This is a genomic window from Thalassotalea sp. ND16A, assembly GCF_000764205.1.
In the GTDB taxonomy this organism is placed as follows: domain Bacteria; phylum Pseudomonadota; class Gammaproteobacteria; order Enterobacterales; family Alteromonadaceae; genus Thalassotalea_A.
Window position 1 is genome coordinate 1 of record NZ_JQDZ01000034.1, and the last position, 57,671, is coordinate 57,671.

Genomic DNA, 57,671 nt, shown 5'->3' on the forward strand with positions numbered 1-57,671 from the left:
TTCTTGGGTAAAAAAGTTTGAAAATGGTCGCATAGTGTTTGAAGTTTGGTTATTTCTGTTTTGTGGTGAAATTAATTTAACCAGATTTCAAACACTTACTCAAATATTTGTGGGGATACTTCAGGTTTTAACCTCGCAGGCTACCTACCTGATAGGTATGCCTATTTGTCCAATCTTTATCGCTTTCATTGCTGCTACGAGAGTATCCAAGTCCTGCTAATAAAGTCTAAAAAGCTATTAATTATATGAGGTTATTTAAAGTTATAGGATGAAATCGCACTTTCGTGATGATAAATGTTATAACTTAGATAATGAAAAAACATCGAGCAATGACAGCTAACAACGCCGTTGTTTTGCGCTTTGACTAACTTAGTTATTATTGTCTTTAGCACACTCTAAAGTGTCGATGTTGAAGTTAGAGTTTTTAAGCGATTTCTTTACTGGTAGCAAATGAACAACCATCTTGTCGAAGGTTTTTGAAAGCTGGTTTGTATTTCAAAACTCTTTGTATTAACATGTGCTCTTTATCGATGGCACCAGGTTTTTCAACCGATAACAATTGTCTTGACAGTGTTATTCATCATAGATACATTAACTCAAACGTTTGAGATGGGGCTGCCTCTAACTGTAACTGGCAGGGGAGCCATTACCAATTATACAAGGTTATTTAATGTTATAAGGTGATGGCGCATTTTGCTGACTGTTAATGTTACAAAATTAAATAATTATAAAGCTAATGGATTAATATAAAACAGATGACAGCGTTGTCATTGTGTGTTTATATATGTTCACATACTGTTGCTTTGAGTACTCTCTAATGATGCAGATGATAAAGAGATAGGCACCGGCAGAGGCCGGGAATCAGTAAACAGTAATACCAAATACTTAACGAATAATAATCACTAAACCATAACAATAATAAGAAACACTAAACTTCAACTAAACTATAACTTAAATCATAACTGTTAAATGATACTAGGCACACAGATGAACGAACTACAAAAATTTTATCCGGTAACAGAGAAAGCTAAGGCGCATAGCCACTTAGATAAACCCCAATACCAAGCTCTTTATCAGCAATCTATTGAAAATCCAGATCAATTCTGGGGCGAACAAGCGAACGAATTTATCGATTGGTATAAACCGTTTGATAACGTCAGCAAAGTTGATTTCGCTAACGCCGATATCGAATGGTTTCAAGGTGGACAACTCAATGTGAGTTACAACTGTATCGATCGTCACCTGGCTACGCGCGGTGAACAAACGGCAATTATTTTTGAAGGTGACGAGGTCACTGATGATAAGCACATCACTTACAATGAATTGCACCAGCAAGTGTGTAAATTTGCCAATGTGTTAAAAGCTCGTGGTGTCAAAAAAGGTGATCGGGTATGTATCTACATGCCGATGATCCCTGAAGTCGGATACGCCATGCTTGCCTGTGCTCGTATTGGCGCAGTGCACTCTGTGGTCTTCGGTGGTTTTTCATCGGAATCAATTAAGGCTCGTGTGCAAGCAGCCGATTGCCAAGTAGTGATCACCGCCGATCAAGGGGTTCGCGGTGGTAAAATTATCCCGTTAAAAGCGAACGTCGATAGTGCGGTTGCAGACTGTCCAAATGTTAACTCTGTCATTGTGGTACAACGAACCGGTGCCGACGTGCCATGGAATGAAGACATTGATGTTAACTATGAGCAGGCAATGAGTGATGCTTCGAGTGTTTGTGAACCAGAAGTGATGGATGCGGAAGACCCATTATTTATTTTATATACCTCTGGCTCTACCGGGGCACCAAAGGGCGTTTTGCATACTTGTGGTGGTTATATCCTGTATGCGGCAATGACTCACAAGTACGTTTTTGATTATCAAGATGGTGACATTTATTGGTGTACAGCCGATGCTGGTTGGATCACCGGTCACAGTTATATTTTTTATGGCCCATTAGCAAATGGCGCAACGACCTTGATGTTTGAAGGCTTACCTACTTACCCATCTGCGAGTCGTTGCTGGCAGGTGATTGAGAAACACAAGGTTAACGTATTCTATACGGCGCCTACCGCGATCAGAGCGTTAATGGCGAAAGGTGATGAATTTGTTGAAGGCTCAGATTTATCGTCACTGCGGTTATTAGGCAGTGTTGGCGAGCCAATTAACCCGGAAGCCTGGCATTGGTATTATGAAATTGTCGGTAACAGCAATTGTCCAATCGTTGATACCTGGTGGCAAACTGAAACTGGCGGTATCCTAATTACTTCATTACCAGGCTCTGCCGGGATGAAACCTGGAGCTGCCGGCTTACCATTTTTTGGCGTACAACCGGTGGTCATTAATAAAGATGGCGAAGAGCTTGAAGGCGAAGCTCGGGGAGCGCTAGTGATGAAGGGCAGTTGGCCTGGTCAAATGCGCACCATTTATGGCGATCATCAACGTTTCCACCAAACCTATTTTAGCCAATACTCAGGTTATTATTTTACCGGTGACGGGGTACAACGTGATGCCGATGGTTACTATTGGATACTTGGCAGAATAGATGACGTGCTCAATGTTTCTGGCCATCGCTTAGGTACGGCGGAAATTGAAAGCTCCTTGGTGCTGCATCCGAAAGTATCAGAAGCGGCAGTGGTGGGTTACCCACACGACATAAAAGGCCAGGGCGTTTATGCCTTTGTCACCTTAATGCACGATGAAATCGAAAGTGAAGAGTTGATCACCGAGTTGAAAGCACTAGTGGCCAAAGAATTAGGCAGCTTTTCAAAACCGGATCTTATTCAGTACGCTCCAGGCTTGCCAAAAACTCGTTCCGGTAAAATTATGCGCCGCATTTTGCGTAAAATTGCTGAAAACGAATTATCCAGTTTAGGAGATACCTCAACGCTAGCAGATCCTAGTGTGGTTGAAGATCTGATCGAAAACCGGTTAACGCACGACTAATAGCTATCAGCTATTCAAAGAAAGGGACATTTTGTCCCTTTCTTATATCTAATAGCAAAAAATTACAGCTTGTTATTAAATAGTGCTTGCCAGGTGAAACGAAAAACTGATACAACTAATCATCAGCTCGAAAAGAGCGGCGAATTTTGGCCAGAATCGATAAACCATTGTCTGGCAGATTAAATAAAAAGACAGATATGCAAAACCAAAAACTAAACTTCCGATATTATCGCTTTTCCTATCTTTATTACTAAGCCTTGCTTGGTAACTCCTGCTATATCTAATTTATTTTAACAATTTAAACACCAATTTTAATTAACAACAAAACTTTTTATCGGAAAAAAACTATGCAAACTAGCAAACTTAACGACGTTCATGTTAACTCGGAAGAAGTACTTATTACGCCTAATCAACTGAAGGCGAAGTTACCGTTAACCACTTCTGGCCGTGAATTTATCCTCGACTCAAGAGAAGTCATTTCCAATATTATCCATAAAAAAGATCCACGTCTGTTGGTGATTTCTGGCCCGTGTTCGGTGCACGATGTTGAAGCGGCAAAAGAATATGGTCGTAAACTAAAGGCCTTGCATGACGAGTACCAGGATACGTTATACATAGTGATGCGCGTATATTTTGAAAAACCGCGTACTACCGTCGGCTGGAAAGGCCTGATCAATGACCCACATATGGACGGCAGTTTTGACGTCACCTCAGGGCTAGAGACTGCCCGCGAATTATTGATTTACCTAACGGAATTAGGCTTACCTTTGGCAACCGAGGCGCTCGATCCAATTTCACCACAGTATTTAGCCGAGCTGTTTAGCTGGTCGGCCATTGGCGCGAGAACCACAGAGTCACAAACTCATCGAGAGATGGCCAGTGGTTTATCTATGCCTATCGGCTTTAAAAACGGCACTAACGGTTCCTTAGGTGTGGCGATTAATGCGATGGAATCGGCGGCATCGCCACATAGATTCATGGGCATAAATAAAGAAGGTCAGGTTGCGCTGCTTACCACTTCTGGCAATAGCGACGGTCATGTGATTTTACGAGGTGGCCAACAACCTAACTATGATTCAGTCAATGTCGCCATTTGTGAGCAAAGCCTTAAGGATGCTAATTTAGAGCAAGCGCTAGTGATTGATTGTTCGCATGCCAATTCAAGCAAAGATCATAATCGTCAGCCATTGGTTGCTGAAAATGTGGTTAATCAAATTTGTGAAGGAAATAAATCAATCATCGGCTTAATGCTGGAAAGTCATTTGAATGCCGGCAACCAAAGTTCTAACTTGCCGAAAAGTGAATTGGCTTATGGCGTGTCGGTAACCGATGCGTGTATTGACTGGCAAGCCACTGAAATCTTGTTAGCGCAAACCAACGAGAAACTTGCCAATGTGCTGCCTAAGCGTATTGACTAAGCATTTTCAAAACCGATTAAAATAAATAAACAAATTTGATAATCACTTATGACCACCTTTGAACATAACTTGCAGCAATGCCGAGATGAGATAGATCAAATAGATCAACAGCTTGTCGAGCTCTTAAGCAAACGCCGAGAGGTGACTGCGCGAGTCGGAGAGTTGAAAAGCCAGGTTGGCATGCCAATTTTTGCACCGCAAAGAGAGCAGCAATTATTGGCAAAACTGCGCAAGCAAGCACTATCAAAACAAGTTTCGCCGCAGCTGGTTGAAGACATCTTTCGCCGCATTATGCGCGACTCCTATTCTTCTCAAGACGAGCAAGGTTACCAATGTATCAAGCCCGATGCCGGAAAAGTTGTGGTCATTGGGGGTAACGGCCAACTAGGGCAAGTGTTTGTCGATTTATTTAGCCGAACGGGTTATGACGTTGCCATTATAGAAAAAGATGACTGGCAGCAGGCGGAGCAAACTTTTGCGCACGCAGGCTTGGTGATTGTTGCGGTGCCGATTAATCTCACCGAGTTAGTGATTGGCAAACTAGCAACTTTGCCCGATGATTGTATTTTAGCGGATATTACCAGTATTAAAGACAAACCATTGACTGCCATGTTGGCTGTGCATAAGGGACCCGTTGTTGGCTTACATCCGATGTTTGGCCCAGATGTTACTGGCTTTATCAAGCAAACCATTATCGTTTGCCATGGCAGAGAACAACAACAATACCAGTGGTTGCTCGAGCAATTTGCCGTATGGGGTGCGTTAAACTACACCGTAAGCGCGAAAGAACATGATGATGCCATGGCAATGGTGCAAGTGATGCGTCATTTCTCGACGGTAAGTTATGGCTATCATTTAATGCAGGAAAATGTTGAACTTGAACAGCTGCTGGCGATGAGTTCGCCGATTTACCGGTTAGAGTTGGCTATGGTAGGACGTTTGTTTGCCCAAGATCCCAACTTGTATACCGAGATCATTTTTTCAAACCCGGATAATGTGGTAATGATGAAGCGCTTTGCTAATCGCTTCCTCGAGTTATTAACTTCCGTAGAAAAGGGTGATAAGCTTGATTTTATTGACAAGTTTACTCAAGTTGCCAACTGGTTTGGTGATGATGCGCAAAATTTCTTGTTAGAATCAACTTCACTTTTGGATAAAGCCCGTGAACACAAATAATGCTGATATCAACATCAGCCTGTTAAAGCATGATCAAAAAAATATTCTGTTATTGGCCGCTACGCTTTTGCTTGGACTCGCCATCTTACTGACGATAAAACCGGTAAGCGCCAGCGGCGATGTGCACTTAGGCTTAATCAGTAAAAGCCAGCTGCTTGATAATCATGAAGATTTTGCCGAAAACTATAGTGGTTATCAAACTTCTGATGAAGAATTGGCCGCGGTTGCGGCGCTGCCGGATGATTTAATAATCAAAGTGTTTTTTGGTACCTGGTGCCATGACAGTGAGCGGGAAGTACCACGTTTGTTGCAAAGCTTTAAAAAATCCCCAGTAAGTATTGAGCTTTATGCGCTTGATACCAATAAATCTGATCCTGACGGTTTAGCAACAGCCAATAATATTAAATATACACCAACCATTATTGTCTATCAGCATGACCAAGAAGTTACGCGGATCATAGAACGACCGGAAAACTCCCTGAGTGAGGATATCCTCAGCGCCTGGTTGCAAAATAAACAATAAGAGTTCAGGTTAAATAACCTGAACCCGAGGATAAACAGGAGTTAGTGTAGAGCTTGCAGCGTTGCTAATACTTCCAGTCTTAATGCCTTAATTGATTGGGTAATGGCATCATTTTCACTTTGTTGCTCATCCATTAATTGCCAGCTTTTAGCCCAAACCTGTTTTAATTGTGCGGCATTTTGCTGCACTTGTGGCGATACGGTTTGTGCTAAATCTTGCACATATAACACATAACTCCAGCCCTTGATCGGGTCACCTTTATCTTTATCTTCGTTATAAAAAGCGTGATCCACCAAGAGTTGCAACTCGGCCAGCGACATTAAAATTTGAAACGATGAGGTGCGTACATTGCGATTGTATTCGGTTTGCTCATTACGCCAGGTATTATAGGCCAATGAACTTATCGCAATGAAAATACTGACAATCGCAATAAGATTATTTTGCAATTGCTGTTTTAGGCTACGCTTTAAACCTGAGTTTTTCATGCTATTTCGTTTTCAATTTTTCAAGAAATGCTTCTTTCTTTTCATCGAGCTTGTCATTGAACTGCTGTTTTAGCGCCTTTTTATATTGCTTCTTCGCCGCTTTTGCAATGGCTTTGAATACATTGGTTGATACTACCCCGGCCAGTTCGCTCACCGCTACTCCCTGTTCTCCGCCAATGGCGCCTAGTTCAACTTCCGGGATTTCAATATCGTAAATTTTGCCATTCACTTTGCTTAAATCTAACGTTAACGCGACGCCAGCAAGGGTTAATTTCTCAATGGCAATGCGAGTCTCTGGGATATCACTGCTTTTCTTTTGCGGTTCAGGTTTGGTTTGCTCAGCATCACCAGATCCGGTCGAAGTATTACGTTTAATGGCGTTTAATAAATACTCAACATTGGTTTTGCCATTTTGGTCGAATTCAACAAACGCCTGCGGTTTATTTAAGGTAATCGACTCAATAACCAGTGGTGACTGACCAAATGACGAAATATCAAGGTCTAATGAAACTTCCCCTAAATAAAAGGCTTTAGGCTGGCCGAACTGACTTGGGTTTGAAAAACTAACGCCATAAATTCCGCCAAAGCCTTCGCTTAATTGCAAATCTACGCTGTCTACTGTCACGGGTTCCCCCAGTACTTGTGAACCGTGAGTTTCTATTTGTGAACGGATAAAACCATTCAAGTCAGCTGAGGCTAAAAACCATAACATGGCGCCAAAAAACAGCAATAAGCCAGCAGCAACAATAGCGAGTTTGTTCATTGAGATTCCTAAATATTTTGATAAGTTGGTTAAAAGCTAAAATGGCTATAACATTATTATAGCTGAGCTAAGTTTTTATTTAACTTATAAAAAATGTAATTCGGCGTATAATTATCGTTTCAAAAAGTTATTTACGCTATATTTGCGCAAAATTTTATCGGATATTTTTTATCATGGAAAACTCAACTTCATCACGATTACCATTATTTGCACTGGCACTGATGTTGATAGCCTTACTTGTCTATTTGAATTGGCCAGCACCACAAGAGAATGCACAACAATTTTCTCGTGTGGTGTCGGTAAAAACAGCGACCTTAACCATGGCGGAGTTCAGTGATGAATTTGAAGCGCTTGGCACGGCAAAAGCGAATGAAGAAGTTATCATTACCGCACAATATTCAGACATTATCGAATCGATTCATTTTGATGACGGCGACACGGTGAAAAAAGGCGATATTCTGGTTGAGTTGGCAAAGGCGGAAGAGCTGGCTAAGGTAAAAGAATATCAAGCTAACCTTGATGAATCGACTGCACAGCTAGATCGTTTTAAAGAACTATTGAAAAAAAATGTTGGCTCTATTGCCCAGCGTGATGAACAACGCGCGAAAGTGGAAGCGATAAGAGCGCAGTTAATAAGTGCCAAAGCCGTTTTAGCCAACTTAACCATAAGAGCACCTTTTGATGGTCAATTAGGCTTTCGCCAAGTGAGTGTTGGTGCCTTAATTGAAAATGCTGATGTGATCACCTCTTTAGACGATGTACAAACCATTAAAGTCGACTTTGCCATTCCTGAACGTTTTTTTACCACGGTTAATGTTGGCCAGTTAATCGCGGCTACCAACGTTGCTTATCCAGGGGTAAAGTTTAACGGCAAAGTCACAGGTATCGCTTCCCGTGTAGACACTATTACCCGCACCATTCAAATAAGAGCCGAAATACCAAACCTTAGCGCTAAACTGCGTCCGGGGATGTTAATGAGTATCATAGTGGAACGTAATGTTGAACAAATACTGTTATTACCCGAAGGTGGGGTGATCCCTTTTGAAGACCGACATTTTGTCTTTGTGGTTGAAGGCGATACGGCTAAACGGGTCAATGTGATTGTTGGCAGACGAAAGCCAGGCATAGTTGAAATCTCTTCTGGTATCGCTGAGGGGACTCAGGTGGTGGTCGAAGGAGCGTTAAAACTTAGAGATGGCGCCAAAGTTAAGGTTAGCAATGGTACGGCGAATGGTACTGATAGCGGTATGGAAATTAAATAATGATTTTATCTGACTTATCGGTTAAACGCCCGGTATTTGCCACGGTTCTTAATTTATTAATCATCACTTTTGGTATCGTCGCTTTTTTGCTGTTGCCATTGCGTGAATACCCGGATACCGACAAACCGGTTGTCACAGTTTCCACCAAATACTCGGGGGCATCAGCCGCCATCGTTGAAACTAAAATTACGCAAATTCTGGAAGATAAAATCAGTGGCATTGCCGGCGTTAAAAACATCAATTCGACCTCACGAGATGGTCGCTCCAGTATTCAGATAGAGTTTGAAAACGATAGAGAAATTGATGATGCGGCCAATGACGTTCGTGATAAAATTTCCTCATCATTAAGGCGCTTACCTGAGCAAGCCGATCCCCCTGAGGTACAAAAAGCCAGTGATGATGGCGACGTTATTGCGTGGTTTACGCTAACCAGCGATGTGTTTAACACGCTTGAGTTAACCGATTATGCAAACCGCTATATTGTTGATCGTTTTGCCGTGGTCAATGGTGTCGCTGAAATTAGGGTTGGCGGTGGTCGCACGTATGCGATGAAAATTACCCTCAACCGGCAAGCGATGGCCGCTCGTGGTATTACCGTTAATGATATAGAAGATACCTTAAAAGCAGAAAACGTTGAACTGCCCGCTGGCGATATCAAATCAGTGGATCGGGTATTTAATGTCAGAGTAGCACGCAGTTATAAAACCGATGTCGATTTCGCCAACATGGTGATAACCCGTGGCGAAAATAACACCCTGGTCCGTCTAGGCGATATTGCGGAGGTTAAAATTGCCTCTGAAGATGTCGAAACCATGTTCAAAGGCAATGGCCGTAATATGGTGGGTTTGGGCATCATCAAACAATCTACGGCCAACACCATTGATGTGGTAGAGGCGGCACGAGCCGAACTGGAAGAAGTTAAACTAAATCTTCCGGCGGGGACCACGATCACGCCGAGTTACGATTCATCCATTTTTATCAAAGAATCGATCAGCGAAGTCTATAACACCCTGGGCATCGCCATGTTGATGGTGGTTTTGGTTATCTTTGTCTTTTTAGGGAATATTCGGGCAACGTTGATCCCGGCAGTTACCGTACCAGTAGCCCTTATTGGTTCTATGATAGCGCTCAGTGCCTTGGGCTTTTCGATAAACCTGTTAACCTTGCTGGCGCTGGTGTTGGCCATTGGTCTGGTGGTCGATGATTCGATTGTGGTACTAGAGAATATTTATCGCCGTATTGAAAATGGTGAAAAACCCCTCATGGCCGCTTACCATGGTGGTCGAGAAGTGGCATTTGCGGTGGTTGCTACCACCATGGTGCTGGTTGCCGTGTTTGTGCCATTAATTTTCTTAGCTGGTGATATCGGCCGTTTGTTTACCGAATTTGCCTTAGCAATCGCTGCCGCGGTTATTTTCTCCAGTGTTACGGCACTGTCATTAACACCGATGATGTGTTCAAAACTGTTGAAGCACCGTCAGCGCAGCTCCTCTTTTGGCCAATTGCTTGATAAAGGTTTTGCTAAGCTGGAAGCATCCTATGCTAACTCGTTGCGTTCGGTGATCAAACAACCGTGGATGATAGTGCTGGTGATGCTACTTGCATTTGCCAGCCTTTGGACAATTTTTGATAAACTGCCGAGTGAGTATGCGCCAAAAGAAGATAGAGGTGGTGCATTTTTAATTATGAGTGGTGCTGAAGGCGCAAGCTATGCAAATAACAGTGCCAACATGAAAAAAATCGAAGAGAAACTATTACGCCATTATCACCAAGGTACGCTACAGCGGGTGATCGTACGTGTGCCGGGGTTTGGTGGTACTGGTGGCATTGCTATTATTGGCTTACCCAGTTGGCATCAACGGGAAATTTCCACATTCGATTTTATTAATGACTTTAACCGTGAGTTGGCCTCTATTACCGATGTTCGTGCATTTGCGATGATGCGCGGCGGCATTGGTGGCAGAAGGGGCGGTGGTCGTCCTATCGGTTTTGTGTTGCAGGGTAACAGTTACGAAGAGTTAGCGCGCTGGCGGGATATTATTTTGACTCGGGCGCAAGAGAATCCCAACATCATTTCTCTTGAAACTGATTACAAAGAAACGTCACCACAATTTTTAATCAATATCGACAGAGCTCGTGCCGCTGACTTAGGTGTATCGGTAGGGGATATTGGCACCACATTAGAAACCATGTTAGGCAAACGCCGAGTGACCACCTATGTGGAACGTGGCGAAGAGTATGATGTGATTTTAGAAGGTGATGAAAACGAATATCGCAGCCCAAGCAGTATCGATAACATCTACGTGCGCTCAAAAGCTACCGATCAGTTAGTCGCGATGTCTAATTTAATCAGCCTTGAAGAAGGGGCTCGTGCCAAAGAGTTACGTCGTTATAACCGGTTAAAAAGTATCACCATCAGCGGTAACGTCGCCGACGGTTATACTCTTGGTGAAGCGTTGGATTATTTAAACGAAATTGTAAAGCAGGAATTACCGGTGGAGGCCGCTGTCGATTACTCGGGCCAATCACAAAAATTAAAAGAAGGCGCTAGTTCGATGTTGATGATCTTTGGTCTGGCATTATTGATCACCTACTTGGTCTTAGCGGCACAATTTGAAAGCTTTATCCATCCGTTTGTGATCATGTTAACCGTACCGTTGGCTTTGGTTGGCGCCTTGGCCGGGTTATACGCAATGGGCATGAGTTTGAATATTTACAGCCAAATAGGCATAGTGATGCTGATTGGCCTGGCGGCGAAAAATGGTATTTTAATCGTCGAGTTTGCCAACCAGTTGCGCGATGCCGGCGAAGAGTTTACCGATGCCATTATTAAAGGTTCGCAACAACGATTACGGCCAATTGTGATGACCTCGTTTACTACCGTAATGAGCTCAATACCGCTAGTGATTGCGGTTGGCCCAGGGGCAGAAAGCCGCATGGTATTAGGGGTAGTTATTTTTGCTGGTGTATCGTTAGCAACAATGTTTACCTTATTTATCGTGCCGGGTGCCTATTACTGGCTTTGCCGAAATACTAAATCACCAGAATACATAGCCAGACAAATAGAACAAAACAGCTAACTTAAATCGCAAAGCAAAGCGGTAAACATACGAGTAGTTCTGAGCGAGTTATTCGTATGAAGCAGGCACCTGACCTGAACTAACTAAGTATGGTTTAATTCAGGACTAAATGATTATAATGAGCGATATAGAGTCATTCACAACGTTCACTTTTTCGCATAACTGACACTCAAATTTTGTTCAATTACAATGTCATCAACAAATCTGGCAAAGCTTATTTGAAATATTCTTTTTTATCTTGGTAGGCTTTTCTAAAATATTCCACCAGTAACTTAAGCTTTTTATCAGGTTGGCGTGTTTTTGGGTACACCGCATAAATACCTAAGTCTTTTGCAGTTTTTCCGGTTAAAATTGATACCAGTCTGCCAGCAACTAAATCTTCATGAACCAATGCCTTGGGTAAATAGGCAATACCAAAGTGAGATAATGCAGCTTGGCTAAGTGAATTTAGGTTATTCGAGCGAAAGCGTCCTTTGAGCTGTACAAAGTACTCTTTGCCATCCTCTTTAAAGCTCCATTGTTCAGAGCCTGCACCTTCATATTTATAGATTAAACAACTATGCTCGCTTAATTCTTGAGGTATTTTGGGTGTACCATTATTTTTTAAATATTCAGGGCTTGCACATACCACCCAATCAGAATCGATTAAACGTTGTGCCACTAATGTAGAGTCTTCTAAGTGTGCGGTTCGAATGGCAAGATCATAACCTTGTTCAATAATATTAACTAAACGGTTATTTACAGTCAGTTCAACATTGACGTTTGGATAATCGTGACAAAACTGAGCTAATGCCTCACTTAATACTAGCCGAGCAGACACCACCGGCATTGTTAATTTTATCGTGCCTCGAACATCTTTGCTGTAGCCAGTTATAGCATCTTCGGCTTCTTGAACAGCAAGTTTAGCCAACCGGGCCTTACCATAAAAAGTCTTTCCTGCGTCGGTTAAACTTAGCTTGCGCGTTGTTCGATAAAGCAGCTGCGTATTCAATTCACGTTCTAACCGCGCAATTCTTTTACTGACAACAGAGTTAGTTAAATTTAGTTGTTCTGCAACTTTGCTAAATGTTCCTGCCTCAACAACCATAACGAATAAAATCAAATCATCTGCTTTTGCTACCATCATTTCACCTATTTGATTATGTCATAAAAGGAAAAAAACAATATCATTAATGCCAATATATTAATAGTGTAAATAGATGTAAATTAAATGTAACGATTATATGTGCATTGCTATAAGCCATAGTTCGTATGGGGACAGATACAAATATATTAAAACAAAATTGGAGGTAAATATGAATGAGTGGACTTACGGACTTTTGGCACTTTTGCCAATCGCTATATCAGCAATATTGCTAATTGGTCTTCAGTGGCCGGCCAAACGAGCAATGCCAGTAACACTTATTGTGACAGTGATATTAGCATTGTTTGTATGGGATATGTCAGCAACAAGGGTTTCAGCTTCAGTTATTCAGGGGTTGATGGTTACTGTGTCGGTGCTTTGGATAATCTTTGGGGCAATATTCTTATTAAATACATTAAAACAAACTGGCGCTATTCAAGTGATCAGAAAAGGCTTTACTCAGGTATCTCCTGACCGTCGTATTCAAGCTATTATTGTTGCTTGGTGCTTTGGTACTTTTATCGAAGGTGCCTCTGGTTTTGGTACGCCTGCCGCTATTGCAGCCCCTTTACTTGTTGCTGTTGGCTTTCCTGCACTGGCCGCTGTCGTAATAGGTATGATGATCCAAAGTACGCCTGTATCATTTGGCGCTATTGGAACCCCTATCGTTATTGGTGTTACTAATGGCTTAGACACCAGCACTATTGGTGCCCAACTTGTAGATAAAGGCAGTAGCTGGGAAGCATTTTTACAATTGATCACCAATGAAGTTGCTATTACTCACGCCATTGTTGGTACCTTAATGCCATTACTTATGGCGGTGATGTTAACAAGATTTTTTGGTAAAAATAAACGTTGGAGAGAAGGGTTAGAGATCTTACCTTTTGCTCTGTTTGCAGGTCTGGCGTTCACTGTGCCATATGCATTAACGGGTATGTTTCTAGGCCCAGAATTCCCATCTTTATTAGGCGGCCTTATTAGCATGGTGATCGTAGTATCTGCCGCTAAAAAAGGATTGTTTATGCCAAAAACACCATGGGAATTTGCCGATAAAGCCACATGGCCGAAAACCTGGCTTGGTACTTTAGTTATCAATAAAGATCAAGACACCGCACCAAGTAAGCATATTTCAGCTTTATCTGCATGGATGCCTTATGTATTAGTGTCGGTGTTGTTGGTTTGCTCACGCGTGTTTGCTGAATTTAAGTCTATATTGGTCGATTTTGGTGTTTCATGGTCAAGTATTTTGGGCGAGTCAGGTATTAGCGCAGGAATAAGTCCGCTCTACCTACCTGGAGGATTACTGGTCATTGCTGCTATCTTCGCTGCCTTTTTGCATTGCCGAGGAGCGGGTAGTATAAAAGCGCTAGGCGCAGCTAGCAAAGCTTCATTTAGAACCGTGATTGGCGCTGGTTTTGTTTTAATGTTTACCATACCTATGGTAAGAATTTTCATCAACTCAGGTGTTAACTTATCAGATATTCCTAGCATGCCGATGGCTGGTGCTGATTTATTTGCCAGTACTTTTGGTGCTGCTTTTCCACTGATTAGTCCTTTAATTGGTGCGTTAGGTGCTTTTATTGCCGGTTCTAATACCGTATCAAATATGATGTTTAGTCAATTTCAATTTGAAGCCGCGAATACATTGCAAATTTCCACGGCGATGATGGTATCTACTCAAGCGGTTGGCGCTGCGGCCGGGAACATGATCGCCATTCATAATGTTGTTGCCGCTTCAGCTACGGTTGGCTTGTTAGGGCAAGAAGGCGCGATATTACGCAAAACTATGATCCCGACGGCTTATTACCTACTAGCAGCAGGCATTATCGCCATGGTTGCAGTATACGGATTGAATATCACAGACCCGCTTTTAGGCTACTGAGTAAACCATAGCTTGGTAAAAATATAGGTTATATTATGGCTGTAAACGAACATTTTCTAACAGACGTACGAGCAATACTGTCAAAGGAACAAATCATTGACGATATCACTCGACGACGTGCATTTGGCACAGACGCTAGTTTTTATCAATTAGTGCCACAACTGGTACTGCAGATAGCCAATGAGCAACAAATGCAGCAAGTCATTGAATCGGCTAATCAACATCTTGTTGCCGTTACCTTTAGAGCGGCAGGAACCAGTTTGTCTGGTCAGGCAATTACTGATTCGGTGTTGCTTATGTTAACTAATGACTGGACCGATTATCAAATAAGCCAAGATGGTCAGTTGATTCGTTTACAACCCGGTATCATTGGCGCAGATGCCAATAGACATTTGCACCCCTTTGAACGTAAATTAGGTCCTGATCCCGCCTCAATAAATACCTGTAAAATAGGTGGTATAGCTGCCAACAATGCTTCAGGTATGTGCTGTGGGGTCAGTAAAAACAGTTATTTTAGTCTTGCCGATATGACGTTAATACTGGCTGACGGTACATTAGTAAATAGCGCTGACACTGACAGCTTAGCGGCTTTTAAACTAAGCCATAAATCGATGCTTAATGAGCTCGGCTCGTTAGCACAACAGGTTAAAGAAAATACTACCTTAAAGGCACTCATAGAACACAAATATCGCCTAAAAAACACCACAGGTTATGCCATTAATGCCTTGGTGGATTATCATGATCCTGTCGATATTTTATTACATTTGATGATTGGCTCAGAAGGAACTTTAGGTTTTATTGCTGATATTACCTATAAAACCGTGCCCGATCATCAACACAAAGCCAGTGGTTTGTTTTCATTTGTAAGTGCTAAACAAGCCTGTTTAGCAGTGACCGCTCTTAGCTTATGTCCAGTTGACGCTGTCGAGTTAATGGACCAACGGGCTTTAAACTCGGTTAAAGGTAAAGATGGCTTACCTGAAAGGTTTTGTGATCAACCAGATGATACTACGGCATTATTGATAGAAACCCGAGGGCAGACGGCAGAAGAATTACAACAACACATAGCAAAAATCGAACAAGTTATCGCATCTTTTGCGCCGATCGAAGCAATTGATTTCACCACCGATGAACGAATATCAACGCAGTTATGGGCGATTCGCAAAGCGACTTTTCCGGCAGTAGGTGCCTTACGAGAAACCGGCACTACAGTTATCATCGAAGATGTTTCGTTCCCTATTGATAAACTTGCCGCTGGTATTGTGCGCTTGCATGAGCTATTCGATCACTTTGGTTATCAAGAAGCCATAATATTTGGCCATGCATTAGCCGGAAATTTACATTTTGTTTTTACACAATCGTTTGAAAGCCCTGAAGAAATTCAGCGCTACGATAACTTTATGCATAAAGTGGCTAACTTGGTCGCGGTAGAATTTGGTGGCTCCCTTAAAGCTGAACATGGCACTGGCCGTAATATGGCACCCTTTGTAGAATTAGAATGGGGGCAAGCGGCATACGAAGTGATGCATAGCATTAAACAGATAGTAGATCCGCAGGGCATTTTAAACCCAGGAGTCATTCTAAATAACGACCCAAATGCTCACATTAAAAACCTGAAACTGATGCCAAAAGCCGATCCTATAGTCGATAAATGTATCGAATGTGGTTTTTGTGAACCGGTCTGTCCATCTAAAGAATTCAGCTTAACGCCAAGGCAGCGCATTGCCATATGGCGCAGAATACAGCAACTTAACCATCAACAGACTATGAGTAAGGCAGAGCTGGCTGAGCACAAGGAATTGCAAAAGAGTTATCAACATTTAGGTATCGATAGCTGCGCGGCTACGGGGTTGTGTGCAGAGCGCTGCCCGGTAGGTATTAACACTGGCGATTTAATAAGAAAACTTAGAGGACAAAAGCTCGGAAAAGTTGGCCATATTATTGCCAAATGGTCTGCGGATCATTTCTCAGGAGTAAGTAAAGGAGCGGCAATAGCATTTACTTTAAATGGTAAAATAACAAAACTTTTGGGTAATAATACCGTTGATCACATTGGCGCGGCTGCGTACCGTTTTAGTGGCAAGGCGTTACCGTTATGGCATTCAAAATGGCCAGCAAAAGCACATGTTCTTACATCGTCAACTGATGAAAAAAATAGTACTGTACAGATAGAAAGCAATACCACACCTAAAGTAATATTTTTTGCCAGTTGCGCCAGCCGCACAATGGGGCCAAGTGTTAGTAATAAAGATAATCGTAGCTTAACGCAAGTTGCACATTCAGTTTTTACTAAGGCTGGTTATCAAGTTATAACGCCAAGTAAATCAGCTGATTTATGTTGTGGTATGCCCTTTCATAGTAAAGGCGCAGCAGATATTGCTAACAGCAAAGGCCAGCAATTACTTGCACAATTATCATCATTAAGTAACAACGGGGAAATACCGATTGTTTTCGATACTAGTCCCTGTAATTTACGGGTAAAAGAAATAGGCACCGAGTTACCCATTTTTGAGCTAACCGAATTTTGCGCTAAATTTTTACTTAATAAACTCAATATTAAGCCCAAGCAAGCCCCCGTTGCCTTGCATATTACTTGTAGTAGCCAAAAAGCAGGAATAGCAGACACCTTAAGGGATATTGCCAACGCTTGTGCTAAAGAGGTTATTGAGCCTGCTGATATTACATGCTGTGGCTATGCCGGCGACAAGGGCATGTTTATGCCAGAGCTGAACAAAAGCGCACTGGCCCCGTTAGCAAAACAAGTCGCCGGATGCGAGCAAGGCTATAGTAACAGTAGAACCTGCGAAATTGGCCTGTCGAAAAACAGTGACGTAGATTATCAGTCGCTTATTTATTTGTTGGATGAAGTGAGTGAGTCGGTTTTAAAGCTATAAAAATCAATTTCCTTATATAAAAACGCGAATAATTACATTCTATTGATGTGTATTTAAGTGCTCAATATTTTATTTATTGTGTTGAGCGCTACCTGCACTTTTCTTGCCTTTGACATCTAAACACTCCTATTTCAATAACACGAAAGTCTATCGATTCTACTCTACTCTTGTCTAAAACTACAGGCCTACTACTTTAACGACCAGTTTATTTACCCATCGTCCGCACAACCGCCCTTTACATACGATCTAATCAAATAACACCCGATAATCTTTAGCAAAACAATGAATATAGGGGGGAATTTTTCTAATTTTTTATTGTGACGATTTTGGAAGAAGTGTTACCCATTATATCGATTTATCTTATCAATAATTCCCTCTACATTAACTAACAAGGTAAATGTTTTGTTAACTAGTAGGGGGAAAGATGAATCATAAAAATTATAAAATATCGGTAATAGCATTAGTACTGGCCGCGAGCTTTAATGCCCATGCAGATATCGAGTTAGTATCGAGTGTGGTAAACGAAAAAGAAGTTAAAGTATCTATTGGTGGGTATGCAAAAGTTGATGTTCGCCATGTTGATGGCGACATAGCCTATCAAGATTACTGGGTAGCTAATTTTCCATCTGGAAAGGCAGTAGAAACCTCTCATACAGGCTTTAATGTTAAAGAGTCACGCCTTAACTTTAAAATGTCGCATGGTGATGTATCTGCCTTTGTAGAGTTTGATATGTATGGCGGTGACGGTAATGAAGTGGTAAGCAACTCTTCAAATCCAAGATTACGTCATTATACTATTACCTATAAAGATTGGTTGGTTGGCCAAACGTGGACAACATTTATGCCGCTTCATGCACTACCTGAAGCGCTAGATTTTGGTGGCCCACATGTCGGTGAAGTATTCATTAGACAAACACAAGTTCGATATACCAAAGGCGCATGGCAATTTTCGATTGAAAATCCAGAGACAAACGGCGATGGTGACATTGGCTCTCCTGCAAGCGCAGTAGGCTTAACCGGTGATGAAGCAGATAAAGACGAATCGGTGCCAGATTTTGTTGTTAGGTACAACCACAATACTGACTGGGGTACGTTATCAATAGGTACTTTATTTAGACAAGTTGACCAAGGTGGTATCGATGAATTTGCAGTTGCTGCCAATATTGCCGGTAAAATCAAAACGTTCGGCAAAGATGATTTGCGTTTTCAAGTAACTTTTGGCGAGCCTGGACGATACGCTGCTGCAGGTTTAACACCTGATATTGTTACGAGTAGTAAAACAGATAAAACTGTGGTTGAGTCAACGATCGCTTATACCCTTGCTTATCGTCACTTTTGGAATGAATCATTAAGAAGTACAGTTTTCTATGGTGCCGCTGAAACTGATGAGTTAGCTAGGAAACGTGCACATTGGGGAGTTAATTTATTAACAAATATCACCTCAGAACTTACCGCCGGTGTTGAATTTGGTAACTATTCCATCAGTGATAATGGCATGGAAGAGATTGACTCTAATTATTTGCAAATATCTGCTACTTATAAATTCTAGCAACTTAATTTCCTATAAGGTGTAAACCAAAGGGTATGTTTAATTCAGCTTAAGCATACTCTTAATTTAATTACATTTTTTCCCAATACAAACCGTTAAATACTGCATATTTTAATATGTTTGTTGAATTAGAAGTCAACAAATTGAAACGTTTAGGAAAATTTAAATGGTTTTTGAGTAAGTATAACGAGCCAATTAAGACTGGTAATAACCGTTGGCTGACTTCAGCTTTGCTCCACGTTTGGGCGTTACGACTGTCTGTTGTTGGTTGTGAGTTCAACTGGTGAATGCAACGCTATCCTTATAGTCGCTTAAGGAACGTTGACATGAAACAGAGAAAGCGCATCTACTACAATGCAGAACAAAGAGCACTAATATGGGATCGGTATCAAAGTGGAGACACCGCGCATGATATAGCAAGGCTATTTGACCGATACCATTCTTCTATATTAGGTATTATTCATAAAACTGGTGGCTTTAGACCACCTGGTTTGGGTTGATGCAAATACTCTTAAGTGTTTGAAAATAAAAACTGATCCTACATTAATTATAACATTCACACTTTACAAAGTTGTTATAAAACGATGGTTTACTATTACAGAAAAAAAGGGATCTAAAATAGATCCCAAATTTGTTATCAGCCCAATCAAAAGGTTGGCTCTTTTTACTTCATGGCAAACCACCAAGGGCGGTGTTAGGTTAGTAGCATGGAAGTGCTCATGTCCTACCGACAGGGCGCCTTTAAAGGCTATACCCAATTACTGATGTTGCGCCGGCACCTTGGTCGGTTTTATCTGTTCACTGGCGTAACAACCTAACACTTTGATAAAACGGGTTAACTGGGTTAACTCGGTTAAACAATCCTGCATTTTTGCCGACTTTAAATTGGCTTCCAGATCAATATAAAACATCTCTTCCCAAGGGCGGCCCTGAATTGGTCGAGATTCCAGTTTGGTCATATTAATGCCGTGTTGTTTTAATACCAGCAAACAATCCACCAACTCACCAGGATTTTGACCGGTAGCTAGAATTAATGTGGTTTTTGCCGGAATTTGTTCGGCCACGTCAACCGGTTTACGGGCGACTAAAATAAAGCGGGTGTGATTTTCCTGCTGGTTGGCTATCGATTTTGTTAATGACAATAACTCGTACAACTTACCGCCTTCTTCAGAGCCCATTACGGCAATGTTCGCTTGTTTTAGCTCTGCGGCTTTTTGCATTGCCTGCGCACTTGAGTCGCAATACTCAATGCGTATACCTTCTTGTTTAGCCAAAAAGTTGCTGCATTGCTGTACCGGTTGGGCATGAGCATAAATGGTATCGATTTTATCGAGAGAACTGTTCACTGCAGTTAATAAACAATGATCTATCGGTTGTGATAATTCACCCACAATTGACAGGTTGGTGTGTTGCAATAGATCGTACACTTCGTTGATACTGCCCGAGCTGGTATTCTCAATTGGCAGCATACCGTAGTCTACGGTACCAGATTCAACCTGATGCAAAATGCCACTAAAGCTGTCACAACCAAATTCGATGATTTCTTCAGCACGTCGAGAAAAATAGCGATAACTGGCCAAATAGCTGTACGAACCTTTGTCACCTAAAAACGCCACACTCACCGTTGGTGTTTTAATGTTCGGGTTTTTCAATTGCTGCAAATACGCTTGTTGATTCAGCACCGAGTCTTCAATGATGGTTTGAAAAATATTGGTCACGTAATGCGCGTCTAAACCTTCTTTTTTACCCTGTTGGATAAGCCTTACCAATAACTCTTGTTCGCGTTGCTGATCACGCACCGGACGAACTTGATGAGCTTTACTCTTTGCCACATTTAAAGTCAGTGATCGGCGTTTCGCAAACAAGCTCAGTAAATCCTGATCTAAATTGGTTATTTGTTCACGGATTACATTTAAATCTAAACTGTCTTTCACCTTTTACTCCAAACTTATTGGTTGTACAAATAATAAAGCCTCCATCAGGAGGCTTTTTCGACGTTTTTAAGTTAGCAACGAAAAATCCCTCCAGTGTTAACTGGTAAAGAATCGAAACTTAAAAACTAATAATTCAATATTCATGCCTTAACTTTATTAAGCAGGCGAAAAACTGTCAACTGATTATTCGTTTTCTGTTAAAATAATCGCCATTAAATTTTTATATCTAAGACTTTGTAGGAATATTGATGTCTTCATTACAAGATCAGTTACTAAAAGCCGGGTTAACTACCAAGCAAAAAGCCAAGCAGGCGAATAGTGACAAGCGCAAAAAAAACAAACAAAAACGTAGTGGTGTTACAGTTGAGGCATCGTTGCAAGAACAGGTAAAACAAGACTTAGCCAAAACTCAGGCTAAGAAAGCGGCGACTGACAAAGCGCTTAATGAGCAAAAGCAGCAGCAATTAGCCGAAAAAGAATTACAACAACGCATTTTACAAATACTGCAACATCACAGTATTAAAAATATTAATGGCGATGTTGAATATAACTACACCGATAACAGCAAAATTAAAAAATTGTTTGTTGACGGTGTAACTCAAAAGGCACTAGTCAATGGCCGATTAGCCATTTGTGCCTTAGCCGACACGACCTATCTGGTGACCAGTGAAACTGCCGAGAAAATAGCCACCTTAGATGCCAGTGTTATTTTGGTGAGTAATGAAAAAGTTGCCAGTGAAGAGATTGAAGAAGATGACCCATATGCCGATTATCAAATTCCAGATGATTTAATGTGGTAGTCAACACCTAGCTAGAACCCCTTATTTTATTTACATTTTTAGGAAACAACTATGCCTATTTTACGATTTATTATTGGCCGAATTATTTTATTAATAAATTTTTTAACCATGCCGAAAGCGGTTAAACGTGATGACAATAGCCAACAAGCTATCGACAAAAAAACGGAAAATTACAGTTTATACCAGTTAAACGCCTGCCCGTTTTGTGTCAAAGTTCGTCGCTCAATGAAACGCCAAAATTTGAACATACAATTACGCGACATTAAACAAGACAATCACTTAACCGACTTGGTTGATAATGGCGGAAAACGTACTGTACCATGTTTGCGTATCGACAATAGCGATGGCAGCAGTCAATGGATGTACGAATCAAAAGCCATTGTTGCTTATCTTGATCAAGTTGCAACTGCCGCATAAAGCGAAAGCTTAAATGACAATAATACCAATTTGATTAATTAAGTGGTCTATTTTTTCATGAGGGAAAACGGATAAATACAAGGCATAAAGTTTAGTAAGTAGTTATTCTCGGCTTTGGCATCCTGCGTCGCTCTACCTGCAGCTTCCATGCTTTCGTACTTATAAACTTTATAACGCAGTAGTTATTTGTTTTAGCCATTAAAAATGATCAGGTAATTAGTCAACTTGGTATAATAAGACCTGAAAAATTCGGGTCTTTTTTTTGTCATCAGGAAATTATTTTATTCGCTTTCCTGTCTGTTACATTAGTAAGGTAAGTAATAGGTTGGCGACAGAATATGTTAATTAAAACGAAGCGCAGTTATGAGCTGACGGAAAACCAGGTCACCGATGAGACCATTTATCAAGGCCGTCGCAAGGTGCTAAAACAGCTAGGCTTTATCAGCGCCTCGGCTTTGCTTGGCAGCAATACACTTGCCACAACAGCCAGTGCCGATGAAACGGTATTCAAAACGAAAGCGCTGCAATTCTCTTCGTCAAACTCGTCTACCATAAGTGAGCAGTTCACGCCTGAACACAAAGTGATCAGCCACAATAATTTCTATGAATTTGGCGCCAAAAAAGATCAACCGCAAAAGCTGGCACAAAATTTTAAGGTTGAGCCCTGGCAATTAAAAGTCAGTGGTGAGGTAAACAAACCTTTCACTCTCGATTACGAACAGTTATTTTCCAGTTTTACCATTGAAGAGAGGATATACCGGCTGCGCTGTGTAGAAGCCTGGTCTATGGTCATTCCCTGGTTAGGCTTTCGTTTGGCCGATTTAATTAAAAAAGCCGAACCAAATTCGAAAGCCAAATATGTGGCGTTTAAAACCTTATATGATCCTGAACAAATGCCCGGTCAGGCCAACCGCTATTTAGGTGGTGGCATTAAATACCCGTATGTTGAAGGTTTGCGTATTGATGAAGCGATGCACGACTTAAGCATTTTATCGGTCGGTTTATACGGTAAAACCCTGCCACCACAAAATGGCGCGCCGATTCGTTTGGTGACCCCGTGGAAATATGGTTTTAAAAGCATTAAATCGATTGTTGAAATTAAATTAGTCGAGCGCAAGCCTAAGACTACCTGGAATAAACTGGCACCAAATGAATACGGTTTTTACGCCAATGTTAACCCTGAAGTGGATCACCCCAGATGGTCACAAGGCAGTGAACGCCGCCTTACCAGTGGTGGCCTCTTTGCCCGTAACCGCATCAAGACGCAAATGTTTAACGGTTATGGTGAAGACGTTGCCAGCCTTTATCAGGGCATGAATTTGCGCAAACATTATTGATGAACTGGCTGATTAAACATCGAGTATTGCTATTAAAAACGTTAATACATTTCTGCTCTTTTATCCCGGTGGTGCTGATCTATTATTTTGCCGTGCTCGATCAATTAGGCAGCGATCCGGTGGAAGAAGTGATCCACTTTACCGGCATTGGTGCGTTAAATTTACTCTTGCTCACCTTGCTTGTTTCGCCGCTGGCGAAAAAGTTTAAACAGGGCTGGTTAACTAAGATAAGACGCTTACTCGGCATTTATGCATTTTTTTACGCTTGTTTACACCTGCTAAATTTTTTGTTTTTTGAACTGCAGTTTGATTTTTCGCTATTTTTTGATGAAATCATCGACCGACCGTATATCACCGTCGGCATGCTCGCTTACATGATCATTTTTTCTCTGGCGCTTACCTCACTGGCTCGGTTGCGCAAAAAAATGGGAAAACGCTGGCAAAAGTTACATAATTTTAATTACTTGTTGGTCATTCTGGTTTGCATCCATTTTTATTGGTCGGTAAAGTCGGAAATCATTGAACCATCGATTTATTTTATGATGTTGTTTGTGTTGTTGTATCAGCGTAAAGATAAATTCAAACGTTGGCTTAAACGTTAATAGTTGCTACAGTTCAACCCATAGTCAACAAATCACAACAATTACCACATTAGTAACAACACAGTTATGTCAGATACAGCCGAAGAATTTCACCTAACCATTACCAGCCGAGAGCAAAATGCGGTTGATCTGCTGTCGGTCGCGGCAAAATTATCACATCATGAAATCAAGCTGGCGATGACCAAAGGTTGCGTTTGGCATACCCGTAAAAGACATACTCAACGCTTACGACGGAGTAAAAAAGTGCTGCAAGCCGGGGACGAAATACACATGTATCACAACCCAAGGGTATTAAGTCAAACGGTTACGCCGGCAACGTTAATTGCCGATGAAGGGGATTACAGCATTTGGTTCAAGCCTTATGGCATGCTTTGCCAGGGGTCGAAGTGGAGTGACCATACCACCATAAACCGTTTTGTCGAAACCAACCTATTGCCGCAAAGGCCAGCATTTGTCGTCCATCGTCTCGACCGAGCAACCACCGGTCTTTTGGTTATTGCCCACGCAAAATCGGCCGCCAGAGCACTAAGTTCAGCTTTCGAGCAGCGAAACACCAAAAAGGTTTACCAGGCTATTGTACACGGCAAGTTTAACGCCATTGACAATTCGCAAACTGTGCAAACCATAAATACCGATATCGATGGTAAAACTGCAGTCAGTCATGTGTCATTACTGAGCTATGATCAGAGCCATGATCGCTCGCTAGTGGAAGTCAATATTGATACTGGCCGAAAACACCAGATCAGAATTCACCTGGCTGCCATTGGTTTGCCTATTGTTGGCGATAGAATGCATGGCATAAAAGAAAAGGATGATAGTGAGGACTTACAATTGTGTGCCGTGGCGTTAACTATCCCTTGCCCGCATACAGGGCAAAGCAAGGAATACCTATTAACCGATGAGTTGCAATTAAGTCATAAATTTAGCTGAAATTTACCACTGTGTCGGTGTTGTTGTGGCCGATAAGGTTCAACGAATTATCTAAGTCGTTAATTATATCATCAGCATTTTCCAGGCCAACCGAAATACGAATTAAGCTGTCGCTAATGCCGGCATCCAGTCTTTCTTCCTGGCTGTAAGGTGAATGGGTCATCGATGCTGGATGTTGAATTAATGATTCGGCATCGCCCAAACTCACCGCAATGCTGAACAACTGCATACGGTTAATGAACGCACTGCCTTGGTGAATATCGCCTTTAATTTCAAAAGCGATAACGCCACCGGCAGCCTGCATTTGCTTACCGATAAATTTATGGCCACTATGGCTGGCCAAACCCGGGTAATAAACTGCGGTTACCATAGGGTGACCCTCAAGGTACTCCGCCACTTTTTGGGCATTGCTGCAATGTCTTTCCATGCGGATTGGCAGCGTTTTCAAGCCTCTTAAAATTAACCAGGCATCGTGCGGACTGATGGTGGCGCCAATATCTTTGAGTACGGTTAATTTTATGTGAGTGATCATCTCCGTAGTACCACAGACAATGCCGGCAACAACATCACCATGACCATTCAGGTATTTAGTGGCGCTATGAATGACGATATCAATACCAAACTCGATAGGGCGCTGCAATATCGGCGTTAAAAAGGTATTATCAACAATCGAAATCAATTGGTGTTGTTTGGCAATATTACCAATCATTTCCAAATCAAGAACTACCAGGTTTGGATTAATGGGAGTTTCCAGGAAAATCACTTTGGTGTTTTCTTTGATCGCCGCAACTATCTCGGCCTCATTGTTCATATCAACAAATGTTACCTCAACCCCGAACCGGGTTAATTGGTGCGCCATTAACGCATAGCTACAACCATAAACGGCTTTCGATGAAATTAAATGATCACCGGCCGATAAATTTGCCAGTAATGCCGCCGATACCGCCCCCATTCCGGTTGCCGTTGCTGCGGCATCTTCCATGCCTTCTAGAGCGGCTACTCTTTGCTCTAATTGGCGGGTGGTTGGATTGCCCAAACGAGTATAAATAAAACCTTCCTGCTCACCAGCAAAGCGATCGGCGCCTTGCTCGGCATTATCAAAAATAAAAGTCGAGGTTTGATAAAGCGGCGTGGCGAGCGAGCCAAACTGTTCATCATTAATACGGCCTGCGTGAATGGCTTTGGTGTCGATATGAGCATTTTTTTTCATAAATTGTCCAATTTTATAGTGAGCTTGCAAAATTTTGTATCCTTTGACTAATTAGAGCAAAACCCTTGCCAGTTTAAAATTTATTGTTAATTCAATGTGTTACGTTTACTTTTCGGTTTTGTCTCTTATCTGCGTGTAATAATTTTATTACATTGATTGGTATTCATGCTTGAATACCGGGCTACAGTAGTTTGAACCTATGGCTTTTTACAAAATGTAATAATTGTATTACGATGTAATGTAATTATTACAAAGTTGCATTCAGCAATATAGATCACGAGCTTCGACTATGAGAATTGAAATTGCCTCGCAAGACAGAGTCGGTATTACCCAGGAAATATTGTCGGTATTTGCGGCCAAGCAATGGAACTTACTCGCCGTAGAGGTGAGTAAGTTTCATATTTTTGTACAGTTAAAAGATCAGGGCTTGTCGTTAGCCACAATTAAACCTGAGTTGCTAAAAATCACCGGCGTGGAAGCGGTGAAAGCCATCGAGTTAATGCCAGGGGAACGTAAGTCGCAACAATTAGAAGTGCTACTGGCAAAAATCCCCGAGCCAATCATCGACATCGATAAAAGTGGTTTTATTTTGGTTGCCAATAAAGCGGCGGCAGATTTTTTAAAGGTAAACAACAGCGAGTTAATCGGCAAAGCAATCAATAACTATATTGAACAGCGCTTACAAATTGATTTAACCGGCCAGTCAAGCACCCAAGAAGTCACCTTTGCCGGCCATCAATTTTTTGCCGATATCTCGCCGGTAAAAACGGAGCGTACCATCAGTGGCGCCGTATTGGTGTTAAGAAGTTTAGAAAATGTGGGTCGTCACTTATCGCAATTACAGCAAGGTATACAGAGTGGTTTTGACGCCATTATTGGTAAATCCTCGCAAATTGTTGAAGTGATCAATCAAGCGAAACGTTTCGCCAGCCTGGATTTGCCGATATTAATTAGTGGTGAAACGGGGACCGGTAAGGAGCTTATTGCCCGAGCGTTACACGACACTGGTAATCGTGCCAATAAGCCTTTTCTTGCCATTAATTGTGCCGCGTTACCCGAACATTTATTGGAGTCTGAATTGTTTGGTTATGCCGCTGGAGCATTTACCGGGGCGAAAAGTGGTGGCAAACCGGGGTTGCTCGAATTGGCTGATGGGGGAAGTGTTTTCTTAGATGAAATTGCCGAAATGCCGACCTATTTACAAGCTAAGTTATTGCGGTTCTTACAAGACTTTCAATTGCGCCGGGTTGGGGCGGTGAAAGATAAAAAAGTGGATGTGCGCATCATCAGTGCCAGTCATCAAGACTTGCCCAAGCTAGTGAGAGATAAGCATTTTCGCGAAGATTTGTATTATCGTTTAAATGTGTTAAATCTTAAGCTGCCGCCGTTAAGAGAGCGCCATGATGATATTCCATTGTTGGTCAATGTATTTATCGATAATGCGGCAAAACAAGTCAATCAAAGCAATATCAGCATGAGCGCCACCGCGATGCAGAAAATTTGCCAATATTCGTGGCCTGGTAACATTCGGCAATTGCAAAATGTGTTATTTAGAGTCGTCGCCTTAGCCGATGCTAATATCATTACCGAACAACAACTGGTGTTTGATGATGAGTCCCTGCATAAAGGCCAATTGACAACTGGCAAAGGTGGGTTGATTTCAAATGAACAAGTCACGGACTGGCAGAGTGCGCAACAGCAATTTGAGCAAGAGCTGCTGACGACGCTTTACCCATTGTATCCATCCACTCGAAAACTGGCCGAGCGCTTGAATGTCTCGCACAATAAGGTAGCGATGAAAATAAGGCAATATGGTATCAATATAGAATAACAAAGTAAGACTAATCATCAACATGAGTAATAATGCTGTGGATATATTGGCTGCGTTATATCTTATTTGTTATGTCTATACTTAATATTGTTATTATCTTGTTATGTTAAAGTTTTCTAGAATCGAGAAAGATAAAAAACAGTAACTACACTTTTATCACTAAGCTTATATCAACAACGGTTACTGAAACTCTTGTGAGGAATTATGACAGAACAAACATCTTATTCATGGCGCAATATACTTAAACCTTTAGCGTTCTCAAGTATTGCGGCATCTGTATTATTAACCACCAGCGCTTGTGCCGAACAGGTTGATGCAAAAGACATCAACATTAAAGATAAGTGGGTTGCCCGTGCCGACAGTTTAAGTGTGGATAAAACGCCGCCTGATCCAAAAAAAGGCAGCTATGGGATGAACAAAAAAACTGGCGAGTTTACTCATCCGCCAGCAACCCGAGATTATCATGGTAATTACACTTTTGACGGTGAGCTGGATTACTGGGATACCGAGCAATACATCAAAAATATGAAAATTGAGGCGTATTACCCAATCACGGTTGAGCCATTTCATACCTGGCAAAACATTGTCGACTTTGATGGTCGTCGTTATCTCTATCAGTACGTACGTCGTGATCTGAAAATATTTGATATCACCAACCCGAAAAAGGCCGAGTTACTATTAACCCGTGGACATACCTGGGGCGCCAATGGTGCCGATGAGGTGGCTCAAAACCCATATGACGAAACCGATATGTTTGGTGCCGCTTCGATTCAGTGGAATAAGAAACTGGGTAAAAATATTATGGTGCAAGGGTTTGAAGTACGTCGTTTTGGCTTGCTGAAAAACAAACGCACGCAACCGGATAAAGTGGAAGCCATTCGTAAATCTAACCACTTAAAAGGCTTTAAAGTTTATGAAATGAACGGTCCATTGCCAAAAGATTGGAAGCTGATTGCCGAGCGCACCACAGATGTAGAGCATCCTGATGCTCCTATTGGTCAGCAACAAGGTTCCGGTGTGCGTGACCTGCCAGCTTACTTTGGTGGCGATACCATGTATGTGGCAGCCGCGCCTGACGCCAGTTATGCATTAACCGAATACCCGAATGACTTATACTCCGCCGGTTATCAGTCATGGGATATGTCAGATCCCGCCAACCCTAAGTTTTTAGATCAGTTAACCGTTCCTGGGCAAATTGCCTTCGATGAAGAACATGAAAAAGCCTTTAAAGACAATGTTCGTGTCGGAAATCGCACTTCATGGATGGGCGCTCGTATGTCATTATTTATTCCAACTCCGGTGGAGCAAGGTGGTAAATACGGTTATGCGGCAATGGGCGGTTTAGGCTTTTATGTGGTGGACATTACCGACAGTAAAGATTTGAAAGTGGTAAGCCATTTGAACTTTGCCCCAAGTGTCGCCGGCACCGAAGGTGACTTTATCGATGTGTCGCAAGTGGAGAAAACCGGTATTGTTTACTTTAGCGGCTACCCACTAAATGAAGACTGCTTTGAACCGTACAAAGACGTGCATATGATCGATGTCAACGACCCGAAGAAGCCATTTAAAATCGGTGTGTTACCGCGTCCTAAACCACCGGCTGATGCAAAATTTACCGACTTTTGTCAACGCCGAGGCAGCTTTGGTCCAAAACGTACCGGTTATTACACCCAACCGGGCACGCCAAAAGACAACATTTTGCCGTTTAATTTCTACAATGCCGGTTTGCAAGTATTCGATGTAAGTGATGTTAACAACCCTGAGATCACCGCTTACTTTGTACCACCATTTAATACCGAACGAGTAGTAAGTTATGCCCGCGGTAATTTATCGCACAGTGTTTACATAGAATACGACAGAAACCTGTTTTGGTTATTCACCAATCACGGCATCTATGTATTGTCTAGCCCGGTATTAGGCGAGCCTTCTTTTGACATGCCGAAAGAGGTTTGGCCGCCACGAAAATAAATTATTTTAGTTTGCTAGCGTGATTTAAAAATTTACCCCAGTCTTGTACTGGGGTTTTTGGTTGGCGGGGTTTCAACCTCAATTATAGATCTGAATTTATTTAGACGAAATGCTCCTGGTTATAACTAAAAACATATACCTTTGTGGTCTATTGTTATTTTTAAGTTATTACTTTTATCGATAAGATGATGGCAACTATTTTAAGCCGTGAGAGCAAGATGCAAGCAATCAATCGAGAATATTGTCTTCAATTAGATAAGCAAGATCAATTAGCCAGTTTCCGTAATGAATTTAGTTTACCAGAGCATGATATTTACATGAGTGGTAACTCGTTAGGGGCGATGCCGAAAAAAGCGATGAGCAAGGTTGAAGAAGTGGTGTTGGACCAATGGGGCACCAGTTTAATTAAAAGCTGGAATATTCATGGTTGGTTCACCTTAAGTCAAACCATAGGTGACAAGTTGGCAACGACTATCGGCGCCGATGCCGGCGAAGTTGTGGTAACAGATGCTACCGGTATAAACGTATTTAAAGTGATTGCTGCGGCCTTAACGCTAAATCCTGATCGTAAAAAAATCGTCATGGAAGGCAGTAATTTTCCTACCGACAATTACACCGCCCAGGGTCTGGTTAAATTACTCGGCAACAAACATGAACTGGTGTTTGCTGAAACCGAACAAGGTATCTTAGATGCCATCGATGATAGTGTTGCTGTGGTTTGTTTAACTCAGGTGCATTACAAAACCGGCCGGTTATTAAACATGAAAGCCATTACCGAGAAAACCCAGCAATGTGGGGCCATTTCGGTTTGGGATTTATGCCATAGTGGTGGCGCCTTACCTATTGATTTAAACGCCTGTAATGTCGATTTTGCCATAGGTTGTACGTATAAATATTACAACGGTGGTCCGGGTAGCCCGGCGTTTGTTTTCTGTGCTAAACGTCACCAAGGTAAAGCCTTACAGCCATTAACCGGTTGGTATTCGCACGCCGCGCCCTTTGCCTTTGAACAAGATTACCGTCCGGCGAATAATATTAACCAAATGTTATCTGGTACCCAGGCTATTTTAAGTTTGGCGCTATCTGAAATTGGTATTGATATTTCTGCGCGAGTGGATGCTCAGGCACTGCGCGAAAAATCGCTGAACATGTCCGATTTATTCATCCAGTTAGTTGCACAAGAATGTGGCGAATTTGGTTTTAAGTTGATCACCCCGAAAGAGCGCGAACGTCGTGGTAGCCAAGTTGCGATGAGTCACGAAGATGGTTATGCGATAGTGCAAGCGCTTATCGGCTCCGGTGTTATGGGCGACTTTAGAGCACCTGATACACTACGCTTTGGTTTAACGCCATTGTATTTACGTTTTGTCGATGTGTGGGATGCTGTTGCTCGCTTGAAAGTGATTATGCAAGAACAAACCTATAAGCAAGCTGAATTTAACCAAAAGCACGCGGTAACCTAGGCGCGTTTAGCGCCAAATTAACACAACAACCTGATTTAAAACTGCAATAATGATAATGACAACGAGGTGAACAATGAGTATTTCTGCAACCCCGGCGGTGACTTGGTCTTCCAAATCAAGTTTCTTGCTAGCGACTATCGGTATTGCCGTTGGGTTAGGTAATATTTGGCGTTTTCCCTATGTGGTTGGCACCAACGGTGGTGCCGCCTTTGTTTTGGTTTATGTATTAATCTTGTTGTGTTTTGCCGCGCCTATTATGATCGCGGAATTGATGATAGGCAGGCAAGGTCAAAAAGACCCGTTTTCCACCATTAAATTCCTGAGCGAGCAAAATTCTGCCCATAAAGGCTGGCAACTGATTGGTTGGTTAAGTCTGTTGATCCCGTTCATCGCCTTATCCTATTACTCTGTCGTTGCCGGCTGGACCGTAGATTACACCATGCAATCGTTAGTGAATAAATTTGACGGCATTGACGGTGCAGCATCAAAGTCTTATTTTCAATCGTTAGCGGGCTCGCCAGTAAAAAGTATCTCATTATTTTTAGCGTTTATTGCACTCACCATGTTTATCATTTCAAAAAGTTTAAAAGATGGTCTGGAAAAGAGCGTAAAACTGCTAATGCCGATGCTATTTTTGATCTTGGTGTTTTTGGTGATTTATGCCGCCATTGCCGGCGACTTTGCCCGAGGTTTCAGTTATTTGTTCTCCCCGGATCTGTCAAAAATTAATGCCGATGTGGTGTTAGCCGCGATGGGGCAAGCATTTTTCTCGTTAGGCGTTGGCGCCGGCAGCGTAATGGCTTATGGGGGTTATCTGTCAAAAGATATCTCGATTCCCAAATCTGTGCTTACCGTCGCGTTTGCCGACACCTTAGTGGCATTACTTGCCGGGATGGCGATATTTCCCTTCGTCTTTGCTTTTGATTTAACGCCATCGAGTGGCCCCGGGCTTATTTTTGAAACCTTACCTGTCGCCTTTGGTCAGTTACCCGGTGGCCAGTGGGTAGGGCTGTTATTCTTCTTCTTATTGGCAGGAGCGGCGTTAACCACCGCGTTATCTATGCTTGAGTGTTTGGTGCGCTTCTTATCCGATAAATATCAATTTACCCGCACTAAGGCGACGTTATTGGCCGGCTCAGCAAGTGCGGTGCTTGGCTTAGGCGCAGCAATGTCATTTAACCTGTTGAGTGACTTTAAACCGCTTAGCTTCATTGATGCCTTTAGTGGTAAAACCTTATTCGATTTAATGGATTATTCGGTTGCCAATATTATGATCCCAATTAACGCGTTATTGATTGTTATTTTTGCGGGGTGGGTACTAAAAAAACAAGTGGTTAAAAGCGAGTTTTCGACTGAACATTCCTCGTGGTTTGCCCCTTGGTTATGCCTTATCCGCTACATTGCCCCAGTCGGTGTTATTGCTGTTCTGGTTGTCGGTTTATAGTCAGAGCTTCACTTTACTCTTGTTATGGGCAGCCTAAGGGCTGCCTTTTTTTACTTCAGGGATGAAGGAATGCAAACTACCATGGATGGTATTAAGTTTGTAAAGAGATGTGCTTATCCTGCCGGGCCAGGGAGGGTGATTAGGGAGGGTGATTAGGGAGGGATCAAACAAAAAAAAGGGTTTTGTAACTGCATATAAACAATTAACATGAACTAAAGGAAAGTAATTTCCTGTGAACCTAAAAATAACAGTATTGAAAAAAGGTCTTTGTTTTACTGTAACTAATTGAATGTCAGTGTTTAATTCAGTTGTGGGGACGGTAAGTAGAGAAAATCAGGTATACAGAAAAGTATATATCAATACTGAATTTAATTATTTTTAATATATGGTTCGCTGCTTTAGGGTAAGTGTAGATGAACAATAACTAGATAATAAGTTCATTAACAGAGACATTTATTCATAAAAGCATAATAAACAATTCCCTGATGTCAGGGAGGAGAAACGAAAGATGAGCAAGCAACAAGCCTCTAAAGTTAGAACCACACACAGTCCAATCGCACTTAGCGTTGCCCTGGCATTTGGCCTATCAAGCCTTTCGGCATTCGCAGAAGAAGCTGCAACCACCACTGCTGCTGAAGATGAAAAATTAGCAATTGAGCATGTCACGGTTACCGCTCGTCATAAAGTGGAAAGTTTACAATCTACGCCAATCGCCGTTTCTGCTTTTGGTGCCGATCAAATCAAAGAAGAACGCATTAACGGCTTAGAAGATATCTCAAGCCGCGTTCCTGGTTTTCAAATGAACGCTTATAATTCGGCCGAGCCTGAATTATTCATGCGTGGTATTGGTAGTGATATCGAAAGTGCCGGTGCCGCGGCAGCCATTGGTATGTATATTGACGGCGTATACATTTCTCGCGGAACTAGCGCGGTAATGGATTTATACGACTTACAAAGTGTTGAAGTACTGCGTGGTCCGCAAGGTACCCTTTACGGTAAAAACGTAGTCGGTGGTGCGGTTAACTTTATCACCAAACGCCCTGTTGATGGTGACATGGAAGGCAGCGCTGAGGTAACTGTTGGTGATTACGGTTTATTTGAAGCTAAAGGTTATGTTACCGGTTCTATTTCAGATAATGTTGCCGGTAAAATTGCAGTAACTAGCAAAACACGTGATGGTTACGGTAAAAATACCCACACTGGCAATGATGCCGACGTCGCAGAAAGTACTTCGGTTCGTGGCCAATTATTATATACACCAAGCGACGACTTGGAGATCCTTTTTACCGCAGCTACTTCGACTGCTGATGGCGTGCCAAAAATTAAGCATATTGGTTATAGCGCGGGTCGAAATGAAGCCTTCATTAGTGACGATCCTCGTGAAGATTTAAGCAGTGTTGATAACGATGAAGAGTCAGACAGTACAACGTTTGCGGTACAGGTTGACTACACCACAAGTATTGGTCACTTAACCTCGATTACCGCTTATCGTGATAACGATTACAGCATTTATGAAAATGCAGCAGCAGGTCTTGTTGATACCTCACAAAAATTTGAATGGTGTGGTGACTGGAGTACTGGTGATGTGTTCCCATGTGCAGACAACACCGTTGAAAACCAGGAAGACTTAGCCTTAATACAGCCGGATGATCAATGGCTATCTCTTAAGGCTGAAGAGTCTGAGCAGTTCTCGCAAGAGTTCCGTTTGGCAGATACTAGCGATGGCCCATTAGGCTGGTTAGCTGGTGTGTTCTATATGACTGAAGAAATTGATCGTGAAGAAGAGGTTGATTACTGGTTTGATACCCAATGGGGTACCACGACAGGCATTATTGATAATACTACCTTAAATGAAACCACCAGCTATGCGGTATTTGGTCAGGCAAGTTATGAATTAACCGACAAATTATCGGTTACCGCTGGTTTACGTTGGAGCCGTGATGAAAAAGATTTCTCTGGTACTGCCGGTGGTCGTCGTTTTGATAACTGTTGTGGACACCATATTGATATAGATGGCAACTGGGTATTCGACGGCTATGCTTTTGAAACGGATGATGCATGGGAAGAATGGACACCTAGCTTGAATGTTGATTACCAGGCAACCGATGATACTTTTTACTATGTATCGGTAGCTAAAGGCTATAAAGCTGGTGGCTTTAACGGTGAAGGCATGGAAAAAGCGGAAGAAGCGGTTATTGCCTTCAACCCTGAGACTGCCTGGAACTACGAAACTGGTTTTAAAGTACGCGGTTTTGAAGACCGTTTACAAGTAAACGGTGCGCTGTTCTTCACTGAATATACCGATATTCAAACTACAGTTTGGGTTGAAACCGGTGAAACTACGCCAGATAACTTGCAAGTATTTAACGGTACTGGTGAAGTAAAAGGTTTAGAATTAGAAGTTGTCGCACTAGTGACCGAAGGGTTAACTTTAAAAGGTAGCTACGGCTACATCGACTCAGAGTTTACTGAAGACTTTGAAGTTGACGGTGAGAACCTGAAAGGCAATAAAATGCGCCGTACGCCGGAAAATACCTTTAGTTTAAACGCTTTATACGAATGGGAAATGGGCGACTTCGCCGAAGCCAGTGTTAGTGTCAGTTACCAGTATCAAGATGAGTACTTCTTCGATAACTCAAACGACCCACTTACCAAAGTTGGTTCAGAAACCAACCTCGATGCAGTATTTATGTTACGCAGCTGGGAAGATACCTGGTCAGTGCAAGTTTGGGCGAAAAACCTTACCGATGAGCTAAACGTTGCCTCAACTACGGTTTATGCCGCTATGGATGACACCGTATTTAACTCTTACAAGCCACCTCGTACCGTTGGTATCACCTTTGGCTATAACTTTTAATTCAGGGATGAATTAATGCAAAACAAACAGGGATGTTACATGTTTTGCTCAATTCAGGGATGAATTAATGCAAAACAAACAGGGATGTTACATGTTTTGCTCAATTCAGGGATGAATTAATGCAAAACAAACAGGGATGTTTTCTGTTTTGCTCAATTCACCGATGAATTTTAGTCGATAGCAGTACATCAAATTTAGGCTCTAATAACGGTTGTTACTAGGGCCTATTTTTATTTCAGAATAGAAAGGACATTAAAATGACATTGATAAAGACCATTAAACAAGCTTTGCTCACTATGTTACTACTAACCAGTAGTTTTATTTCAACACAAGCGGTAGCCGTTGCCGATCAAAGCGCCATTTACACCATTACCGTATGGAAAATTCATCCGGGAAAACACGTTGAATTCATTAAATACATGACCGAATGGGAAGAAGTGTTTAAAGAGATCAACGAGCCCCCAATGAAATGGTACCGTAAAATCTCCGGCGACAGTTATGATTTTGTCAGCATCAGCCCACCATTTAATTACGAAGCGGAAAAAGCGATGGAAGCGGCAGGAAAAAAACGAGGCCTGCCAATTGGCTACAACTACACCTTAAAACTTAATGAGTTTGCCGACAGCTACACCAGTACCATCGTAGAAGGCCCACAATCGATGGCCGATTTACTGGCGCAAATTGAATAACGTTAAGCGCTTCAATGGTTAATCAACGGGTCTGTGAGTATAGTTACCGCAGACTTTATCTTTCTAATCCAATCAATTGATGTAAATCCATTATCAATTCAATGTCGTTTCAGCGTCAATTTAATATCATTTCTGTGTAAATTTGTATCAATCTTAGCTGAGTCGTTGATTTTGATATCAAAACATGTAACTTTATTTTTATCAGTATTTAGTCGAAACTTTCATTAATTTGGATTAAATAATAATAAAAATAAAGAGATCAGAATGAAAGCTTTTATCACCCCCATTATTATCTGTTCAGTGCTTTTTTTTACCAACATTGGTGGAGCTAATGCCCAAGCAACTGATGAGCGAAACCAAGAGTTAAAAAAAGAATTTAACCAGGTCTATGGCGCATATAAAAAGGCACTAAAGGAAAATCAGTTTGAGAAATTTGCCGAGCTTACCAAAGAAAGTTATCGATTAGGCTGTTTAGTTTATTCAGATAAGCATATTAACTGCGCCAAATTGGCAATCAATTATGCCGCTGAGTTGAAGCCGTACGACTGGCAAATTAAACAGGATATTTATAATAAAGCCTTGATTATCTATAACCAACACTTTGCTGAATCATCGGTAGAAGTTACCGAATTAAGTATAATGCTGGCAGAAAGTTTACCTTACAAACAGAAAAAACAAGCTTTTAAGATTCTCGGTGAAGCGCTGAAAAGCCTTAAAGATAACAAAGATATCAATGACGTTGTAAGGATGCAGCTACAGATGAAAGCTGGTCAGAAGTATCTAAGGTTGGGTTCTAAAAAGTCGAGAATACTCGTTGAAAGTTATCAGGCGTTGAGTAAAATTTTCCAAGCCGACGATGCGCGTTTGCTTGAGAGTCGATTTTGGGCGGCTAAATACCATATTGCGAATAATCGTAAACATAAAGCCATTGAATTGCTTGAACAAAACGTTGAGCAATATGAAAAAATTAAAGAATATTCCCATCCTTATGAGCTAGTGGCTAGAGCACAATTAGTGAATTTATACGAAAGAGTCCGGAAATCAGAGCAGGCGACGAAGCACTGTATCGCCATTGGAGCGTTAAAACCGTGGAATGACTCTCAAGAGCAAACCCCATTATTTCGCTCTAATCCCGTTTATCCTGTTTCGGCAGCCCGAAGAGGTAAAGAAGGTTGGGTGCAGTTGCAGTTTACTATCGATAAACAGGGAATGGTGAAAGATCCCCTTATTCTCGCGACTTCAAATAAAGAGACATTTAATAAAGCAAGCCTGCAAGCTTTAAAAGAATGGCGCTACGCCCCTAAATTTGAAAATGGTGTACCTGTAGAGGCAACAACTACAGTACAGTTGGATTATAAAATGGGGGACTGATTAGTCGACTTAATTCAGGACTAAAAGACTATAGTGAGTGAACTATAGTCGTTGAGCCTTCATTACTTTCTCTAACTAATTGAACACGAATCTAGCAAAGGAGATTGCCTATTATGAAAAAATCGTTACTAATCACCGTAGCATTGATGGTGCTATCTAGTTGTGGCTCATCAGATGAAAAGAGCGAAGAATCTGCAACACTAGATCCTTACAAGATTGTCGTTACCTTTTATGATTCTTTATATAAATCCTCGCCATATTATGATGGGTATGAGAACTCGGGCTCTTACCTTGAGAGGATATATTTCAAAAATAATGACTATAATGTCTCTGCATCTGATATATCGGAAGTAATTTATACGTTGCCGACGATGGAGGGGACATCAATATATCCCGATGACGATGGTTCGCCTTGGCTAGAGTCTAGGCTAGAGTCGCGAGATGGCACTATTACGACAACAACCGCTCACCCAGCACACTGCCAATTAAATGGTGAGTTAATTAAAACAGATGAGATTGCGGATGAATGCTATGCTCAAATGACAGCGCAAGGGATAGCTAACTTTATTTTTAGTGCAGACTACGAGTTTCAAATTGATATTGACGTTTCGGCGTTTTTCCACACATTTGATTACTACAGTTCGTCTAGCGAAGAAAGGATAATCCCTGTTTCTTTATATTTTGCAGACTACCAAGCTTCAAATCAAACTGTTTATTTATGCGTTGACGTCGCTACTGCTGAAGTTAGAGAAAGTACCAATATAGAGTTTGTACCTGAAGAACGAGTAATTTGTCAGTAATCTCTAAGGTGTAGGTTCACTTCAAATTACGAGGGAGTGCTTTCTGAAGTTCCACTGCAAGAAGCTACAACAGACAGTGAAACATAAGATAAACACCTCCTGTTGTATCTCTACGACAATTGTAGAGTCTCCACAAAATAGTATAAAATCGGCGATATTTTTTGAATTGCTCTACTCGCTTAAAGAGAGCTCAACCACTTCTTTTCTTGAGGAAACCTCGACTGTCATCAAAAGCTGAGTCTGATTTATGTCGGTTAAATGATCTACATTGTTAGGTAACTCTGTGATGATTTCAAATAGTTCCTCATTAAGAGCATACGACCACAATTGCAAGTCGTCATTGATACCATAAATGACATTGTTTTTTATCACGAATGGCTGCTTTGCGCGTCCTTGACCATCTAGCGCTTCAATAAGCTGATCTTCAGCGGGTCCAGGCTGCCAAAATCTGGCCATGTGATCGGTGTAGACTAATTGACCGTTTTCACTTTTTCGTGCCCAATTAACCCTCTTGTCATTAATAATACGAGTCTCGGAGTTAGTTAAATTGAGCTCGGCGAATTTTAATATCCCTTTGACACGTAAAAGCAATAAAGCGCTGTTGTTTTTACTATCCCATTGGAAAAGTTGAACAACAGGGTATTCCAATGGAAAGGATTTTTGATTTGAATCCAGAGTTACCTGAGTTAGAGTGTGATTGGCATTAACTAAAAGACTTTTACCGTCTGCCGCCCAATCCATTCCAGATAAATAAGTATCCATAGGAAAGTGGGTGAGTTGTTGTGAACCTTTGCCGTCGGTTATCCAAAGTTGTTCTTCTCCTGAACGTTCCGACTTGTAAGCGATTAGCTCGCCATTGGGCTGTAATATGGCGTTGTCTTCAGCGACTATCGAGCGTTCTAGCACTGAGAGATTCTTGTTTTGCTTGCTTTGCGCCTTTTCTGTTGGTGGCTGTGCTATTTGTGCCTTCTTTATCTGCGATAAGGGCATCGATACAATGTCACTATCGTATTGCCCTTTAATTACAATCATTCGATTGCCATCAGGATGAAATGTAGGCGATCCCATAGGTTCATCAAGCGGCAAGCTGATATTAGCTACTTGGCCGTCATGAGATAGGGTAAAAAGCTGTCTACCGGTGCTAAAAATGAGTTGCTCTTTTAACGGAGAAAAATTGGGATAGATAAGCCTGAAATTTGCTATTTCTTTCGGATATTTGATTCGGTGACTCGATACAAGCTGACCATCTGCTTTGAGCACTTCAATGTAATAATGGCCATCATTATGAAAACTGGTTAGTGCAATCAAATCGTCTGTGACCGAATAGTCATAGTCGATTATATTGCCATTATCGAGCGCATATAGGACTTGGCTTTTATTTTTATTTACCGAGTAACTGATTAACTTCCAACGATCCGAAAACTTCTGTAATAAAGCGATATTGTTATTATTTAACCATTTAGGATTTCGTATTGCAGAATTTTTACATTCCAGCAATACACTCGGAGATTGAGGCGCCCCAAGTGCCCTGTTAAAATCCAAGCTCATCAGTTTATAACATTTTTTCTGCGTGTTTGGTTCACTACAGCCTCCCGTTTTAATAAATACCAGATTCTTGCCATCTTTAGAAAAACTATGGCTGCCATATGAATCAAAGTTATTTGTTAGCTGAGACTCTTGCTGTGTTTTGGTATTTTTTGCCCAGATATTATTAACACAAAACTCTTGTGAATAACGATGGAAAACCACGTACTGACCATCAGGTGAATAGATGCTAGCGAGTTCTTTGCTGTCAGTTGAGGTCAGTGCGCGTAACTCGCCAAAGGACAATTGCGCAGGTTGCTCAGGGGCGAGATACTGATATCCAATAATAGCCAGAATCATTAAGCCAAAGATGAGAGAAATCGGTTTAAAACCCGAACTCGAAGGTTTTGGCCTAGCTGCTGTATTAGAGACAGTATTAATATCGCTATGGGCTTCACTGCTATTGACTTCACTAACTGGGGGTTCGTCGACTACATTTTCCTGGGAATTATTGAGGTTGGCCGATTCATGATTTGTCGAGTCGACACTATCATGCCATCGAACATCACACTCCAGACTATATCCCTGTTTAGCATGGGTCTTAATATAGACTTGAACTTTGCTATCGTCACCCAATGCTTTTCTTAATTGGGCGATGCTTCTTTGTAGTGTATTAGGTGATACCACGGTGTCTTGCCAGACTTTCGCTAACAATGCGTCATGGCTAACCACCTTTCCCTGGTTTTCAGCCAAGTAGGTTAACACTGCTAAAGCTTTAGGCGGAATCGTCCTAGATTGCATTTTCTGCGTGATTTGATTCCGAGTTAAATCGATAAAAAAATCACCAATCCAATATTGCTCTGCCATATAACCTCTATTCAGGATGAAAACTGCTGCTCAAAAGTGAGTCTAAACGAGATTGATTACCTTAGCACACCTCTGACTTTAGCTAAACTAAATTATTTAACTGATTGATAGTATTGTATTTTTTATGCTGTCAGTAAGACGTCAGTTAAAAGTCATGGTAACGTCAAGTATTTTAATTTCGATCCGTTTAAATTTAATTTCTCCATTATATTTAAAACAGCGAACGTTAATTGATGCATACCATGCCAATAACCTTGAGAAACACCGGAAGAGATAAATTGATGAATATGAATAAGAGTTTAATCTTAGTTATTTTGTTTTTGCTACCTTTTATCAGCGTTAATGCCAGTGAGCAAAAATCATACGAAATGCCAGGCACACAGGTAGTACCTATTCAGGATACTAAATCTGGCGGGCAATATGAACTTTATATAAAACTGCCAGAGGGGTATGGAGAAAACAAAGACACAGAATATCCTGTCATTTATTTTACTGATGCCGTGTGGCATATCGAAATGTTATCTGCTGCCACAGCATTCCTGATGGAAGACGTTATTTTGGTCGGAATTTCCTGGCAAAAAGATATAAATGAAGATTTAAAGAAAGAGCATGGGGCACATGTCAGCAGATTTCGAGATTATTCAATGAGGAAGGCAAGCAATCCAGAAGTTCAAGCTAAATATCAGTTGGGGCAGGCCGGTAATCATCTGGGTTTTATTCGTAAAATTGTCATTAAATATATAGAAAACAACTACCGAACCGACCCCGGCAGTCGCACTTATTTTGGTTTTTCCGCTGGCGGTGAATTTGGCGCTTACGTATTAATGACACAACCCGATACCTTTAAAAACTACATCCTGGGTAGTCCTTCGCTTAAGGGCGACATTCCTTATTTAACTGAGCTTGAATCTAATGCTGCATTAAAACGTAAAGGCTTTAATGCCAACGTTTTTGTTTCTTACGGCACATTGGAGAAGGAGTTGGGCGAGCATGCCGAGAAACTGATTACTATGTTGAAAACGAGAAACGATAAGAGTTTATCTTTAGCGCATGTAGTGATTGAATCTGCTGACCATCAGCGAGCGTTTCCTATGACTGGCGTACGCAGTGTGACTTGGTTATCAAACCTAACAAGAGATAAGGAATAAACCATGAACCGTATCTATATTTTTATCGCTTTGCTGCTTTTTATTCTAACTATGAGCAGTAGTAGTTATAGTCACGATGAATTTCCAAAACTGGAAGGCCCCTATATGGGGCAAAAGCCACCGGGCATGGTGGCAGAGCCTTTTGCACTTGGCATCATCTCCAAAGAAGGCTGGGAGCTTGAGGGCGTATTTGCTCCCGGCATGAAAGAATTTTACTTCACTACAAACCGCAAAAGCGCCACCGTTATCGGCTTCCGACAGCAAAACAATGTCTGGAAGAAGTACATTGAATTCCCGCGGAGTGGTGAAATCGTATTCTCGCAGGACGGTAAGCGCATGTATATGGCAAAAGGCTATAAGGATCGCATCGGCGATGGCTGGTCAGAACGCAAAAGCCTTGGGCCGATGATTGACCGCAAAGACTGGCATATTATGCGCTTGTCGGCTTCCACAAAAGGCACTTATGTTTTTGACGAAGCGACTAGAGAGGGGGATGGTGTTCTTCGTTATTCCCGATTAATCAATGGCGAACGTGAAGAGCCGAAGCCGCTTAACAAAGCGATAAACGCGGGCAAATGGACAGCCCATCCTTTTATCGCGCCAGACGAAAGCTACCTGATTTGGGATAGCGAGGTAGAAGGCGGTTTTGGAGGCTCTGATCTTTTTATTAGTTACCGACAAAAGGATGGTTCATGGGGACCTGCAATCAATATGGGCGACAAGGTCAATTCCGATAAAGAGGATTTCTATGCCAGCGTCACCCCTGATGGCAAGTACATACTCTTCAACCGAGGCATGGATGACAAGGGAAACATAGATATCTACTGGGTGGATGCACAGATTATTGAGACCCTCAAACCCCAGTAACAAAAGGAAGAAAAAATGAAAACAATGAAATTATTGATATTGACATGTGCTTTATCACTAAACACTTTCTTTGCTCAAGCAGATATTGAAAACGATACTAATTTTCCAATCTTAGAAGGTCCCTATTTTGGACAAAAGCCACCAGGTTTAACGCCTGAAGTTTTTGCACCTGGAATTGTATCAGTGGATGGAGTATATGAAGGTGATGTTTCTTTTTCTCCTGATTTAGATGAAATGTATTTTTCGCCTACAGTAAATGGTCATTCATATGTGTATTTCTCAAAACTCGAAAACAAAAAATGGACTAAACCTAAAAAAGCAAATTTTACCAAAGGCAAGATAAGTGATGAATTTGGCGCAATTGTCAGCCATAGCGGCAAAAGGATTTATTTTGCAACTTACGACCCTATAGCTCCCCTTAAAATTTGGTATGTAAACCGTTTTGAGGATTCCTGGAGCGATGCAATACTAATTGACTCGCCTATCAATAATGATGACGTTGTTAAGCCGACTGAAGCCAAAAACGGGGACCTTTATTATGTTAATGAGTCAAAGGGAAAAATGTATTATGCACCTAACAAAAATGGCAAATTTCCCGAAGTACACGAAGTTGGAATTGCTTATGGTTCAGTAGGTTTTATTTCCCCTTCTCAAGATTTTTTGTTGGTAGAAGCCCATAAAGAAAATGATAAAACCAAAGACAAGGATATTTACGTCTGCTTTAAGAAGAAAGACGGAACATGGTCAACGCCAATTACCCTTGGGAATGCAGCAAATTCTAATTATAGAGAATCAGGTCCTACTATGACTCCGGATGGTAAATATTTATTTTTCAATAGATACGACGAAGAAAGTGGCAACCCAAACATTTACTGGGTGAGCACAGAAATTATCCATAAGTTAAAAAAGGCTTATTTTAAAAGTAATACTATATAAAGCATGACTCGCCTAAAAGCGCCTACTGTTGGTTGCATTGAGTAGAGTTATTTAAAAATTAGAGGAATCCTATGAACATCAAATCAAAACTTAAAAGCTTAATCGCCGTTGCGCTATTAAGCGGGGTTAGCAATATAGTTGCAGCAAATACCGAAGAAAATGCCAAAGTAACGAATAGTCGAGCGCCGGAGGTTTCAGCCGCCGACGCCAAGCTCGCATTCTGGGATATGTCTTATCTTGATAAAGCCTTTATCGATACTGCCCCAGATAAAAGGAAAGACGATATTTCCGTCGGTAAATTAGACGTCGATGGCGACAATAAAGCTATGATTTTGCAGCTGGCGCAAGAGATTACCGACAAGAAACATGGCAAATACGATAGCCTGCTTATTGCCAGCCACGGCAAGCTAGTCTTTGAATCCTATTATTTGCGCGGCCGCGTCAACCTGCCCCATATGCAAGCTTCAGCCACCAAAGCCTATACAAGCCTGGTTGTTGGCCGTGCAATGCAACTGGGCTACCTGACAATGGCTGATCTGGACAAACCTCTGGTCAGCTTTCTGAAAGAGCTGGACCCAACAAATTTTGTCGGTGGTGTAGAAAAGATCACCCTTCACAAAGCGATGACTATGAGCTCTGGGCTTCGCTTCAATGAAGAACAGCTGAAAAAATTCAGGAAAAATCCCAGCGAGTTTAAAGGCCTGGCTCAGATTCAGGCTTTTCTTGAGCTTAGTGCACCTATTACCTCAGAGTCTCAGAGCTTCGAGTATCAAGGCGCCGATCCGCAACTGGTGATGCAAGTACTTGATGCTGTCGTGCCAGGAACCGCTCAAGATTTTATCAAAAATGAACTGCTCGACAAGATTGGGATCAATGTTTACAACTGGCGAAATGACCTCAGTGGCCTGCCTGTAGCGGGGGGAAGAGCAAGCATGACATCACGCGATATGATTAAGTTGGGATCATTGGTCATCAATAAAGGACAATGCATGGCGAACAACTTATTTCAGCAAATTATTTAGCTTATGCCACCAGCGGAATAACTAAAGCTACTGAAGATTGGCAACCCGACAGCTTTAATTATGGCTATTTCTGGTATCAAACTGACATGATAGTCGGAGATAAAAGCTATGATGTAAAAATTGCTTGGGGTGGTGGTGGACAACACATTATAGCGCTTGAAGAGCTTGACTTAATTGTTGTGATCACTGGCCATGATAGGGAAGACACTATATTGGCTCAGGTTTCAAAAAACATCCTACCTGCGTTTGTTAAATAAGGAATAGCTCAATTTAAATTTGTTGATAGTTTATCTCATGTTTTACAAAAAGCGTATTTTGTATAGAGTCGTATGATATTTTATTATGGTCTCTTTAGGGGATAGCTTTAATAGACCGCTTAGGACCAAATAGTAAGCTCTATAACAATCGCAGTAGAGAGAACCCTATTGTTATCAAAAAGAAGATGATTGTTTGTGCTTTTTTGGAGGACTCAAACTGTCGCTGAATTGCAACGTATCAGCTCTAGGCCGAGCGAACTCAGGTTAAAAATATAAAGTACATCTTATATTTTTAACCTGATAGCATAACTTACTAGATATTGCTGATATCCGCTTCACATTGGTAATTAGAACCGGCTCTGCCTGGGTAATCAATACGCATTTGGTTGTAATCAATATCGTCAAAGCTGCCATCAATAGTATCGGTAAAGTCTTCAGCTTTAGCACCTATCAAACTGCCTTGTTCACCTAAAGCATCAAATTCATGCTGATGTTCATCCATTAGTTTGTCTAGTTTAGCAACCACTTGTTCTTGTTGTTTTAAGTAACTCTTGTCGATGTAAAGGCTGCCATCGTTATCTTGAATTGCCAATGACGTTAACTGCTCAATTTGTTCGGTATATTCCTTCATTTCTTGCTCAAAATCTTGGATCGGCAACTCTAAAGCATGCATCTTTTGCTCTTCTTGCTGCAATGCCTGATATGCTTCTACTTGCTCTGCATTCATTGCGTACTCGGCAACTACGTTACAGTCTTTCATCAAAGTAATGGTGTAATCTGTGTCGGCACTGTTTGATTGGGTGGCAAATGCTGCGCTAATTAATAAGCAAGATGAGATGGTGGCAACAATTAATGTTTTTGGAAATGTCATGGAGACCCCTAATTATCAGTTTTATTTAAATTCAATAACTAGTAAGTCGAGGCGATTGCAAAAAAAGTTTAAATTTATTTTTTATTTTTTGTTACTTCAATATGCATCGCAATATTGAAGTAACATTTCCAGTACGCGCTAAAATCAACTCACGATGTATTTAGCGCATAGCTATTGGCTTTGGCTTAACTTTTATTGGCGCGCAGAAATAACGAACTCATGCGTGCCCAAACAAAGCGCAGGCTGTGATAAACCAGAGCGCTGGCAAGAGATATAATTATTGCAAAAATAGTGGGTAATATGGCGCCAAACACCACCGACATGCCTAAGATAAACGCCAGTACACATTCTTCGCGATAGACTTTAAAAAATATTGCTATCGACACAATGCCAAAAAACAAGATGCCAGATATTTCCGTGTGGCCAGTAACAAATAAAATCGACAGTAGGGCACCGTAAATCAATGCCGTGATAAAACCTAATTTTATTGCTGCAGGATACTGTAGCTGTTCATTTTTACTTTGCTTTTCAGTGCTATTTTGCAGTGTTACTCGGTTGTTAATTCGGCCAATTAACACCCAACTAAGAGTTGGTAATAACAGAGCGCCCCACCAGTTAGAGATTGCCGGTAAATCAGCTCTTTGTAACAAATGATGGCTTGGCACACCGTCATGGCTAAATTGCCAGGCCAATAATGCCAAGATTATGATGGTGACAGCGCCGGTAAAATAAAGGCGAAATTGAGCGAGTTGCTTGGTGTTCATTGATAGTACCTGTATACATTTAGTTTAATTATTCGCTAATACAGCAAGTACCATTCCAATATTTGAAAAGCACATAGAATCAAGGCTGTAGCAAAGTGAGTTACAAACAATATTTGGATATTTGCCAGAAATTGACGGAATTAACCAATTTTTAACAATTTCAGATGACTAGTTAATCGATTGTGAATACGTTGAACTTTTAGATAAATGCGTTGACTAATGATCAGCAACAAACTTAATGGAACTGGAATAAGGAAGACAAATGAAATGGATTTTTCTCTTCATACTGATGGTGAATTTGTCGGGCTGTATGGCATCTCCCGATGGCATTGAAACCAGCAATGTCGAAGCCTCAAGTGCTGCCGCCATTGTGGCTTTAGCGATGACACCTCATCAAAAAAACAGAAATCATATCGCCGATAAAAAGCAACGGCAAAAATGTGAAGCGGCTAAACTAGAATTAGCCGTAGCCAAAGAGCATCAGCAGAAAAAATTGATAAGCCAGTATCAAGATGATGTTGCTCGGCTCTGCCTGAAAAATAGTGATTAGACTTTTTTAAAGGATTAAAGAATTAAAGAATTAAAGAATTAAAGGATTAAATATGTTTAAAACAGTAATTTTATCAGCCGCAATATTGTCGACTAGCTGCTACGTAAGCGCAACTGATAAGGTGGAATATAATTCCAACACGGCGGCACAGGTTCAGTCAATATTTTGGTTAAATAACACGGAAACCAACGCCATCGCCTATGCAAAATTTGAAGCGTTTCACTCATTGAAAATGTTTATTGATGCCAGCTTGTTAACGGCAAAGGTGACGCCGCAAGCGCCACCTGAAAATGCCAATAAGCTGTTATTAATGTTACATCAACAACAGCAGGTAATTACCGTATTCATTGATGAAAACAATCTTTACTATAATGGCTTTTCCTACGAAGTCGACAAAACTAAAATAAATCAATTTCAGCATTTAAATGATTATCGTACCTCTGTAGGCGACAGTATCACCGAGCAAGAACTGGCTATGGTTATTAAAAACTATGGCTTTAAATATTTAGCTAAGTAAGCTGGATTCGGGGAAGGCAGCACTTGCTCAATACCTCAGATGATTTTTAACAAGCAAGGTTATTTAGTCTACAAGTGATTATTACAACGGCTTATAACTTAAACCGATATACGCCTGCCCTTTCCAGGCATCTAATACAAAGCTGATGTTGGCATTGTCATTTTGCCATTTGCTATCAAGCTTATAATCACCGGCCGAGGTATGAGAGCATAACGCTTCGACAGCAGTATTACTGAGATCTTTTGTGGTTTTGGTACTGGCGTCTACTTTGCCATAGTGCTTTTCAACTTCCGCTTTTACCCGGTTATATTCACTGACACAATCGGTGGCATCACTGCTAAACCCTTTGTAATAAAGAATGTTGACCAGCTGGCCTTTATCGTCAAACAAATACTCCTGATGAAATTCCATATCAAACAACTGACTTTCGTAGGTTAAACGGGTAGGGATTTCATCATCCGGGGCATGTTGTTGGTTTTGCTTTACCTGGGCAAAGCTCATACTCCAGTCAATTTTTTCTAATGGCTGGTTGTTAGCAAATAGTGCTGTTGGCAGCAATAATGCAGATAGCGTAGTGAATGCTGCGAGGGCAGATATTTTCATAATAAAACCTTTTGTTAATCTGAATTCGACATATTGATTGATGGTGCCACAGCAATCCGAAATTGTCTTATAGCAGATTGGTACGTGATCACAACCTAATCGTTATAGCTACAACTATAACGACAACTGTCAATACCTTACGGGCATAAAAAAAGCTGATAAAAAGATCAGCTTTGTGACAACTGGGGTGAATCTAGCTCGCTAGTATAAATCTTTATAGCGTTCAGTAAGTTTGGCCGCTTCTTCACGCAATGCTTCTAATAAATAATGTGCCGCCGGTGGTAACTGGCGTTGCGCTCTCAGCGTCACTCCAATTGGCCCCGGTTCTATAATTAATGGCATATCTAAGCGTTTTAACAGGCCGATTTCTTCATAGGTGAGTACCACCTGCAGCGGTAAGGCGGTGATCATATCGGTATTTTTTAACAAGGTGCGATTGGTTAATATCGATACCGACTCTACTGGATTAGACGGTACATCCAAGCCTTCTTTGTGGAAGGCGCCATCAATCTCTTTGCGCAGCATGGTTTCCCGCGGCGGTAAAATCCACTGCTGATCGACCAAGTCTTTGAGGCTTAAGTCTTTTCTATCTTGTAATGGGTGGCCTGCGCGAGCCACGATTACGACTGGTTCATGATAAAGGACTTCATTGCTGATGCCATCTTCATCAGGGATTTCCGGAATACGGCCCACCATGATATCCAAATCGTCTATTTTTAATGACGATATCAATTTGTCGCCCGTGCCTTCCATTAAGGCCACAGATACGTTTGGGCGGTTCTTTTTTAAACGCGAAATAGCGTTGGGTAACAGCGTTGCACTTGCAGCTAATAAACTACCAACAGTAACTCGGCCGGATAAACCGCCATGCAATGATGATAGCTCTTCACTGGCATGTTTTACCTGCGACAGGATCAATTTGGCATGCTTTATTAATACCTCGCCGTAAAGGGTTGGGGTTACCCCGCGTGATGACCGTTCAAATAAATTTAAATTTAACGACGATTCAATATCACGAATAATTTTGGTTGCCGCCGGTTGTGCCATATTATGAATTTGTGCGGCTTTAAATATGTTTCGTTGCTCACCTACGGTAACCAATAATTGCAGGTATTTAAACTTTAAACGGCCAACCAAATGGCGCTCTAGCATGTCGGGATTCATTATTCGTCCTTATCTTTATTGTATAAAAACAATATAACAAGCTTACCGTTGATAGCAAAACTGTTATGTTATTTTTTAACTTGATTAACGGCTTTTAATATCTATTTACTTATAACAAGCTACATACTTCATCAAAATCAAAGCGTGGCAAGCGCTGAAATATCTTTTTGCTATCGCCATAACCTAAGCTGCATAAAAAGTTACTTTTAATGCTAGTGCCTTGAAAAAACTCTTCGTCAGCTATTTGGTTATTAAAGCCAGACATTGGTCCTATATCTAAGCCCAATGCTCGTGCAGCAATCATTAAGTAACCACCTTGTAAGGTACCATTTCTAAAGGCTGTGCTCTGAGTCATTGCTGCGTTGTTTTCAAACAGGGCTTGAGCTGAGGGGTTATGGGCAAACAGTTTCGGCATGTGTTTATAAAACTCCATGTCATGACCAATTACCACAGTCACCGGAGCGGCAAGAACTTTATCAACATTGAGTGGTGCCAAACATTTTTTTAACCGCTCTTTACCTTCGCTGCTGCGGATAAAAATAAATCGAGCCGGGCAAGTATTCATACTGGTAGAGCCCATTTTGACAATGTCATACAGTTGGTTCAGGGTTTCATCACTCACCGGTTTATCTAACCAGCCGTTATGGCTACGCGCTTCTCTGATTATTAAATCTAAACTTTTACTATCTAGAATAGGATTGTTTTCTTTAAGTTTATCAGCACTTTGTTGTGCGTTCGAAATGGCTTGTAATTGCTCTTCGGTAAATTGTGGTTTAGACATATTCGCTCCAATGACTAAGGTAGATGTTGCTTATATTAACTATTTTCAGCGCCGAGTAAGCATCTATTTTTGCTTTTGGATATATCCATTTAGTTATACCTAAGGGTGATATTATAGTATTGTGTGCATATTATCGCTTGGTTATACTGCCCTTAAGTTTACGGTTAGTGAGAAATAAGATGGAAATGATAGTTGAGATTTTGCCGTTTGTGGCAATGATGTTAGTGACGGGGTTGGTGGGTGGCATACTCGCCGGGTTGTTAGGTGTAGGTGGCGGCATAGTCATTGTGCCAGTACTCGATACTGCCCTAGGAGTATACGGTGTCGACCCGGCAATTCGTATGCACATTGCTGTAGCAACCTCTTTGGCCTGTATTATCTTAACCTCCATTTCATCCTCACGTGCGCATCACGCCAAAGGTGCCGTTGATTTTAATTTGATTAAAGTCTGGGGGCCGGCGGTTTTTGTTGGTTCATTCATTGGTTCAGTGGCGGCGAGCAGCGTTGACAGTCAGGTGTTATCGGCCATTTTTGGTATTGTCGCATTGCTCGTTGCGATAAAAATGGCGTTGCCGATGGACAATGTTACCTTAGCGGCCGATGTGCCAAGGGGCATTGCCGCGCCAGTACCACCATTAATGATTGGTGGTTTATCGTCAATGATGGGGATTGGTGGCGGTACCTTAAGTGTGCCGGTCTTAACGCTGATGAATCAACCTATTCACCGGGCTGTAGGTACGGCAGCATTGTTTGGGCTACTAATTAGCATCCCTGGAGCGGTAGGTTTTGTGGTATCAGGAGTCGGTGATTCGCGATTACCGCCGGGCAGCTTTGGCTACGTTAATTTAATTGGCTTTGCCCTTATCTCACCGGTAACGGTATGGGCCGCGCCTATTGGCGCTAAAATTGCCCACAGTTTAGATAAACGACATTTAAGTCTGTTATTCGGTGGTTTCTTATTCATTGTCGCTTGTCGGATGATTTACCGTACCCTGATGGTATAGCGATCCCACTTACAACCCTTTTCTTTTTTGGCGCCGGTATCATCTCTCCATGTTGATACCGGCGTTTTAATTCACGGATGAATGAACTTACAATTGCCATGGACCACTCTCTCACACCCATGTGAACGCGGCATTCATTACGTCCTGTAAATCACGGTATAAATCCCGCTAATTATGTATTTTTTATGCCGGTATGTTAGCTGTTATATCTCAAGACTTAACGTCACCTAAATAGCTATTGCAAAAAAGTTATAACAAGGTGGTAAAAATTTAGTCGATTTATATACCAAAAAATCGCACATTAGGGTTATTGAATTTATTAACCCTTTTGGAGAATTTGGCATGACTAAGTATGGATTAGCCACATACCAATCAAACGCAGATAGCAACGCAGTGACACACACTGCAATTGTATTAGATAACGAATATTTCGACTTACAACAAGCTTATAAAGCCGTCAATCAAACTGTTGATACTTTACCTGCATGGGTCGTGAGTATTAGTGAAGCGGTTCAACAATGGCAAAGCGTAAATGCCGATATTGAGGCATTTGCCGAAATTGCATTAACGCAAAAAGCAAACCTTACCCCGCTAGCTGCGAACATTAAGGTAATGGCACCATTTAAGCCAACGACCATTTTTGGTACCGCATCGAACTATCATGAACATGCCGCCGAAATGCAAACCGTTTTGGCGGCGAAAGAAGACAGCTCACCTTACGTATTTATGAAAGCGACCACCAGTGTGGTCGGCACCAAAGACGATGTGATTCTGCCTCCGGAAACAAAAAAACTGGATTGGGAAGTGGAACTTGGCGTGGTGATTGGTAAGCCCGCCCGCCGGGTAAAAGCGGAAGATGCGCTCGATTACATTGCCGGTTATACGGTAGTCAATGATATTTCCGCGCGAGACTTAAATCGTCGTAGCGACTACCCATTCAAACATGACTGGTTTCGTGGCAAAAGCTGGGACACTTTCTGTCCAATGGGGCCGGTGTTTGTGCCGAAAAGCGGCATCGAAGACCCACATAAGGTGAAGTTAGCGTTATTTTTAAACGACAAACAAATGCAAGACGGTAACACCAGTGAACTTATCTGGGATTTGTTTGAGCAAATTGAATATTTATCAAGCATCTTAACCTTACAGCCTGGCGATGTGATCATGACCGGTACCCCGGCAGGAGTTGGCAAAGGCATTGGTTTATTTTTAAAACCAGGTGATGTGCTACGGGCAAGTGCCGAAGGTGTTGGTGAAATAATTAATACCATCACCGCCGAACAGCTATAGGCGCCGAGCAGTTATAAGCGTCAAAGATAATGACGCTAGTATTGAAAAAAGCAGAATAGGTAAAAAATTATGTATAAGCCAAAACCGATGAAGCTGGGCCATTTAGTCCTTAAAGTTAACGACATTCAAACTTCCGTTAAATTTTATCAAGAAGTTGTCGGCCTCGAAATTTCCGACTGGATTGATGATCGAATGGTGTTTATGAGATCGAGCGACGATCACCACGATTTAGCATTATTGCAGGTACCATTTGAACAAATAGGCAAGCAAGAACCTGAACAATCACGCATCGAGCACTTTTCTTATCAGGTGCAGTCGATTGATGAGATCAAACAAATCACTGCCATGCTGATCGAACGCGGCATTGAAATAGACAGAGGTGTAGGGCGCCATGGGCCAGGGGACAATACCTTTATTGTGTTTAAAGACCCTGATGGCAATAACGTCGAGTTTTATTCAGACATGCTGCAAATTACTGCCGACAAACCTTATCAACCATCGGTATGGCAGGGCAGTATTTTAGAAACCTTTGACCAATGGCAATTAAAAGATTTTGTGGTCGAGCCACCAGAAAGAATTACGGCAATTTTAAAGAAATAAAAAGTTCGGTAGTGACAAGCAACAGGAAAAATTATGGCGATTTTAGCAACCGATTCAAATCAATTTTATTATGAAGTTCATGGTGAAGGCGAACCCATAGTGTTAGCCCATGGCCTTGGCGGTAATCATGCCACCTGGTATCAGCAAGTCGAAGTACTGGCGAAAGCGTATCAAGTGATCACCTTTGATCATCGCGGTTTTGGAATGTCTAGTGACACCGATAACCTGGGTCGTGCTGGCTTTGTCAGCGACTTACTGGCATTAGTTGATCATTTAAACATCGAAAAGGCCGCATTTGTTGGCCAATCAATGGGCGGTGGCACGGTGATAAATTTTGCTAACCAATATCCTGAGCGGGTTGCTGGTTTGGTTATTGCTGATTCGTTGCATGGTTTTACCGAAACCGATGACGTGGCTGCCATTATGGCACAAGCCAGAGTTGATACCGCCAATTTAAGCCAGCTGGATCGGGTACTTGGTAAAGCCTTTAAACAGGCCAACCCGGCTGCCGCGGTGTTGTATCAACAAATAAACAGCTTTAATGCCACCGACAAGAGTAATTTAACCGGCGTTTATGCCGATGAAAAAGTAGCGCCAGCGCAGTTAGCCAGTCTCGGCATGCCTATAATGTTTATCAGTGCTCAAGATGACATTTTGTTTCCGATTGCGGCGGTGCGTTTAGTGCAAGAACAACTGACCGGCTCATTTATGGTTGAGTTTGATAATTGTGGTCATTCGGCATTTTTTGAGCGGGCCGAGGAATTTAATGACAGTGTACTCAGTTTTTTGCAAATGGCAGGCTTAAATCCATTAACTAATTCTGCGCACAGTAATGCTTCCGGTTATGAAAAAGCGATGTAATGCGCGCTAAATAATTGGTCTTATAACAGCAAGAACATACAACAACTACATACGGCAAGTGCAAGCGCACTGGCTAAATCAAGATTTAATAATGGGTAAACACTATGAGTAATAAAACAGTAGCACAACAGGTAATTGACGCGTTAAAAGATTTAGGCGTAAAACATGTATTCGGCGTACCATCCGGTGGCTGGGTTGATTATATGGAAGCAATGCGCAACACCGATGGTATCGATTTTGTATTGGCAACTCACGAAGGTGGTGCCGCATTTATGGCCGATGTCTGTGGTCGTATCACTGGCGTACCAGGCGTGTGTTTTGGCACGTTTGGTCCAGGGGCAACAAATCTGGCAACGGGGGTTGGCAGTGCCTATTTAGACCGGTCACCAATGATCGCCTTAACCGATGAAATGGCAGCGGACAAGCGCAATAGAATTGTGCAAATGAACGTTGACCATCAGGCATTGTTTGCCCCGTTAACGAAAAAAACCACACGTTTAGAAGCTGACAAAGTGCGCGAGATCATCTTCGATGCCGCACAAGTGGCGTTATCTGACGTTCCCGGTCCGGTGCATATCGGTTTACCCGCAGGCATGAGTAGTGAAAAAACTGCAGAGCAAGATATTTCGCCTTACCAAATAAACGCCGCAGGCAAGGCCGATAAGGCGATAATTAGCCAAATGCAGCAATTATTTAGCGATGCCAAAAAACCTGTCATTGCCCTTGGTATGCGCGCCGTTACTGCCGATGTGCAACAACAGATAATCCGCTTTGCCGAAAAGCACAAAGTACCGGTAGTGCTTAGCCCAATGGCCAAAGGGATGATCCCGGAAAGCCACCCTTGTTATGCTGGCGTATTGTTTCATGCCTTAAGTGACGTCGTTGGCCAAACTCATCAACAAGCCGATTTAGTGCTGAGTATTGGTTATGACGAAATTGAGTTTAACTACGAAGACTGGATCCCGAATGTGCCACTGGTGAGCCTAGACATTGTTGCCACCGACCTGGATACCAGTGAATATACTTTAGCTTGTGATGTACTCGGTGATATTAAACACTCGGTAGAACAATTAGCGAAAGTGAAATGTGCAGAAAAAACTTGGGACATGCCAGCCGTGGCTATCAGAAAAGCCGACATGTTTGCGCAAATGAGCCCACAAAATGGTGCGTTTGGCCCGTGTGCAGCGTTAGACGAATTGCGTAAAAAATGCCCGGAAAACGGCATCATGACTTGTGATGTAGGTGCCCACATTCATTTGATCGGACAAAAATGGGCAACCCCTAAACCTGGCTTGCAAATAATGACCAATGGCTGGTCAGCTATGGGCTTTGCCATTCCATCGGCCATTGCCGCCAAGTTGAATAACCCGGATGTGGAAGTTTGTAGTGTGGTTGGCGATGGTGGTTTCTTAATGACTGCCGGTGAGCTGGCGGTGGCGGTACGGGAGAATTTAAAAATTGTCTTCGTGTTATTTACCGACAACGATTTGGCCTTAATCCGCATTAAACAAGAGAAGAAAAGTAATCCGATTTACGGCACGCCTATCCGCGAGCGCGGTACGATTGGCGGCGATAATATTTTTGGTGTGCCAGTAGTGAAAGCCTTTAACCAGGGCGAGTTTGCCCAAGCATTAGATGACGCATTTGCCGGCACAGGCCCGGTAATTGTCGAAGCCATTTTGAATTCTCGTGAATACGATGACTTAGTGTTAAGAAAGGATAAACCATAATATGCAAGCTGTAGCAACACAATGTGCTCAAAACCATGAGCCAGAGCCAATGTACACTCATACGATATTAATTAACGGCGACTGGATTGGTGCAAGCCAAACGATGCAAATCATCAATTCGTTTGATAATAGCGTTATTGGCGAAGTCGCCTGTGCAACCAATACTCATGTCGAGCAGGCGATTTTAAGTGCCAAACAGGCCTTTAAACGTAATCAATTTCTGCCGAGTCATCAGCGGGCGGCTTTTTTAAAATCTGCTGCCGGGAAAATTACTGCGCGGCTTGAAGAATTTGCAACCTTGATAGCACAGGAAACCGGTAAACCTATCGTTGCCGCGCGAAAGGAAGTGACCCGTTGTGTTAACACCCTAACGCTATCGGCAGAGGAAGCCACACGCTTAACCGGTGAAACCGTTAAGTTTGACAGCTTTGCTGGTGGTGAAAATCGTCTGGGTTATTACGAGCATGTACCATTAGGGGTTATCGTCGCGATAACGCCATTTAACGACCCGTTAAATTTAGCCGCCCATAAACTGGGTCCGGCATTGGCTGCCGGTAACTCGGTGATTTTAAAGCCATCGCAGCAGGCACCACTATCGGCGTTAAAGCTGGTTGAAGTATTGATTGAAAGTGGCATGCCCAAAGGTCAGGTGAACGTGTTAACCGGTTATGCCCGAGACTTTGCCGAGGCGCTAGTATCAAGTAAAGATGTGGCTATGGTAACGTATACCGGCGGTGAAGCATCAGGTGAGATCATTGCCAAAAATGCCGGTATCAAGAAACTGGCGATGGAGCTTGGCGCCAACTCACCGGTTATTGTGATGAAAGATGCAAACATCGAAAAGGCGGTAGAGGCTTGTGTCTCCGGTTCATACTGGGCGGTAGGGCAAAACTGTATCGGCGTACAGCGCATTTATATTGAGCAAGACGCATACGATGAATTCAAAGCAAAGTTCATCGCCGAAACGGCACAATTAACCGTTGGCGATCAATTAATTGATGGCAATGACATTGGCCCGATGATCAATGAAAACGAAGCAAAACGTATCGAGACCTGGGTAGCGCAAGCAGTTAGCACAGGGGCGAACCTATTAGTGGGCGGTGAACGCCAGGGCGCTTGTTATTACCCAACCGCGTTAGATAACGTAAAAGAATGCGACAACTTAGTGTGTCAGGAAGCATTTGGCCCGGTAGTAAGCTTATTCCCGTTCACCAATTTGGATGACACCATAGCACTTGCCAATAATGTCGACTTCTCCATTCATGGCGCGGTATTTACCAGTAACATTAATACCGCAATGAAAGTATCACGAGAACTCGATGTTGCCGGCGTAATGGTTAACGATTCAACCGATTATCGTTTGGATGCGATGCCGTTTGGTGGCGCAAAACGTGGCAGCATGGGCCGTGAAGGGGTAAAGTTTGCGGTCAAAGAAATGAGCCAAAGCAAAGTGTTTTGTATGAATTTGGATTGATGATTGACGGCTAGAATTAGAATTTAGCCGCTTTATTTAAGAAACTCTCCCTAGGGTATCAGCGCTATTTCATTGTTTTTTGCAATGTTATAGCGCTTTTTTATT

At 41.9% G+C, this 57,671-nt stretch carries 47 protein-coding genes and 1 pseudogene; 37 read left to right on the plus strand and 11 right to left on the minus strand.

The genetic code is table 11. The features are described from left to right. From ND16A_RS21635 to ND16A_RS13215, 5 genes are all read left to right on the plus strand, one after another. A partial coding sequence (locus ND16A_RS21635; RefSeq protein ID WP_033076808.1) for a hypothetical protein occupies window positions 1-220 on the plus strand: 220 nt, incomplete at its 5' end. Window positions 221-987: 767 nt separating this feature from the next. Then, window positions 988-2,931 (plus strand): acetate--CoA ligase, encoded by a 1,944-nt coding sequence (gene acs / locus ND16A_RS13230; RefSeq protein WP_033076809.1) that lies wholly within the window; start codon window positions 988-990, stop codon window positions 2,929-2,931. 347 nt (window positions 2,932-3,278) lie between these two features. After that, a complete protein-coding gene (locus tag ND16A_RS13225) occupies window positions 3,279-4,349 on the plus strand; it encodes a 3-deoxy-7-phosphoheptulonate synthase (protein ID WP_033076810.1) in 1,071 nt (356 codons plus the stop codon). A 48-nt stretch (window positions 4,350-4,397) separates the two neighbouring features. Beyond that, complete coding sequence (gene tyrA, locus ND16A_RS13220; RefSeq protein WP_033076811.1) at window positions 4,398-5,525, plus strand: bifunctional chorismate mutase/prephenate dehydrogenase; 1,128 nt, start codon at window positions 4,398-4,400, stop codon at window positions 5,523-5,525. Beyond that, window positions 5,512-6,048: a thioredoxin family protein gene (locus tag ND16A_RS13215; protein WP_052072945.1), complete on the plus strand. Its 537-nt coding sequence runs from the start codon at window positions 5,512-5,514 to the stop codon at window positions 6,046-6,048. Before tyrA ends, ND16A_RS13215 begins: the two co-directional genes overlap by 14 nt. Window positions 6,049-6,089: 41 nt before the next feature. Here the strand turns inward: ND16A_RS13215 and ND16A_RS21470 are convergent, their stop codons facing one another. Beyond that, a complete protein-coding gene (locus ND16A_RS21470) occupies window positions 6,090-6,533 on the minus strand; it encodes a hypothetical protein (protein ID WP_033076812.1) in 444 nt (147 codons plus the stop codon). A gap of 1 nt (window position 6,534) precedes the next feature. After that, the gene (locus ND16A_RS13205; RefSeq protein WP_033076813.1) at window positions 6,535-7,296 is read right to left on the minus strand and encodes a hypothetical protein; all 762 of its coding nucleotides are present in this window, start codon (window positions 7,294-7,296) and stop codon (window positions 6,535-6,537) included. A 173-nt stretch (window positions 7,297-7,469) separates the two neighbouring features. On the opposite strand from ND16A_RS13205, the gene ND16A_RS13200 reads away from it, so the two are divergent. Further along, window positions 7,470-8,558 carry an efflux RND transporter periplasmic adaptor subunit gene (locus ND16A_RS13200; RefSeq protein WP_052072946.1) on the plus strand — a complete coding sequence of 363 codons (1,089 nt, stop codon included), beginning with the start codon at window positions 7,470-7,472 and terminating at the stop codon, window positions 8,556-8,558. Further along, window positions 8,558-11,638 (plus strand): efflux RND transporter permease subunit, encoded by a 3,081-nt coding sequence (locus tag ND16A_RS13195; protein WP_033076814.1) that lies wholly within the window; start codon window positions 8,558-8,560, stop codon window positions 11,636-11,638. The genes ND16A_RS13200 and ND16A_RS13195 overlap by 1 nt, the downstream gene beginning before the upstream one ends. Window positions 11,639-11,852: 214 nt before the next feature. Here ND16A_RS13195 and ND16A_RS13190 read toward each other — a convergent pair whose 3' ends face one another. Beyond that, on the minus strand, window positions 11,853-12,764 hold the full coding sequence (locus tag ND16A_RS13190; RefSeq protein ID WP_235282001.1) for a LysR family transcriptional regulator: 912 nt from the start codon (window positions 12,762-12,764) through the stop codon (window positions 11,853-11,855). A gap of 169 nt (window positions 12,765-12,933) precedes the next feature. Between ND16A_RS13190 and ND16A_RS13185 the strand changes: the two genes are divergently transcribed. From ND16A_RS13185 to ND16A_RS21640, 4 genes and pseudogenes are all read left to right on the plus strand, one after another. After that, window positions 12,934-14,643: an L-lactate permease gene (locus tag ND16A_RS13185; protein ID WP_033076816.1), complete on the plus strand. Its 1,710-nt coding sequence runs from the start codon at window positions 12,934-12,936 to the stop codon at window positions 14,641-14,643. A 35-nt stretch (window positions 14,644-14,678) separates the two neighbouring features. Continuing rightward, window positions 14,679-17,537 (plus strand): FAD-binding and (Fe-S)-binding domain-containing protein, encoded by a 2,859-nt coding sequence (locus tag ND16A_RS13180; protein WP_033076817.1) that lies wholly within the window; start codon window positions 14,679-14,681, stop codon window positions 17,535-17,537. Between the two features lie 424 nt (window positions 17,538-17,961). Continuing rightward, a complete protein-coding gene (locus tag ND16A_RS13175) occupies window positions 17,962-19,086 on the plus strand; it encodes a hypothetical protein (protein ID WP_033076818.1) in 1,125 nt (374 codons plus the stop codon). Between the two features lie 326 nt (window positions 19,087-19,412). After that, window positions 19,413-19,574, plus strand: a pseudogene (locus tag ND16A_RS21640) (IS30 family transposase); the annotation flags it as partial. A 270-nt stretch (window positions 19,575-19,844) separates the two neighbouring features. Here the strand turns inward: ND16A_RS21640 and ND16A_RS13170 are convergent. Then, window positions 19,845-21,020, minus strand: coding sequence for a chorismate mutase (locus tag ND16A_RS13170; protein ID WP_033076820.1), 1,176 nt, complete (start codon window positions 21,018-21,020; stop codon window positions 19,845-19,847). A 248-nt stretch (window positions 21,021-21,268) separates the two neighbouring features. Here ND16A_RS13170 and ND16A_RS13165 point away from each other — a divergent pair, with 248 nt between their 5' ends. The 5 genes from ND16A_RS13165 to ND16A_RS13145 all read left to right on the plus strand — a co-directional run bounded on the left by ND16A_RS13165 (window position 21,269) and on the right by ND16A_RS13145 (window position 25,106). After that, window positions 21,269-21,820, plus strand: coding sequence for a DUF2058 domain-containing protein (locus ND16A_RS13165; RefSeq protein ID WP_033076821.1), 552 nt, complete (start codon window positions 21,269-21,271; stop codon window positions 21,818-21,820). A gap of 51 nt (window positions 21,821-21,871) precedes the next feature. Next, complete coding sequence (locus ND16A_RS13160) at window positions 21,872-22,237, plus strand: glutaredoxin family protein (RefSeq protein WP_033076822.1); 366 nt, start codon at window positions 21,872-21,874, stop codon at window positions 22,235-22,237. Between the two features lie 338 nt (window positions 22,238-22,575). Further along, on the plus strand, window positions 22,576-23,574 hold the full coding sequence (gene msrP / locus ND16A_RS13155; protein ID WP_033076823.1) for a protein-methionine-sulfoxide reductase catalytic subunit MsrP: 999 nt from the start codon (window positions 22,576-22,578) through the stop codon (window positions 23,572-23,574). Next, the gene (gene msrQ, locus ND16A_RS13150; protein WP_033076824.1) at window positions 23,574-24,176 is read left to right on the plus strand and encodes a protein-methionine-sulfoxide reductase heme-binding subunit MsrQ; all 603 of its coding nucleotides are present in this window, start codon (window positions 23,574-23,576) and stop codon (window positions 24,174-24,176) included. Before msrP ends, msrQ begins: the two co-directional genes overlap by 1 nt. 66 nt (window positions 24,177-24,242) lie before the next feature. Next, complete coding sequence (locus tag ND16A_RS13145; RefSeq protein ID WP_033076825.1) at window positions 24,243-25,106, plus strand: RluA family pseudouridine synthase; 864 nt, start codon at window positions 24,243-24,245, stop codon at window positions 25,104-25,106. Here the strand turns inward: ND16A_RS13145 and megL are convergent. Then, entirely contained in the window at window positions 25,099-26,316 is a 1,218-nt protein-coding gene (gene megL / locus ND16A_RS13140) for a methionine gamma-lyase (RefSeq protein WP_033076826.1), read from the minus strand. The two genes, ND16A_RS13145 and megL, sit on opposite strands and share 8 nt — an antisense overlap. Window positions 26,317-26,605: 289 nt before the next feature. On the opposite strand from megL, the gene ND16A_RS13135 reads away from it, so the two are divergent. The 8 genes from ND16A_RS13135 to ND16A_RS13100 all read left to right on the plus strand — a co-directional run bounded on the left by ND16A_RS13135 (window position 26,606) and on the right by ND16A_RS13100 (window position 38,739). Next, the gene (locus ND16A_RS13135; protein WP_033076827.1) at window positions 26,606-28,147 is read left to right on the plus strand and encodes a sigma 54-interacting transcriptional regulator; all 1,542 of its coding nucleotides are present in this window, start codon (window positions 26,606-26,608) and stop codon (window positions 28,145-28,147) included. A gap of 204 nt (window positions 28,148-28,351) precedes the next feature. After that, entirely contained in the window at window positions 28,352-30,115 is a 1,764-nt protein-coding gene (locus ND16A_RS13130; RefSeq protein WP_200880813.1) for a hypothetical protein, read from the plus strand. A 218-nt stretch (window positions 30,116-30,333) separates the two neighbouring features. Then, a complete protein-coding gene (gene kynU, locus ND16A_RS13125) occupies window positions 30,334-31,578 on the plus strand; it encodes a kynureninase (RefSeq protein WP_033076828.1) in 1,245 nt (414 codons plus the stop codon). A gap of 73 nt (window positions 31,579-31,651) precedes the next feature. Continuing rightward, window positions 31,652-33,022, plus strand: a complete 1,371-nt coding sequence (locus ND16A_RS13120; protein WP_033076829.1) for a sodium-dependent transporter — start codon at window positions 31,652-31,654, stop codon at window positions 33,020-33,022. Between the two features lie 508 nt (window positions 33,023-33,530). After that, window positions 33,531-35,879, plus strand: a complete 2,349-nt coding sequence (locus ND16A_RS13115) for a TonB-dependent receptor (protein ID WP_033076830.1) — start codon at window positions 33,531-33,533, stop codon at window positions 35,877-35,879. A 257-nt stretch (window positions 35,880-36,136) separates the two neighbouring features. After that, the gene (locus ND16A_RS13110) at window positions 36,137-36,568 is read left to right on the plus strand and encodes a hypothetical protein (protein ID WP_033076831.1); all 432 of its coding nucleotides are present in this window, start codon (window positions 36,137-36,139) and stop codon (window positions 36,566-36,568) included. Between the two features lie 264 nt (window positions 36,569-36,832). Continuing rightward, the gene (locus ND16A_RS13105) at window positions 36,833-37,939 is read left to right on the plus strand and encodes an energy transducer TonB (RefSeq protein WP_033076832.1); all 1,107 of its coding nucleotides are present in this window, start codon (window positions 36,833-36,835) and stop codon (window positions 37,937-37,939) included. Between the two features lie 113 nt (window positions 37,940-38,052). Next, entirely contained in the window at window positions 38,053-38,739 is a 687-nt protein-coding gene (locus ND16A_RS13100) for a hypothetical protein (protein WP_033076833.1), read from the plus strand. Between the two features lie 171 nt (window positions 38,740-38,910). On the opposite strand, the gene ND16A_RS13095 is transcribed toward ND16A_RS13100, so the two are convergent. Further along, window positions 38,911-41,130 carry a winged helix-turn-helix domain-containing protein gene (locus ND16A_RS13095; RefSeq protein ID WP_033076834.1) on the minus strand — a complete coding sequence of 740 codons (2,220 nt, stop codon included), beginning with the start codon at window positions 41,128-41,130 and terminating at the stop codon, window positions 38,911-38,913. A gap of 281 nt (window positions 41,131-41,411) precedes the next feature. Here ND16A_RS13095 and ND16A_RS13090 point away from each other — a divergent pair, with 281 nt between their 5' ends. The 5 genes from ND16A_RS13090 to ND16A_RS21645 all read left to right on the plus strand — a co-directional run bounded on the left by ND16A_RS13090 (window position 41,412) and on the right by ND16A_RS21645 (window position 45,360). Then, window positions 41,412-42,278 (plus strand): alpha/beta hydrolase, encoded by an 867-nt coding sequence (locus tag ND16A_RS13090; protein WP_033076835.1) that lies wholly within the window; start codon window positions 41,412-41,414, stop codon window positions 42,276-42,278. A gap of 3 nt (window positions 42,279-42,281) precedes the next feature. Further along, entirely contained in the window at window positions 42,282-43,145 is an 864-nt protein-coding gene (locus ND16A_RS13085; protein ID WP_033076836.1) for a PD40 domain-containing protein, read from the plus strand. Between the two features lie 15 nt (window positions 43,146-43,160). Beyond that, complete coding sequence (locus ND16A_RS13080) at window positions 43,161-44,081, plus strand: PD40 domain-containing protein (protein WP_152593823.1); 921 nt, start codon at window positions 43,161-43,163, stop codon at window positions 44,079-44,081. Window positions 44,082-44,152: 71 nt separating this feature from the next. Beyond that, window positions 44,153-45,103: a serine hydrolase domain-containing protein gene (locus tag ND16A_RS19890; RefSeq protein WP_235282002.1), complete on the plus strand. Its 951-nt coding sequence runs from the start codon at window positions 44,153-44,155 to the stop codon at window positions 45,101-45,103. Further along, window positions 45,067-45,360, plus strand: a complete 294-nt coding sequence (locus ND16A_RS21645) for a hypothetical protein (RefSeq protein WP_235282004.1) — start codon at window positions 45,067-45,069, stop codon at window positions 45,358-45,360. The genes ND16A_RS19890 and ND16A_RS21645 overlap by 37 nt, the downstream gene beginning before the upstream one ends. Window positions 45,361-45,673: 313 nt before the next feature. Here the strand turns inward: ND16A_RS21645 and ND16A_RS13075 are convergent, their stop codons facing one another. Both ND16A_RS13075 and ND16A_RS13070 read right to left on the minus strand, forming a co-directional pair. After that, complete coding sequence (locus ND16A_RS13075) at window positions 45,674-46,231, minus strand: hypothetical protein (RefSeq protein WP_033076837.1); 558 nt, start codon at window positions 46,229-46,231, stop codon at window positions 45,674-45,676. Between the two features lie 185 nt (window positions 46,232-46,416). Next, entirely contained in the window at window positions 46,417-46,995 is a 579-nt protein-coding gene (locus ND16A_RS13070) for a hypothetical protein (RefSeq protein WP_033076838.1), read from the minus strand. Window positions 46,996-47,257: 262 nt separating this feature from the next. On the opposite strand from ND16A_RS13070, the gene ND16A_RS13065 reads away from it, so the two are divergent. Then, window positions 47,258-47,545 carry a hypothetical protein gene (locus tag ND16A_RS13065; protein WP_033076839.1) on the plus strand — a complete coding sequence of 96 codons (288 nt, stop codon included), beginning with the start codon at window positions 47,258-47,260 and terminating at the stop codon, window positions 47,543-47,545. A gap of 52 nt (window positions 47,546-47,597) precedes the next feature. Continuing rightward, on the plus strand, window positions 47,598-48,062 hold the full coding sequence (locus ND16A_RS13060; RefSeq protein ID WP_033076840.1) for a DUF3822 family protein: 465 nt from the start codon (window positions 47,598-47,600) through the stop codon (window positions 48,060-48,062). 81 nt (window positions 48,063-48,143) lie between these two features. Here ND16A_RS13060 and ND16A_RS13055 read toward each other — a convergent pair whose 3' ends face one another. The 3 genes from ND16A_RS13055 to ND16A_RS13045 all read right to left on the minus strand — a co-directional run bounded on the left by ND16A_RS13055 (window position 48,144) and on the right by ND16A_RS13045 (window position 50,610). Further along, the gene (locus ND16A_RS13055) at window positions 48,144-48,665 is read right to left on the minus strand and encodes a hypothetical protein (protein WP_033076841.1); all 522 of its coding nucleotides are present in this window, start codon (window positions 48,663-48,665) and stop codon (window positions 48,144-48,146) included. 201 nt (window positions 48,666-48,866) lie between these two features. Beyond that, complete coding sequence (locus tag ND16A_RS13050; protein ID WP_033076842.1) at window positions 48,867-49,829, minus strand: LysR substrate-binding domain-containing protein; 963 nt, start codon at window positions 49,827-49,829, stop codon at window positions 48,867-48,869. A gap of 109 nt (window positions 49,830-49,938) precedes the next feature. Further along, complete coding sequence (locus ND16A_RS13045; RefSeq protein WP_033076843.1) at window positions 49,939-50,610, minus strand: malonic semialdehyde reductase; 672 nt, start codon at window positions 50,608-50,610, stop codon at window positions 49,939-49,941. Between the two features lie 179 nt (window positions 50,611-50,789). On the opposite strand from ND16A_RS13045, the gene ND16A_RS13040 reads away from it, so the two are divergent. The 6 genes from ND16A_RS13040 (at window position 50,790) to ND16A_RS13015 (ending at window position 57,566) form a co-directional block, all read left to right on the plus strand. Further along, window positions 50,790-51,614 carry a sulfite exporter TauE/SafE family protein gene (locus ND16A_RS13040; RefSeq protein ID WP_033076844.1) on the plus strand — a complete coding sequence of 275 codons (825 nt, stop codon included), beginning with the start codon at window positions 50,790-50,792 and terminating at the stop codon, window positions 51,612-51,614. 342 nt (window positions 51,615-51,956) lie between these two features. Further along, a complete protein-coding gene (locus tag ND16A_RS13035) occupies window positions 51,957-52,901 on the plus strand; it encodes a fumarylacetoacetate hydrolase family protein (RefSeq protein ID WP_033076845.1) in 945 nt (314 codons plus the stop codon). A 69-nt stretch (window positions 52,902-52,970) separates the two neighbouring features. Next, window positions 52,971-53,501: a VOC family protein gene (locus ND16A_RS13030; protein WP_033076846.1), complete on the plus strand. Its 531-nt coding sequence runs from the start codon at window positions 52,971-52,973 to the stop codon at window positions 53,499-53,501. Between the two features lie 33 nt (window positions 53,502-53,534). After that, window positions 53,535-54,362: an alpha/beta fold hydrolase gene (locus ND16A_RS13025; RefSeq protein WP_033076847.1), complete on the plus strand. Its 828-nt coding sequence runs from the start codon at window positions 53,535-53,537 to the stop codon at window positions 54,360-54,362. A 104-nt stretch (window positions 54,363-54,466) separates the two neighbouring features. After that, a complete protein-coding gene (locus tag ND16A_RS13020; RefSeq protein WP_033076848.1) occupies window positions 54,467-56,092 on the plus strand; it encodes a thiamine pyrophosphate-binding protein in 1,626 nt (541 codons plus the stop codon). 1 nt (window position 56,093) lies between these two features. Beyond that, window positions 56,094-57,566, plus strand: coding sequence for an aldehyde dehydrogenase family protein (locus ND16A_RS13015; RefSeq protein WP_235282006.1), 1,473 nt, complete (start codon window positions 56,094-56,096; stop codon window positions 57,564-57,566). Window positions 57,567-57,671 lie beyond the last annotated feature (105 nt).

Coding starts and splice junctions, on each gene's coding strand:
- ND16A_RS21645 (WP_235282004.1), top strand. CDS start 45,067: ATGCATGGCGAACAACTTATTTCAGCAAATTATTTAGCTTATGCCACC.
- ND16A_RS13095 (WP_033076834.1), bottom strand. CDS start 41,130: ATGGCAGAGCAATATTGGATTGGTGATTTTTTTATCGATTTAACTCGG.
- ND16A_RS13050 (WP_033076842.1), bottom strand. CDS start 49,829: ATGAATCCCGACATGCTAGAGCGCCATTTGGTTGGCCGTTTAAAGTTT.
- ND16A_RS13015 (WP_235282006.1), top strand. CDS start 56,094: ATGCAAGCTGTAGCAACACAATGTGCTCAAAACCATGAGCCAGAGCCA.
- ND16A_RS13080 (WP_152593823.1), top strand. CDS start 43,161: ATGAAAACAATGAAATTATTGATATTGACATGTGCTTTATCACTAAAC.
- ND16A_RS13160 (WP_033076822.1), top strand. CDS start 21,872: ATGCCTATTTTACGATTTATTATTGGCCGAATTATTTTATTAATAAAT.
- ND16A_RS13035 (WP_033076845.1), top strand. CDS start 51,957: ATGACTAAGTATGGATTAGCCACATACCAATCAAACGCAGATAGCAAC.
- tyrA (WP_033076811.1), top strand. CDS start 4,398: ATGACCACCTTTGAACATAACTTGCAGCAATGCCGAGATGAGATAGAT.
- ND16A_RS13025 (WP_033076847.1), top strand. CDS start 53,535: ATGGCGATTTTAGCAACCGATTCAAATCAATTTTATTATGAAGTTCAT.
- ND16A_RS13055 (WP_033076841.1), bottom strand. CDS start 48,665: ATGAAAATATCTGCCCTCGCAGCATTCACTACGCTATCTGCATTATTG.
- ND16A_RS13195 (WP_033076814.1), top strand. CDS start 8,558: ATGATTTTATCTGACTTATCGGTTAAACGCCCGGTATTTGCCACGGTT.
- ND16A_RS13085 (WP_033076836.1), top strand. CDS start 42,282: ATGAACCGTATCTATATTTTTATCGCTTTGCTGCTTTTTATTCTAACT.
- ND16A_RS13175 (WP_033076818.1), top strand. CDS start 17,962: ATGAATCATAAAAATTATAAAATATCGGTAATAGCATTAGTACTGGCC.
- ND16A_RS13180 (WP_033076817.1), top strand. CDS start 14,679: ATGGCTGTAAACGAACATTTTCTAACAGACGTACGAGCAATACTGTCA.
- ND16A_RS13090 (WP_033076835.1), top strand. CDS start 41,412: ATGAATATGAATAAGAGTTTAATCTTAGTTATTTTGTTTTTGCTACCT.
- ND16A_RS13190 (WP_235282001.1), bottom strand. CDS start 12,764: ATGATGGTAGCAAAAGCAGATGATTTGATTTTATTCGTTATGGTTGTT.
- ND16A_RS13200 (WP_052072946.1), top strand. CDS start 7,470: ATGGAAAACTCAACTTCATCACGATTACCATTATTTGCACTGGCACTG.
- msrQ (WP_033076824.1), top strand. CDS start 23,574: ATGAACTGGCTGATTAAACATCGAGTATTGCTATTAAAAACGTTAATA.
- ND16A_RS13070 (WP_033076838.1), bottom strand. CDS start 46,995: ATGAACACCAAGCAACTCGCTCAATTTCGCCTTTATTTTACCGGCGCT.
- kynU (WP_033076828.1), top strand. CDS start 30,334: ATGCAAGCAATCAATCGAGAATATTGTCTTCAATTAGATAAGCAAGAT.
- ND16A_RS21470 (WP_033076812.1), bottom strand. CDS start 6,533: ATGAAAAACTCAGGTTTAAAGCGTAGCCTAAAACAGCAATTGCAAAAT.
- ND16A_RS13065 (WP_033076839.1), top strand. CDS start 47,258: ATGAAATGGATTTTTCTCTTCATACTGATGGTGAATTTGTCGGGCTGT.
- ND16A_RS13030 (WP_033076846.1), top strand. CDS start 52,971: ATGTATAAGCCAAAACCGATGAAGCTGGGCCATTTAGTCCTTAAAGTT.
- ND16A_RS13135 (WP_033076827.1), top strand. CDS start 26,606: ATGAGAATTGAAATTGCCTCGCAAGACAGAGTCGGTATTACCCAGGAA.
- ND16A_RS13110 (WP_033076831.1), top strand. CDS start 36,137: ATGACATTGATAAAGACCATTAAACAAGCTTTGCTCACTATGTTACTA.
- ND16A_RS13100 (WP_033076833.1), top strand. CDS start 38,053: ATGAAAAAATCGTTACTAATCACCGTAGCATTGATGGTGCTATCTAGT.
- ND16A_RS13145 (WP_033076825.1), top strand. CDS start 24,243: ATGTCAGATACAGCCGAAGAATTTCACCTAACCATTACCAGCCGAGAG.
- ND16A_RS19890 (WP_235282002.1), top strand. CDS start 44,153: ATGAACATCAAATCAAAACTTAAAAGCTTAATCGCCGTTGCGCTATTA.
- ND16A_RS13120 (WP_033076829.1), top strand. CDS start 31,652: ATGAGTATTTCTGCAACCCCGGCGGTGACTTGGTCTTCCAAATCAAGT.
- ND16A_RS13185 (WP_033076816.1), top strand. CDS start 12,934: ATGAATGAGTGGACTTACGGACTTTTGGCACTTTTGCCAATCGCTATA.
- ND16A_RS13105 (WP_033076832.1), top strand. CDS start 36,833: ATGAAAGCTTTTATCACCCCCATTATTATCTGTTCAGTGCTTTTTTTT.
- ND16A_RS13205 (WP_033076813.1), bottom strand. CDS start 7,296: ATGAACAAACTCGCTATTGTTGCTGCTGGCTTATTGCTGTTTTTTGGC.
- ND16A_RS13040 (WP_033076844.1), top strand. CDS start 50,790: ATGGAAATGATAGTTGAGATTTTGCCGTTTGTGGCAATGATGTTAGTG.
- ND16A_RS13165 (WP_033076821.1), top strand. CDS start 21,269: ATGTCTTCATTACAAGATCAGTTACTAAAAGCCGGGTTAACTACCAAG.
- acs (WP_033076809.1), top strand. CDS start 988: ATGAACGAACTACAAAAATTTTATCCGGTAACAGAGAAAGCTAAGGCG.
- ND16A_RS13060 (WP_033076840.1), top strand. CDS start 47,598: ATGTTTAAAACAGTAATTTTATCAGCCGCAATATTGTCGACTAGCTGC.
- megL (WP_033076826.1), bottom strand. CDS start 26,316: ATGAAAAAAAATGCTCATATCGACACCAAAGCCATTCACGCAGGCCGT.
- ND16A_RS13225 (WP_033076810.1), top strand. CDS start 3,279: ATGCAAACTAGCAAACTTAACGACGTTCATGTTAACTCGGAAGAAGTA.
- msrP (WP_033076823.1), top strand. CDS start 22,576: ATGTTAATTAAAACGAAGCGCAGTTATGAGCTGACGGAAAACCAGGTC.
- ND16A_RS13115 (WP_033076830.1), top strand. CDS start 33,531: ATGAGCAAGCAACAAGCCTCTAAAGTTAGAACCACACACAGTCCAATC.
- ND16A_RS13130 (WP_200880813.1), top strand. CDS start 28,352: ATGACAGAACAAACATCTTATTCATGGCGCAATATACTTAAACCTTTA.
- ND16A_RS13020 (WP_033076848.1), top strand. CDS start 54,467: ATGAGTAATAAAACAGTAGCACAACAGGTAATTGACGCGTTAAAAGAT.
- ND16A_RS13075 (WP_033076837.1), bottom strand. CDS start 46,231: ATGACATTTCCAAAAACATTAATTGTTGCCACCATCTCATCTTGCTTA.
- ND16A_RS13045 (WP_033076843.1), bottom strand. CDS start 50,610: ATGTCTAAACCACAATTTACCGAAGAGCAATTACAAGCCATTTCGAAC.